This window comes from Marinobacter sp. ANT_B65, from assembly GCF_002407605.1.
GTDB lineage: Bacteria > Pseudomonadota > Gammaproteobacteria > Pseudomonadales > Oleiphilaceae > Marinobacter.
On the sequence record NZ_NXGV01000001.1, the window covers coordinates 2007518 to 2065188 of the forward strand.

At 54.5% G+C, this 57671-nt stretch carries 44 protein-coding genes (2 of these 44 running past the window's edge); 30 read left to right on the top strand and 14 right to left on the bottom strand.

The features are described 5' to 3' along the window. From CPA50_RS09270 to CPA50_RS09355, 18 genes are all read left to right on the top strand, one after another. Positions 1-798: the 3' portion of a DUF4255 domain-containing protein gene (locus tag CPA50_RS09270; RefSeq protein WP_096782098.1), read on the top strand. The gene continues 495 nt to the left of window position 1, outside the view; the window shows 798 of its 1293 coding nt (coding positions 496-1293); its start codon lies beyond the left edge, outside the window; its stop codon occupies positions 796-798. Beyond that, complete coding sequence (locus CPA50_RS09275; RefSeq protein WP_096782099.1) at positions 798-2702, top strand: ATP-binding protein; 1905 nt, start codon at positions 798-800, stop codon at positions 2700-2702. The genes CPA50_RS09270 and CPA50_RS09275 overlap by 1 nt, the downstream gene beginning before the upstream one ends. Then, the gene (locus CPA50_RS09280) at positions 2699-2947 is read left to right on the top strand and encodes a hypothetical protein (protein ID WP_096782100.1); all 249 of its coding nucleotides are present in this window, start codon (positions 2699-2701) and stop codon (positions 2945-2947) included. The genes CPA50_RS09275 and CPA50_RS09280 overlap by 4 nt, the downstream gene beginning before the upstream one ends. Next, complete coding sequence (locus CPA50_RS09285; RefSeq protein ID WP_096782101.1) at positions 2944-10779, top strand: DUF4157 domain-containing protein; 7836 nt, start codon at positions 2944-2946, stop codon at positions 10777-10779. Before CPA50_RS09280 ends, CPA50_RS09285 begins: the two co-directional genes overlap by 4 nt. Beyond that, complete coding sequence (locus CPA50_RS09290; RefSeq protein ID WP_096782102.1) at positions 10776-12149, top strand: OmpA family protein; 1374 nt, start codon at positions 10776-10778, stop codon at positions 12147-12149. The genes CPA50_RS09285 and CPA50_RS09290 overlap by 4 nt, the downstream gene beginning before the upstream one ends. An 11-nt stretch (positions 12150-12160) precedes the next feature. Continuing rightward, positions 12161-12823: a hypothetical protein gene (locus CPA50_RS09295; RefSeq protein ID WP_096782103.1), complete on the top strand. Its 663-nt coding sequence runs from the start codon at positions 12161-12163 to the stop codon at positions 12821-12823. Further along, positions 12820-13173, top strand: coding sequence for a hypothetical protein (locus CPA50_RS09300; protein WP_096782104.1), 354 nt, complete (start codon positions 12820-12822; stop codon positions 13171-13173). The genes CPA50_RS09295 and CPA50_RS09300 overlap by 4 nt, the downstream gene beginning before the upstream one ends. Beyond that, a complete protein-coding gene (locus CPA50_RS09305) occupies positions 13173-14366 on the top strand; it encodes a hypothetical protein (protein ID WP_096782105.1) in 1194 nt (397 codons plus the stop codon). Before CPA50_RS09300 ends, CPA50_RS09305 begins: the two co-directional genes overlap by 1 nt. Beyond that, positions 14363-14878, top strand: a complete 516-nt coding sequence (locus CPA50_RS09310) for a phage baseplate assembly protein V (protein ID WP_096782106.1) — start codon at positions 14363-14365, stop codon at positions 14876-14878. Before CPA50_RS09305 ends, CPA50_RS09310 begins: the two co-directional genes overlap by 4 nt. Positions 14879-14905: 27 nt before the next feature. Continuing rightward, positions 14906-15250 (top strand): hypothetical protein, encoded by a 345-nt coding sequence (locus CPA50_RS09315; protein ID WP_096782107.1) that lies wholly within the window; start codon positions 14906-14908, stop codon positions 15248-15250. After that, a complete protein-coding gene (locus CPA50_RS09320) occupies positions 15247-15609 on the top strand; it encodes a GPW/gp25 family protein (RefSeq protein ID WP_096782108.1) in 363 nt (120 codons plus the stop codon). The genes CPA50_RS09315 and CPA50_RS09320 overlap by 4 nt, the downstream gene beginning before the upstream one ends. After that, positions 15606-18005: a putative baseplate assembly protein gene (locus CPA50_RS09325; RefSeq protein ID WP_096782109.1), complete on the top strand. Its 2400-nt coding sequence runs from the start codon at positions 15606-15608 to the stop codon at positions 18003-18005. The genes CPA50_RS09320 and CPA50_RS09325 overlap by 4 nt, the downstream gene beginning before the upstream one ends. Next, on the top strand, positions 18002-20695 hold the full coding sequence (locus CPA50_RS09330; protein ID WP_096782110.1) for a putative baseplate assembly protein: 2694 nt from the start codon (positions 18002-18004) through the stop codon (positions 20693-20695). The genes CPA50_RS09325 and CPA50_RS09330 overlap by 4 nt, the downstream gene beginning before the upstream one ends. After that, positions 20692-22884, top strand: a complete 2193-nt coding sequence (locus CPA50_RS09335) for a hypothetical protein (protein WP_096782111.1) — start codon at positions 20692-20694, stop codon at positions 22882-22884. Before CPA50_RS09330 ends, CPA50_RS09335 begins: the two co-directional genes overlap by 4 nt. Before the next feature lie 19 nt (positions 22885-22903). Then, positions 22904-26410 carry a DUF6519 domain-containing protein gene (locus tag CPA50_RS09340; RefSeq protein ID WP_096782112.1) on the top strand — a complete coding sequence of 1169 codons (3507 nt, stop codon included), beginning with the start codon at positions 22904-22906 and terminating at the stop codon, positions 26408-26410. 95 nt (positions 26411-26505) lie between these two features. Continuing rightward, positions 26506-26814: a hypothetical protein gene (locus CPA50_RS09345; protein ID WP_096782113.1), complete on the top strand. Its 309-nt coding sequence runs from the start codon at positions 26506-26508 to the stop codon at positions 26812-26814. Positions 26815-26902: 88 nt separating this feature from the next. Further along, positions 26903-27253 carry a RidA family protein gene (locus CPA50_RS09350; RefSeq protein ID WP_096782114.1) on the top strand — a complete coding sequence of 117 codons (351 nt, stop codon included), beginning with the start codon at positions 26903-26905 and terminating at the stop codon, positions 27251-27253. A 127-nt stretch (positions 27254-27380) separates the two neighbouring features. Continuing rightward, entirely contained in the window at positions 27381-27815 is a 435-nt protein-coding gene (locus CPA50_RS09355) for a DUF3465 domain-containing protein (RefSeq protein WP_096782115.1), read from the top strand. Between the two features lie 27 nt (positions 27816-27842). On the opposite strand, the gene CPA50_RS09360 is transcribed toward CPA50_RS09355, so the two are convergent. From CPA50_RS09360 to CPA50_RS09385, 6 genes are all read right to left on the bottom strand, one after another. Continuing rightward, positions 27843-29333 (bottom strand): helicase HerA-like domain-containing protein, encoded by a 1491-nt coding sequence (locus CPA50_RS09360; protein WP_096782116.1) that lies wholly within the window; start codon positions 29331-29333, stop codon positions 27843-27845. 87 nt (positions 29334-29420) lie between these two features. Beyond that, the gene (locus CPA50_RS09365) at positions 29421-30785 is read right to left on the bottom strand and encodes a sensor histidine kinase (protein WP_193825468.1); all 1365 of its coding nucleotides are present in this window, start codon (positions 30783-30785) and stop codon (positions 29421-29423) included. After that, positions 30785-31468 (bottom strand): response regulator transcription factor, encoded by a 684-nt coding sequence (locus CPA50_RS09370; protein ID WP_096782117.1) that lies wholly within the window; start codon positions 31466-31468, stop codon positions 30785-30787. Before CPA50_RS09370 ends, CPA50_RS09365 begins: the two co-directional genes overlap by 1 nt. 55 nt (positions 31469-31523) lie before the next feature. Continuing rightward, positions 31524-32963, bottom strand: a complete 1440-nt coding sequence (locus CPA50_RS09375) for an efflux transporter outer membrane subunit (protein WP_096782118.1) — start codon at positions 32961-32963, stop codon at positions 31524-31526. Beyond that, a complete protein-coding gene (locus tag CPA50_RS09380; protein WP_096782119.1) occupies positions 32956-36117 on the bottom strand; it encodes an efflux RND transporter permease subunit in 3162 nt (1053 codons plus the stop codon). The genes CPA50_RS09375 and CPA50_RS09380 overlap by 8 nt, the downstream gene beginning before the upstream one ends. A gap of 3 nt (positions 36118-36120) precedes the next feature. Further along, positions 36121-37311: an efflux RND transporter periplasmic adaptor subunit gene (locus CPA50_RS09385; RefSeq protein WP_096782120.1), complete on the bottom strand. Its 1191-nt coding sequence runs from the start codon at positions 37309-37311 to the stop codon at positions 36121-36123. A 282-nt stretch (positions 37312-37593) separates the two neighbouring features. Here CPA50_RS09385 and CPA50_RS09390 point away from each other — a divergent pair, with 282 nt between their 5' ends. Continuing rightward, positions 37594-38217: a 2'-5' RNA ligase family protein gene (locus tag CPA50_RS09390; protein WP_096782121.1), complete on the top strand. Its 624-nt coding sequence runs from the start codon at positions 37594-37596 to the stop codon at positions 38215-38217. Between the two features lie 26 nt (positions 38218-38243). On the opposite strand, the gene CPA50_RS09395 is transcribed toward CPA50_RS09390, so the two are convergent. Continuing rightward, positions 38244-39191, bottom strand: a complete 948-nt coding sequence (locus CPA50_RS09395; protein ID WP_179397177.1) for a DMT family transporter — start codon at positions 39189-39191, stop codon at positions 38244-38246. 167 nt (positions 39192-39358) lie between these two features. On the opposite strand from CPA50_RS09395, the gene CPA50_RS09400 reads away from it, so the two are divergent. Together CPA50_RS09400 and CPA50_RS09405 are read left to right on the top strand one after the other, a co-directional pair. Next, a complete protein-coding gene (locus CPA50_RS09400; RefSeq protein ID WP_096782123.1) occupies positions 39359-40315 on the top strand; it encodes a LysR substrate-binding domain-containing protein in 957 nt (318 codons plus the stop codon). A gap of 4 nt (positions 40316-40319) precedes the next feature. Next, complete coding sequence (locus CPA50_RS09405) at positions 40320-40670, top strand: nuclear transport factor 2 family protein (protein WP_096782124.1); 351 nt, start codon at positions 40320-40322, stop codon at positions 40668-40670. A gap of 18 nt (positions 40671-40688) precedes the next feature. On the opposite strand, the gene CPA50_RS09410 is transcribed toward CPA50_RS09405, so the two are convergent. After that, on the bottom strand, positions 40689-41447 hold the full coding sequence (locus tag CPA50_RS09410) for a DUF1499 domain-containing protein (RefSeq protein ID WP_096782125.1): 759 nt from the start codon (positions 41445-41447) through the stop codon (positions 40689-40691). Positions 41448-41598: 151 nt separating this feature from the next. On the opposite strand from CPA50_RS09410, the gene CPA50_RS09415 reads away from it, so the two are divergent. Then, positions 41599-42225 carry a MarC family protein gene (locus CPA50_RS09415; RefSeq protein WP_096782126.1) on the top strand — a complete coding sequence of 209 codons (627 nt, stop codon included), beginning with the start codon at positions 41599-41601 and terminating at the stop codon, positions 42223-42225. A 41-nt stretch (positions 42226-42266) separates the two neighbouring features. Here the strand turns inward: CPA50_RS09415 and CPA50_RS09420 are convergent, their stop codons facing one another. Further along, positions 42267-42599 carry a DUF805 domain-containing protein gene (locus CPA50_RS09420; protein ID WP_096782127.1) on the bottom strand — a complete coding sequence of 111 codons (333 nt, stop codon included), beginning with the start codon at positions 42597-42599 and terminating at the stop codon, positions 42267-42269. 355 nt (positions 42600-42954) lie between these two features. Between CPA50_RS09420 and CPA50_RS09425 the strand changes: the two genes are divergently transcribed. Beyond that, positions 42955-44169 carry a serine hydrolase domain-containing protein gene (locus CPA50_RS09425; protein ID WP_096782128.1) on the top strand — a complete coding sequence of 405 codons (1215 nt, stop codon included), beginning with the start codon at positions 42955-42957 and terminating at the stop codon, positions 44167-44169. A 12-nt stretch (positions 44170-44181) separates the two neighbouring features. On the opposite strand, the gene CPA50_RS09430 is transcribed toward CPA50_RS09425, so the two are convergent. The 3 genes from CPA50_RS09430 to CPA50_RS09440 are packed head-to-tail and all read right to left on the bottom strand — an operon-like array spanning position 44182 to position 47363. Then, positions 44182-44934, bottom strand: a complete 753-nt coding sequence (locus CPA50_RS09430; RefSeq protein WP_096782407.1) for an ABC transporter ATP-binding protein — start codon at positions 44932-44934, stop codon at positions 44182-44184. After that, positions 44927-46168 (bottom strand): ABC transporter permease, encoded by a 1242-nt coding sequence (locus tag CPA50_RS09435; protein ID WP_096782129.1) that lies wholly within the window; start codon positions 46166-46168, stop codon positions 44927-44929. The genes CPA50_RS09430 and CPA50_RS09435 overlap by 8 nt, the downstream gene beginning before the upstream one ends. Continuing rightward, positions 46155-47363 (bottom strand): efflux RND transporter periplasmic adaptor subunit, encoded by a 1209-nt coding sequence (locus tag CPA50_RS09440; RefSeq protein WP_096782130.1) that lies wholly within the window; start codon positions 47361-47363, stop codon positions 46155-46157. Before CPA50_RS09440 ends, CPA50_RS09435 begins: the two co-directional genes overlap by 14 nt. 153 nt (positions 47364-47516) lie before the next feature. On the opposite strand from CPA50_RS09440, the gene CPA50_RS09445 reads away from it, so the two are divergent. The 7 genes from CPA50_RS09445 to CPA50_RS09480 all read left to right on the top strand — a co-directional run bounded on the left by CPA50_RS09445 (position 47517) and on the right by CPA50_RS09480 (position 54977). Further along, entirely contained in the window at positions 47517-47690 is a 174-nt protein-coding gene (locus CPA50_RS09445) for a hypothetical protein (RefSeq protein ID WP_227519539.1), read from the top strand. Between the two features lie 380 nt (positions 47691-48070). Then, positions 48071-49441: a flavin-containing monooxygenase gene (locus tag CPA50_RS09450; RefSeq protein ID WP_096782131.1), complete on the top strand. Its 1371-nt coding sequence runs from the start codon at positions 48071-48073 to the stop codon at positions 49439-49441. 196 nt (positions 49442-49637) lie between these two features. Then, positions 49638-50567 (top strand): ABC transporter substrate-binding protein, encoded by a 930-nt coding sequence (locus CPA50_RS09455; RefSeq protein ID WP_096782132.1) that lies wholly within the window; start codon positions 49638-49640, stop codon positions 50565-50567. Between the two features lie 97 nt (positions 50568-50664). Next, on the top strand, positions 50665-51717 hold the full coding sequence (locus CPA50_RS09460) for a quaternary amine ABC transporter ATP-binding protein (protein ID WP_096782133.1): 1053 nt from the start codon (positions 50665-50667) through the stop codon (positions 51715-51717). 17 nt (positions 51718-51734) lie between these two features. Further along, entirely contained in the window at positions 51735-53795 is a 2061-nt protein-coding gene (locus CPA50_RS09465; protein ID WP_096782134.1) for an ABC transporter permease, read from the top strand. Positions 53796-54100: 305 nt separating this feature from the next. After that, on the top strand, positions 54101-54472 hold the full coding sequence (locus tag CPA50_RS09475; RefSeq protein ID WP_096782135.1) for a YajD family HNH nuclease: 372 nt from the start codon (positions 54101-54103) through the stop codon (positions 54470-54472). 145 nt (positions 54473-54617) lie between these two features. After that, the gene (locus CPA50_RS09480; protein ID WP_227519540.1) at positions 54618-54977 is read left to right on the top strand and encodes a carboxymuconolactone decarboxylase family protein; all 360 of its coding nucleotides are present in this window, start codon (positions 54618-54620) and stop codon (positions 54975-54977) included. On the opposite strand, the gene CPA50_RS09485 is transcribed toward CPA50_RS09480, so the two are convergent. Together CPA50_RS09485 and CPA50_RS09490 are read right to left on the bottom strand one after the other, a co-directional pair. Next, on the bottom strand, positions 54972-55676 hold the full coding sequence (locus tag CPA50_RS09485) for a class I SAM-dependent methyltransferase (protein ID WP_096782136.1): 705 nt from the start codon (positions 55674-55676) through the stop codon (positions 54972-54974). The genes CPA50_RS09480 and CPA50_RS09485 overlap by 6 nt on opposite strands. 99 nt (positions 55677-55775) lie before the next feature. Continuing rightward, on the bottom strand, positions 55776-57671 hold the 3' portion of the coding sequence (locus CPA50_RS09490; protein ID WP_096782137.1) for a dehydrogenase. Its footprint extends 147 nt past the window's final position; the window shows 1896 of its 2043 coding nt (coding positions 148-2043); its start codon lies beyond the right edge, outside the window — the gene reads right to left on this strand; its stop codon occupies positions 55776-55778.

Here is a 57671-nt window from a genome sequence, read left to right on the forward strand (position 1 = left end):
AGTGAAGAGATGTCGCGGCTGTGGTCAGCAATACAGGGCCAATACCGGCCAACCATCGCTTATCGTGCCTCGGTTCTGTTGATCGCCCCCCGCAAGGCTGGAGGCTCTGCCCCACCCGTACGCCATGCTCGCGGTGCCACGGTTGTCCAGATCGAGTTGCATCTGGAGAGCATCAGTGTGGCTGGCGATACCGAGGCACCGGTTTTGTCAGACAGCGTTATAACCCTGGCCGGTGGCGATTTCGTGCGCGGCGGTATGAGCGTTGAAATTGGCGAGGTCATCGCCGTACCTGCCGATGACAACATTTCGAGCGGCCAGATAACACTGGACCTTGCTTCACTCGCGGGTACGCCGCCACGAGCCGGGATTCAGCCCCTGCGCGTGCGACGCACCCGTCTCACCGGCCCGGCGCCATCTGTGGATTTGACTGATGTGTCCAACGCGCTGGCGGTGACAATACGCCCACAGATAACCGCCAGCGTGGTCAGTATCAGCGCGACAGACATGGTCAACGGAGTACCGGTTGCCTCGGGTGACATCACCCTCACGCTTTCACCACCGGTAGCCCGCCGTCAGGTCTGCGAGCTGCTTCTGAACTCGCCCCTCGGCACACAACGCCTGACTGCGCCACCCGACAATGGCGCAGCAGAGGGGGTTGATACAGTCACCAGTATCAGTTTTGTATTTCGCCGTATGCCTCGCGGCTCATACCTGCTGCGGGCTGCGGTGGATGGCGCTGAAAGCCTGCTGACTGTAGACGGCAGCGGCGTCTACGATGGGCCGGGGGTAACTATCTGATGAGCATTCAGTTTCTGCATCAGACCCGAACAGACGCTCTGAGTGCAGAATGCACCCGCATTGGCCAGATGCTGCATGCCGCCTGCGAGGCAACTGAACCACCAATGCCGCGCACCCATGGCCCTGTTGCCGAGATAGCAGATCGCTTCGGGCTTACTCTCTTCGAGCGCGATATCCTCACCTTTGCTATAGCCGTGGAAATTAACGCTGAAGTCGCAGCGCTGGCTTCAAGGGTCGCAGCAGCGCCCCGTGCGGGTTTTGCTACGTTTGGCGTTGCCATACAGGCTTTTGAAAACCCTGACTGGCAGGCCTTGTCGCCCCATCGCCCGCTGCGCCATCTGCGCCTGATAGAGTTAACCCTCCCCGAGAGGCTGCTGGTATCCGAAATCCGCGTGGACGAGCGCATTCTGCACGCGCTCTTCTCGGATGACAGCTCTGCTGACGATGCTGCGCCTGACAGCATTGACCACCGGCTTTGCCCATACCTGATACAGCTACAGCAGAAGGTACCTCCGGGTGCAGGCCTGGCGGAGGTTGCGGAAAAAATCTCCCTCCATTTCAGCCAGAACAAACATCAGCAACTGGTGCTCAAGGGTCGCCATCGCAGCGATGTGCGCCGCACGGTGCAGGCTGCTGCGGGCAGTCGGGGTGTCTGGTTGCTGGATCCCGCACTCTTACCTGCGTCCGCTGTTGAAAGAGAGAGCTTCGCCCGCCTCTGGGAACGCGAGGCAAGGCTGTCAGGAGCCTATCTGCTGATTGAAACTGAGGGCAATGCCGACGCCGGATGCATAAACCGGTTATTACAGGGCCAGCCTGGGCCAATCGTGCTTGCCGGCCACGATCCCTATAAGCCGGATATAGGTGTGCTCAGCCTTGAAGTGCCTCAGCCATCGCGCCCTGAGCAAACGCAGCTATGGCGCCGTGCACTGGGGCCACACGCGCGTCGCCTCAGCACCGATATCGATAGCCTGACGCAGAATTTTGATCTCGGAGAAAGTGATATAAGCGCGCTGGCCGATAAAGTGCTTCTGCGCGGCCTGGTAAATGGCAACGCATTATGGGAAGCCTGCCGTTCCAGTGCACGCCCGCGGCTTGGCTCTCTGGCACAACGTGTTCCTGCCCTTGCCGGCTGGACCGACCTTATTTTGCCTGATGAGGCGCGCGCCACTCTTCATGTTCTCATTGCTCAGGTGCGCCGGCGCCACCGCGTCTACCAGGATTGGGGGTTCGCCGGTAAATCCAACCGGGGGCTAGGCACAACCGCCCTGTTCGCCGGGCCCAGCGGCACCGGGAAAACCATGGCAGCCGAAGTAATCGCCAGAGAACTGAACCTTGATCTCTACCGCATCGATTTGTCTGCTGTGGTCAGCAAGTACATCGGCGAAACGGAGAAGAATCTGCGTGTGCTGTTTGATGCCGCTGAAGGCACAGGCGCGATTCTGCTATTCGATGAAGCTGACGCGCTGTTTGGCAAACGCTCAGAGGTCAGCGACGCCCGCGACCGCTATGCCAATATTGAAGTCAGCTACCTGCTGCAACGCATGGAGAGCTACGCTGGCATTGCCATTCTCACCACCAATATGCGCAGTGCAATTGATGATGCTTTTTTGCGTCGCATTCGCTTCGCAGTCAACTTCCCATTCCCCAACTGCGCCGCACGCCTGCAAATCTGGAAAAGCGTGTTCCCCGAGGAGGCGTTGCTGGGGTCTCTGGCCTGGGAAAAACTTGCACGGCTTGAGATGTCCGCGGGACATATTCGCAATATCGCCTTGAATGCGGCCTTTCTTGCGGCGGAGAACTCTATGCCCATTGCCATGGAGCACCTTCTGCAAAGCGCGATGATCGAGTGCGCGAATATTGAAAAACCGCTGACACCAACGGAAGTCGCGGGGTGGACGACATGAGCACAAAACCTGAGATCAGTATCGAGATAGGTACACTTGCCTTTGAAGGGCTTGGCCGCTCCTTCAGTCAGCGCGCTGCGGCCAGTTTTGAGCAGGCTTTTGCACGCGAACTGCGTGATTGCCCGGCCGATACAAGATGGAATGATCAGCCTGGCCCCATCACAATGCCAGCCCCCGGACGGCAAACCCCCGAGGTGTTTGGGCGACGCCTGGCATCGCAGGTGGCAAGGGCACTTCAGCAATGAACAGGTGCGCAGAGCCATCACCAGCGCAAACGGCGGACCAAAAACCCACCGTGACAGCGCACACTTGTCCGCCTGGTCTCACACTACGGGCGCCAGGGCTGTCACCCCGGGAAACAGCAGCTACATCTGCACTGATTAGCGACATGGCCCGACACCTCGGGCTTCAGCTCAACAACCTGACCATCGCCATCGACGAATCCGCCGGGCGTTCATTACGGGTGCATGGTGCACATGGACGAACGCAGCTCAACCTGATCGAACTGGATCCATTGCATTTTAAACCAGAGCGTTTTGACGACCGGGCTTTACTCGCTCACGAACTGACCCACGCCGCGCAGACACACAACCAGGCACCGGTTGCACCGTCGTTGCGCCTGGCAGAAGAAGAAGCTCGCGAAAACGCCGATGCCGCCCGCCTTGGCCGCACACTCAACGTACCCTTGCATCGCCTGCAAGGCGTAGCCTTTGAAGTACCGCAAACTACGCCTGCAACAACCGCAGTGACATCCCTGGCTACTCTGGTTGCACGTAACTACCGGCGCGAGCGCGAACGTATACGCGTGCTGCTTGACGGTATCATCGTTACCAACGGTGAGGTCGAACAGGTTTTGCGCATTCTTGAACCTATGGCCTTTGAAACCGCGAGTGCTCTGATCGAATCGCTGGACTCACAGGATCGCCTGAGGCTGGTCGACGAAATCAACACACCACACTATGCGCGGTTTCGCTCTCAAATCATCGCCACTATCGCAGCACTGAGTGAGAATGAACTCGGGCAACAGGACAAGTCACTACTGGAGTCTGTGCGCTTCGATGCACTCACCACAACAGAATTATTGGCACTGCAACGGGCGTTCACCTACTTGCCCGCAGATGCAAGGACTGCGTTATCGGAAGGTGATCGTGCAGCAGAATTCCATAGCCTACGCAACTCACCACCCGGGAGCTATGATCGCGAAGAAGCGGAACAGCCTCTGGCACTGCAAGAAGAACAGCGTGCGGTTTCGGTAACTCTGGCCAATGCGAATGTGCGTTCGCAGGTTTACCGTCTTAGCCAGCGGCTGCAGGCCCTGTTGCTTGATGCCGATGCCGATAAGGCCCGCAGCGCATTGCGGCTGATCGCCGGCCTGGACATCCTGGCCACGCCGCCACCGCAGCCACAGGAACAGGAACAGGAACAACCCGCCGCCCCACCCGATGGCCTGACCATGGCGGCCTTGCGCATCATTGCATCTGATCTTGATGAACAAGGCGCGATTGACCGCCTGATCGACGAATTACCTGAGCCAGACCGGAATCATGGGCCACTGCGCGATGCATTCCGGCAGCTGATGTCCGCGCGCGCACCTTGGCGCAACCTGCAGTTGGTAGAAGAATTGCTGGACCCGGGCTGGTGGTTTTTCGGCCGGGTAGATCGCGAAGAAGCCATGCTGGCCTACGACATAGTAATGACAATGCCGCTGGTTGATCGCGAGCGATTCATTCAACTTGAGCGCGGTGGGCTGTTGCGGAGGATGCTCAATGCACTGCCTGATGAGTTCGTGCAGAGCCCGGATTTTGCACTTCCCGAAGTGGCCCGTACTGCAGACGGCCAGGTCGTCGAAGCCAGTCACTTATACGCACCCGGAGGCCTGCGCGACAGCGAGTCGGAATTGGTGGGAAGGACCCTCGAGCTGTTTCGCGATCCCGCAGGCGATGCTGATACCGGGTCTCGCCTGGCTCACCTGCTGGAGATCGCCAGATTACAGGAACCTGATGCAGGTGACGCCCTGTCACCACGGCATGATGCGGTGTTATCCAGCGTGGTCCGTCGGCTTGATGCTGAAGGCTTGCTGGAGCCATTTCTGTCGCGATTGTCACCCGATCAACTTGCCTCCCGTGATACTGCACCTTACCTTGCCATGGTGTTTGAGGCACGGGATCCCGTGTTTGCTCGGGCGTATATCCTGCAGTTACTAAACCACCGTAAGTTTTTGCTGTTCAGCCTCGACAGCGTTGAACCACGCGAAGCGTTTCTGGCATTTCATCTGATGCTCGCACTTCCTGCAGCTGACCGCGAAGCAATCGAAACTGCCGATGGCGGCAAGCCTTGGGGCCGGATGCTTGAAAATCTGAGCAACCGCACGCTGGCCGAAGCCGGGTTTGGCTTTTTCCGCGCTGAACTCCACCGTGATGGCACTAACGCCGTACGTTCGCGGCTTGATGACGACCAGCTCTGGAATGGCGACCACAACGATCAACTGATCAGCATTATCGAACTCGCCCGTGCCACTGGTGAGTTTGACTACGTATTCGAAACCTCGCGCCTGCGTAAGGAAGCCGGCCTCTCGGTACCGGCGACTGTGTCAGCCCGTTACCAACTGTATGACCCCGGCGCCGGGCGCACCACGCCCACACCGGTCACCGCTGATATCGAGGTTCCTGGCGGGAGCATCCTCCGTCTCTTGTTTGGCTCACGCTGGAGTGAACGTGACGTGCGTTACGTTTATGGCGAACCGGTAGACGTTCTGGGCTCTGAGTATCGAGACGCGTCGGTCAGTTCCATGCGCGCCACTATCGACCTGGAACAACTTCAGGCGCTGCGACCGGGCCACCGTCTTGGATCCATAGCCGAGGTTGCACACAGTGGTGAAGCACGCGAACCCGTCAAAGCGAATAACCGCGACGCTCTGATGCAAACATCAAACGTTGTCGACATTATGCTGCAGCTGGAGCAAGGCCGCGGTGTGATTCAGGCCAGCCAGATTCGCCTCGACAACACGCACTACATCTCCAGCGGTTTTATGTTGCGCACCGGAGCCATAACCCTGAGCGGATTAAACCTGCAGATCGGTTTCGAGCGTGGCGACCTGATCAAGCTGACATCGGTGGCTGCCGAGCTTGGTCGTCTCGAAGTGGAGACGCCAGTCTACAGCACTGACGACTCCGCAATCGCTGCACGCCGCGCCAGCCTGACAACGCTTCATGCGGCAATTGGCGACTTTTCCCAGCAGCAACCCGAGCAACCATTGGTAGGCCATCTGTTCGGTTTGATTCTCACTGCACTCTGGCGCACTTTTGTGTCACAGAAGCAGATACTTGAAGACCCTCTCGCGCAAGCCTCTCTGTTCGATCACGTTGACCTGTCTTTCGCGAGCCTTACCATTGATGAACTGCACACCTCTGGCGGCCAGAGAATTGGCCAGACTACTGTAACCGAGGCGCGTATCGCCGCCGCCACCAACCGCGCGGCCTATCAGCGGCTGCTGGTCGAATCGCTAACCCGCCGGCTGGAGCGAGAAACCAGTCAGGACACACGCGAGCGCTTGCAAGAGCGCCTGACTGCCGCCAGTGCCGAAGCCACCCGGCTCGAACCCCTGGAGCGGGAATACCGCGATCTGGTTCGCCGCATGGGCCGCCAGAATGGTCGTTTGAGTGAAGACGAATCACAGCGTCTGGCGGAGTTGCAGGAAGACGAGGACCTTGCAGTGGGTGGGCGCATGGGCGCCATTGTGGATATCGGGCAGATACGCGTAGCCGGCATCGACGGCAGTGTCAGCGCAGACGACATTGAACTCAACGGCCTGCATGGTGAGGGCGAATTCCGTGACCTGTTCGGGTTTACCGTCGAAGAACTCACCACCGAGCAGCAGATAAACCGTTTTGTGCAATTCGGCCCGGAAGCACTGCAGACCCACCCAGAAGGTGAACAGCCATCGGATACCAGTTTCGCACTTGAAATCCCCAGCGTGGCCATCAGTGGGCTGGTGGTACAGGGAGAAATTCCTTCGGCCCGTTCGGTGCAACTGGCGCTGCTGGAACTACCCGCCAGCCCGCCGTTCGCCAGTGAGCGTGCGCGTATGCAGTCACTGGTGACCCGGCTCACTGTGTACGAATATCTACGCCGCCAACCTGAGCCAGGAGCGCCAACCGACCGCATCGCCCATCGTCGACAATTAATGGAAGAACGCCGCGCACTGGCCGAGTTGTTCGGCTCTTCCATCGTTAAACTCGATGCGCGGCATATCACTCTGGGCGCACAACCAACCCACCAGGGTCGCCTCGCCCAAAGCGAGGAAGAAATCGAAGACCCGGATCGTTCACCGCATCGTGCCCGCGGCAACATCGGCATAGGCTCACTTGATCTGCGGGGCGTGCGCCACGGTGCGCTTCATGCAGAGCGCATTCATGGCGAACAGCTACACGGCGCCGTGCAATTACGGACACCAGGGCTTGATGCTTATGCCAGCCCCGATGGGCAACTCGAAGTTGCGGTGTTTGGCGGCGACAGCCTGATGATCGACAATCCCCGCATGGGTGATGGGCCTAACCGCGCCGACCGTATCCAGATTGACGGATTCGATGGCATCGCACGACTGAATCACGAAGGCTTGTCTGTTGAAGGTTTCGTGATTGACACACTGACAACGGACGATGCCCATTTCCAAACCGCGACATCTTACTTCTGGTCGCAAGGAGTAAGCATTCTGAGAGGCATTCGCCTCAATTTCCACATCCCTTTCGACAGTGCCACAAACAGCAGCAATCAGGCTGCGGGGCCAGCGCTATCCCGTCTGGATACCAGCACCCTGCATATCGACCGGCTGCATATCGATGAGGTCAGTGCCGACCAGTTGGGCTACCGCGGTTATGACAACACCGGCGGATTTTCCAAAGAAGTGATCGTCGAGAGCGGTATTATCGGCGATATCGACGTCACCAATTTCAACCTGCGCATGCCGCAGGACCAGGACATGGGTTACGACGGCGGAGTTACCATTCGCACACTCGATGCCGTGCAGTTCAGCTCACGCTTTGGTGAGTCTTTGCATGTACGGGGCCAGCTGGACAGTGGCGAGCGGAGCGAGGCAGAACCAGCCATCAGCATCAACATCGCCAGCGCTGAGGAACTTTACGTTGAACTGGATAATCTCGACCTGAGCCAGGGTACCGTCGATCTGCGCACCGGCTCAGGCCATGGCCGTGTGCTGGTTCGACAGGCGCAATTTTCCGGTGAAGTTGCCATGGTTGGCAATGAAATCAGGGTTCGTCACTTCGTAGCGCCCTTGATCGACATATCCAGCGTGCACTGGACCGCCAGCACAGGTACCGAGGTTACCGCCGAAAACGCCCGCCTTCATGATTTCCGCCTCAACCTCGACTACATCACTGAAGATGAAGACCACACTACCGTGGCCCTGAATGAGTTGTATATCGGCCGTTTCGCAGCCGACAGCATCATTTATGCAGACAGCCCGGGCATGCACGTAGCGCTTAACCCGCGTACCGACCCCGAATCTGCAACCGCGGAATTATTGCCGATGATTCAGGGCTTGCGCCTGAAAGATTTATCCCTGCGCATGGGGCCTGACAGTTTCAGTATGTCCGGAGGTCATGGCCGGATAGAAAACGCAGACATTGTCGCCAGTGCGCTGTCCCAGGCCGAGACTGGTTCCGGCTCCGACCGCTACCAGGCCGTCACCGGGCTGTTTGCCAATATCAGCGCCGGCGGCATCAGCTTTTCTGATCTTGGCTACGGTGACGAGGGCCTTACCATTATGGGCGGCATCGACCGCCTTGGTGCCGACGGTAGCTTCGATCTCATGCCTGCTGAACCAGGCGCGCCAGCGGGCAGCACCCGCGCAAGTGGTGACTACAGTATCAGCCAGGGCCGTATCGGCAGTTTCCGTTACGGCAATGGCCTGATCCAGATCGGCCCCGATAACAGTGAGGGGTTAGTCATCGATGAAATCCAGTTGCAATCACTGAGATTTAACAGCGGCGACTATGAACTGTTGCCTGTCGCCACTGAAACCGCAATGGGTGCGCCGGCAGGCAGCACCGGTTCAAACCTTGCTCCCTCTTCGGTCACCGCGCACGGCTTGCGCCTGAATATGGACCTGTACCTGCATAAGGACAGCGAAGATGCCCCCGATACCGCCACCGCAGGTTCGCCTGAAACCGAACAGAGCGCCATCGACCGCATCGATATCCACCAACTGCACTTCGATTCGATCGCCTTGCAGGGCTATCGCCTGTTCTTGCGTGAAAAGGGCATCTTTATCGATATACCCGCCGGCCTCGACTCATCAATCCAGGACATAAACTTGCACGGCCCGCTGCCAGATCAACCTTTCTCGATTCGCCTGGATACGCCAACCCCAACCCTGCTGGGCTCGGTATCCACCGGCGCGCTGCTGGCGCAACAGATTGGTGTGCAGATGGGCAACAGCCTGCGCGCCCGGCTGGACTTCGAAGCTGAGTCATCCGATATCGGCTTCCTTGAGACTATCGACCCAGATAGCGACGAACAAGGCCCGATCAGAATCGACCTTACCAACTGGAGTGCGACCAATATCCTCGCCTATATCGGTGAAGGCACTTCAACTCGACTGCGGGCCGGCCGTATGCTCGGCGACGGTGGCATTGGCGGTGCCGGGCTCGGCATAGAGCTCGGTGAAGACGGCTCGACTGGTGTAAATCTGCGGGGGCTATGGGCGCACGGTTTCGAGTTGCGTGATCGCGATCTCGGCGCGGCCCTGACCCTGGGCCGCATGTCGATGCCCGACGAAAACGAGATCGAATACGTCAATGGGCCATCTGACACCACCCCGGGAAATACCCACACCCGTATCCGCATCAATCATCTGGATGTCGATACCGCTAACTTTGTGGTGACCGACCTCAGCCATATGATTCACCAACTGGGCGGGCCGGATATTCAGCATGAGCTGACAACAACTGATCGTGCACCGGACCCGGATGCACAGCCCGATACCGACCCGGCCCTGCTCGACCGGTCAGTACTGAGCTGGATTCGTAATCATCAGGCGTTATTCGATTCGTTACAGGGTCATATTTCGGCCGATGTTCAGTTTCCGCTCGGCTCGGTGGGCACGGACTACGGCACCCTGCACCCGGAAATAGATCTACAGATTGAAGACGGCGGCCTCGATATCGATCAGATGGAAGACCAGCTGTCCAGAATTGATGAGTTGGCCGGTACCACTTTAGGGGCGGCTAATTTAAAGTTCGATCCCAACACCTCTACTCCGACACTCGTGTTCGGTGTCGGCGGCCATATGCCGATACAACCCACCGACCCAGGCGGCATACCGGTGGGCGACCCCATTGAAGCAGACCTGCACTACAACCTCTACGAATGGCGCATGGGTGAAGACGAAATGCGCGTCATACGCAGTTCTCGTCGTGTCGGTATCAACCGCCTGTTGCAAGTCGATCAGGGCAACTTCGACCCTGCCGCAGAGCCTGAACAACCTGATCCGGATGCAATTCCCCAAAGCGTGGCGCAACAATTCCGCGGCCTGCGTGTGAATGATTTTTCGCTGCAGCTTCGTACTGACAACACGGATGCATTGCCAATTTCGCTTGGTGATTATGGCTCGCTGGAGTTAGCGCCGCAGGCACTGCAGGACCTACGAATCAAAGGCAACCTGCAGCCTTACAACTATGATCTTCTGCCGGGTAACCAGCGTGAAGATCGGCTGTTCCGCTCAATGTTCCGGAACAGCACCACTCGCCCCGGAAACTTTGGCCTCAGTTTCGACCAGCTCGCATTACAGGCGCTGGACATCAATATTCCGGAGTTTGGCAATTATGCCAGCGGCGGCATCGAGGGGGATATCTCCATAGAAGACGTGCGCGGTGTCTCGCTGGATTTCCGCGGCCTGGTACCCCGCTGGCTGTCTGGGCAAGTAGGGGCGGTGAAGCTGCGCAATATTGAAATCAACCTTGAGGAGCTCACACGCTCCGGGCTCGAGCCTGCGCAGCCAGAGCCGACCTACCGCGACCTGTCCGTATTCCGTGAAGGCGAGGAGGAGGACGTACCATGATGCAGCCCACCGTTCCCGATACTGGCCGTCATGATCCGATACAACGCCCGCCACAAAGCGCGGCAGAGTTGCAGCGTTTAGAGAATGACGCAGACCGTTTCAGTGATGCCGCCCTGGCCGGCCGGCGCACACCTTTGAGCGGGCCCAGCCTGCCTCGTGGGCCAGGAACCGGTTTCAGCGGTCTGGGTTCCGGCAAACCAATACCGCCGCACCTGCAGGGCCGGCTGTCACGTAATCTTGGCCTGGACCTGAAAGATATACGCCTGCACGACGATGCCAGGGCACGCGCCACCACCGGACAACTACACGCCAACGCAGCTGTTTCGGGCAATCAGATCGCTCTGGGGCGCGATTCTGAGAGCCAGGGCGCGGATGAACTGATTGCACATGAGGTCGCCCATTTAACCCAGGGTGCCAGGGCCGATGCCCTTCCCGGCGTGCTCTGTAACGAGGGTGGTGATTCGCGTGGTATCGGCACCAGCCCTCCGGAAGCAACATACACCCTGGGTTCGGGCGCCGGGCCAGAAGACGCTCATGTTGTATTCGATTTCGACAGTGCCGAACTTACTCCGGGTGCACGGGCCAGCCTGCGGCAGCTGGCGCAAAACCAGACTACCGCGGTTAATCTTGACCTCTATGGTTACGCCAGTGCTGAAGGTGCCAATGACTACAACGTCAATCTGTCCGCCCATCGCGCCGTTGCAGTGCAACGCTTTTTGCAGCCATTACTACCGGAAAACTCGCTGGTTACAGTGCATGCCCACGGCGAAATCAGCCGCTTCGAAGAACCCAGCGACAATCGCCGCGTGGGTATCGATGTGCAGCAGCAGACCGGGACGTCCGGCAATGGACAATTGCCGGGACTGCCGCTGCCGGCGACGCCGCCACCGCGTCTGCCGGAAAGGTTCCGGTTGCGGCTGGCCTCACCGCTGACACTGCAGCCGCCACTGGCCCAGGGCATTTTTCAGATACCCCCCATGGCTGCTGCCAACCAGCAGCTGGATTTCCTTCCCATGGCGCGTGCCGCCAGCGCCCGGGGTCTGCATCTGCCGGATCTGGTCGATCAGGGCGAGCTGGAAAGCGCCTATGCCCTGCACCGGCGGCTGTATCCATGGATACCCGAAGATCCGGCAAGTGTACGAAACTGGCTGGCCTCCAAAATCGTCGGCGCGATCGGAGCCCAGGCCTTTACTGAACGCACTTTCGAGGCGCAGCTGAGCCAGGAGCATCCCGGACTGTTGGAGGACATGGAAAGGCGGGAACAGATAGATCGCATGATGCGGGGAGAAGAAGAGCCCTTCGTGATCCCTCCGATCACCATCTTTGAGTTGCAGTTTGATATCACCTCACGTGGTTTGGTTTTCGAATAAGGAGATTCTGTATGGCTAAATCTGCTATCAATCCGAGGTTGCTTAAAGGTGGTCTGTTTCGCGTTGATCGCGACACCGGCGACGTTCTTTCAGTTGTGCCGTTTCAGTACAACCCCGAGACCTTGAGCCGCACCCTTACGCCACGCGGTGCCAGCGGCGAGGGTGAGCGTGCTGATGCATTACGCCTGATAGGGCCGCCAACCGAAACCCTCAGCATGGAGGTCATTCTCGATGCCAGCGACGCGCTGGAATCGGCGACCATAGACGATACCGTGGCCACTGCGGGCCTGGCACCGCAACTGGCAATTCTCGAAACCATGATTTACCCCAGCGTAAGCGCGGTACAGCGCACGGCTGATCTTGCAGCACAAGGCCTGATGGAAATCCTGCCCACCCCCGAACCCTTAACTGTGCTGGCCTGGAGCCGCAACCGCATTACTGCAGTGCGTATCACGGAGTTTTCAATCAGCGAAGACCTTCACGACACCGAGCTGAACCCGATTCGCGCCACCATTTCATTGGGGCTGCGCGTAATGTCGGTAGATGACCTTGGCTACAACAGCCGCGGCGGCGGCATTTTCATGAGCTACTTCAGACGCAAGGAAGAACTTGCCGGGCTCGCTTCGAGCGGCGACCTGTCCAGCTTTGGCATCAGTCAGGGAGATCTGTCATGAGCAACCAGCTCCAGGGGCAACCGTATTTCATGCCCGACCTCAGTACACCACGCTTTCCTAAATCCAGCCGTTATTTTGGCATGCAGGCACGACTGCACACCCGTGCCGATGGCACACCGCAACCCTATCTTGAGCGACGATTTCCCCCGCACCCGGCAAGTATGGACACCTTCGGCTCCTATACCTGTGCCGCCCCGGACCGTCGCGACCTGGCTGCCGCCAATGCGCTGGGCATGGCCGGTTTATGGTGGCAAATGAGCGATGCCGCCGGTACCACAGACCCTGATCAGGTGGTGGATCAACCCGGTGTTGCAGTGCGTCTGGCAATTGACCCGCGGGGGCAAGGCTGATGGCCGGCACTCAGCTTTCAGTCAGGATGGGCTTTGTCACTACAAGCCCTGTACCCGCCGTGGTGATCAATGCCATTCGCAGTGTGAAGGTGACCCAGAAAGCCGGTCAGCGCTCGGGCTTTCAGGTATCTATGGCCATGGAGAAAGGTGGTGAGATCGAGCAGGAGTTGTTGCCGGGAGGCTACTTCGCACCCGGCAAACGCATGATTTTTTCGGTGGTGACCAACGGCCTGCGGGAAGTGTTGATGGACGGACACATTGCCCGCTATGACGTTGGCCAGAGTAATCAGCCCGGCCAGATTACTCTGGCCCTGACCGGTACCGATGCCACTCAACTGATGGATCAGATCGATCTGTCCGGCGTACCTATGCCGGGCATGCCACCCTTCGCTCAGGTGAATTTCATCCTCGCGCGCTATGTGGCTCTGGGCATCATTCCAGTGGTCGTCCCTACGCCTATGGTTTCCGTACAAAATCCGATGGCTCGCTGGCCCAGCCAGCAAGGCACCGATTATCAGTACATCCAGCGCCTGGCAGGCCAGGTGGGTTACCTGTTTTCGCTGGAACCGGGCGCAACCGAAGGTCAGCAATTCGCCTATTTCGGGCCCGATATTGGCACGCTGGTGGCGTTGGGTACCAATGCTGCGGGAGACACCCTCCCGCCCTTGACGGTGAATATGGGCGAAGCCAGCAATATCGACGCCCTGTCGATCAACTTCAACGGTCTGTCCAAACCCTTTGTGTATGGCTTTTATCTCGAAAGTTCCGCACCCGGGCCGGCGGTTCCTGTCCCTATGCCGGACTTTCTGACTAACCCTCCGCTGGGCCCGGGGTTTGTTCCCTACGCCAAAAACCTGGCGATGAACAAGCCATCGAGCGATTCCAGCGAAAGTAAGGACGAAGAAGAGGACGGCATGACCAGTACTGATCTTGCCACGCTGATCATGAAAGGAGTCGGCCGCGCAGCCAAAGGGGCAAATGTTATCAACGCCAGCGGCAGCCTTGATGTCGCGCGTTATGGGCAGCTGCTCAGGCCACGCAAAATCGTCAATGTGCGCGGCGCTGGCCCGCATTCCAATGGCATGTATCTGGTCGAATCAGTCTCGACCACAATTGAACCGGGGGCGATCAGGCAGAGTTTCAACCTGTCAAAAAATGCCCACGGTTCCTTTACTCAGAAGGTCGCGATATGACAACACGACGTTATTACGGCAAATACCGCGGCACGGTGGTAGCCAATGAGGACCCGATGCGTGAAGGGCGCCTGATGGTGCAGGTACCAGATATTGGCGGACTGATTCCTGTCAGCTGGGCCACCCCCTGTTTCGCGGCCACCGGCATCCAGATGGGTACCTATTTACTGCCGCAGGTTGGCGCCGGGGTCTGGGTTGAATTCGAGCAGGGCGACCCGGACAAGCCGATCTGGTCCGGCTGCTGGTACCACAATGGCGGCGAAGTACCCGCTCTCGCACAGGTGCCACCGCCACCAGGCGGCTCCAATTTCGTCATTCAGACTTCGGGCCAGAACACCCTGATGCTGAGTGATGTGCCCGGCCCGACCGGCGGCATCCTGCTGAAATCTTCCACCGGTGCGATGATTTCGATCAACGACGTCGGCATCACCATATCCAACGGCCAGGGAGCCACTGTGATGCTGAACGGGCCCTCTGTGACCATTAACCAGGGCGCTCTGGTGGTCACTTGACCGAATTGAACGTTAAGGAGAAACGCCATGCCAGGACCTGTATTGACGATCGCCTCAGCACTGACCTGCCCTCACGGTGGCACTGTCACCATTGCGCCTGGCAACAGCAGGGTAATGATCCTTGGGCAACCAGCAGGGACCGTGGCTGATATGTATACGATTGCCGGCTGCCCGTTTCAGATACCTATAGGTACCGGTACCAAGCCACAGCCATGCATCCGTATTCAATATACGGTGCCAGCTACCCGTGTGACTTCTCTGGGGCAACCTCTGGTACTGGCCACCAGCACCGGCATCTGCCTTTCCCCCGAGCAGATTCCCCAGGGAGCGCCCATGCCGGTCACTGTTCAATCGCGGGTGGTAGCCATATGAAACACATTGATTTTCCCTTTCGTGCCAACTCGCTGGGCCACACCGCTGAGGCCAGTGATGGCGAATACATCCGCAACCTGATCGAGCAGGTGCTGTTTACCCACCCTGGCGAACGCGTGATGCGCCCTGATTTTGGCGGTGGTGTACGCACACTGGTGTTTGAGCCCAACGGCGAGCAGCTGGCCAGCGCCACCGAGATCAATATTCACGCATCACTTAATCAGGCATTGGGAGAGTTGCTGGATGTTACCGGCGTGCAGGTGCAGGCCAGTGAAGCGACCCTGCGCATTACAGTGCGCTATGGCATCCGGGGCCAACCACAGGCACAGCTTGCAAGCTTTGAGAGGAAACAGTCATGAGCGCACTGTACGCCTGCGATGACGACGATCGCCGTCGCGCGGTCCGGGTTCAGGCCACAATCAATGGCATCGACTTTCTGGAAGTCGAGCCTGGCCAGACAGCATTGAATGTTACCTTTATTCACCCGCTGCCCGGCGAGGTCGGAGCCATACCTGATTTGCCTGAGCTGGATGTGAGCCAGATCGCTATCAGGGGCGGAACCCGGATAAGCCCGATTACCGTATTGGCGGTAAGCAGACCGCAGCCAAATGTTCTGCGTGTAGCCGTCGATCAACCCGGAGATTTCTCGCCTTACACGCTGCGCCTGCAGGCCGGGCCAGACACTCTTGATCCGCCACCGGGTTTTGACCCCACACTCTGTACCATCGAATTTTCGTTCAAGGCAACCTGCCCCACCGACCTGCCCTGCGCTGAGCCAGCCTCCTGCCTCGCCGCACAGCCTCCGGGCCCGGTCATAGATTATCTGGCCAAAGACTACGACAGCTTTCGCAGTGTGATGCTGGCGCGGCTGCGGCAACTGATGCCTGGCTGGCAAGACAGCAGCCCGGCGGCCCCCTACATCGCACTGGTAGAGGCCCTTGCTTTCACCGCAGACCGCTATAGCTATATGCAGGATGCCGCCGGCGCCGAGGCATACATTGGCACCGCGCGCCAGCGTATCTCGGTAGCGCGTCATACCCGTCTTATCGGTTATGCACTGGCCAATGGCAACAATGCCCGCAGCTTCATTCATTTTAATGTGTCGGCCGCCGCAAACGGGCAGACATTACTGTCAGGCACACCTGTTCTCAGTAAAACACCTGGCCTGGGGGCAGACATCAGCATGGAGCAGTATCAGGATGCACTGGCAAAAGGCGCTTTGTCGTTTGCCACCATGGCTGATGTTCAGCTGAACGCTGCCCACAATCATATCGCCTTCTACAACTGGAGCCGGCGAGATTGCTGTCTGAAGGCCGGAGCCACTCGTGCGACGCTGGTCAATTCACCCTTACTCAGCCTGGCAGTGGGCGATTATCTGCTTTTACTTCAGACGCTGGGCGTTACCACCGGCGTCGCCGCTGATGCAGACCCCGGTCTGGCACACGTTGTACGCCTCACTGAGGTCGTCAGTGACAGCGACCCTCTGGATGGCAGCGCTGTACTCAATATTGCCTGGTCAGGTGCTGACGCCTTGCCGTTCGACCTGCCATTGTCCGCAGCTGTGGGCGCTGATGGTGCTGAAATCCCTGTGGCCGAGGCCCGTGGTAATATTACCCTGGCCGATCACGGCGCCTGGATGCCAGTGGCCCTGTCACCCGATACTGTGCCAACAGAGGAACCGTTCCGGCCCTGTTTATTAACACCAGGCATCACCTATGCACGCCCGCTCAACACGCAGACGACAACCGCCAGCGCTGCGCTCAGGAACGATTCAGCACCCGCCGCACCGGCAGTTCAGCTAAAGGATGCTACCGGGACCTGGACCTTTCATCCAGATTTGTTGTCTTCAGATCGCTTCGCTAACGATGTAGTCGCGGAGCTGGACGACGCAGGCTATTGCTGGTTGCGCTTTGGCGATGACAGCAACGGCCGAGCACCTACCCCGATCAATAAGTTCACCGCCATGGCCCGCGTTGGCAACGGCACGCGTGGCAACGTCGGCCGGAATACACTGAGGCATGCAGTAACTGTGGCCACAGGTGGAGCCATAACAGGCATTCTGAACGTATCCAACCCCTTACCTGGCAGTGGAGGTAAGGACGCAGAGACACTGGCCCACGCGCGCTTGTTTGCACCTGCTTCAGTGCACCGTCAGGAACGTGCGGTAACCGCAAGCGACTGGTCTGAATGGGCGTTGCGCTACCCAGGAGTACAACGTGCAGCCGCAGAACTGCGTTGGACAGGTTCCTGGTATACCGTATTTGTCACAGTCGATCGCATAGGCGGAGGCAGCATCAATGCCGACGAACCATTCCGCCAGGGCTTGCTGCAACACCTGAACAGGGGGCGCCTGGCCGGTTATGATCTGGAACTGCGCGACCCATTGTACGCGCCGGTACGCCTCAGGCTGAGAATCTGTCTGGCACGTAATTTCTCCAGTGCCGACGTAAGGGCCGGCCTGCTCGATTGTTTTACTTCAGGCCTGCAGCGCAATGGCCGCAAAGGGTTCTTCCATCCTGATCAGTTCAGCTTCGGCGATCCGCTTTACGCCAGCCGCATTTATGCTGCTGCGATGGCCGTCGACGGCGTCGGCTCGGTTGAGATTCTCACCTTTCAGCGCTGGGATCGCGCTGCCAACCACGAAATCAGAGATGGCGTGTTAACCCCGGATGCACGTGAAATTGTGCAACTGGAAAACGACCCGAACTTTCCCGAGCGAGGCACTCTGGACTTGTTAATGGAGGGGGCACTATGAGCCGGCAGAATCAGGATTGCGGCTGCGGTACTGTAGTCGGGGCCACGCCACAAAAAATCGAACCGGCGCCATTCCAGAACTCGATCGACTACCGGATCGGTCATCATGGCAGCTTCATGGCCTCGCAGCTGACGGGTTTTTCCGCCAGTACTGAGCTTGCACTTTTCACCAGCCGGGACAGTTCTGATCCGGCGATCGCCCTGCTCGATAGCTGGTCCACCGTCCTCGATATACTGACCTTTTACAACGAACGCATTATCAATGAAGGCTTTCTGTATACCGCTACGGAACGCCGTTCTCTATTGGAGCTGGGCACTCTGATCGACTACCAGCTTGCACCGGGGGTATCGGCTGAAACCTATCTTGCGTTCTCTACCGACGAGATTCCCAACAGCCCGGTCGAGGTGATGGTTCCTGCAGGCGCCAAGGTCCAGAGTGTGCCATTCAGCATCGACGAGTTGCCTCAGACCTTCGAGACCAGTGCCGACCTGCTGGCGCGGACTGCACTCAATGATATAAGGCTGGAACTGGCGCTGTATACAGCACCTGCACCCGGCGACACCGCCGTTTATCTTGATGTAGCAAGCGCACGACTGAAGGCTGGTGATGCTTTGCTAATCGTTGGTGACGAACGCAAAGCCTCGCCTACCAATCGCCGCTGGCAGGTGCGGCGCGTACTGGCGGCTGCCGTTGTACCCGAAAACCCGGTATCGCGCCTGCCCGCACACGCCGCAATTACGCTGGAAAGCGCGTTGGACAACGCTGCCCGTCTGCCCGACAAGGGTATCCGGGCATTTGCATTCCGCCAGCGCGCCAGCCTGTTTGGCCACAATGCCCAGCCCTGGCAGACACTGCCGATATCGCTGCGACTCGGCGAGCTATCACCGATTCTGATGTCATCGCTTGTCACCGAACCGATGACCGGCACCAGCTTATCAGCCGCAGCCGCCACTATCGAAACCGATGCAATCAACTGGGCAGCTGAAGATCTGCTTCTCGGTCTGGAACTACTTCAAACCAATAACACCGACAAGGACCTCCTGGTCGGCCCTTTTGCCGGTCGCTCCAGCACATGGGCCGATGCGAACTTTAGTGACGATGAACCTTATCTCTATCTCGACCAGGTCTACGACAGCGTCGTCGCTGGTGGCTGGCTTGTGCTGCGCAAGGCAATTACCGGAGGCACTGATGAAGAGCTGTATTTCATCGAAGAAGCAGCCGAGGTAAGCCACTCTGATTTTAACCTTACGGCCAAGGTAACCCGGGTCAGGTTATCAGGCGCCGGACTGAGTAAGTTTTCACCGCGTAATGCCACCGTTTACTGTGCCAGCGAAGCCATCGCCTGGGCTCGCAAACCAATTGAATCCACAGTCAGCGGCCAGCACCTGCGACTCGAAAAACCCGTTGCCGAGCTCGCCAAAGACCAATTGATATCAATTCGCGGCCTCAATGAATCCGGCCGGGAGGTTGCAATGATTCGCCGCATCGAAGCGCTGGCAAATATTGCTTCCAAAGGCAGTGCAGAAATGCAGGACAGCGTAACAGAGACCACTGAAATTACGCTCGCACGCGTGCTTGATGAGCCCCTCACCCGCGGCAGTGTGCGCATTAATGGAAATGTTGTGAGCGCCAACCATGGCGAAACCCGCGCTGAGCCCATTGGTTCTGGTGATGCCTCGCTGGCCTTTCAGGTGCTGGATTTGTCCACCGCGCCACTGACCTTTGTCAGTGCGCCTGGAGGCAACGGCCGAGCCTCAACACTGAGCCTGCGCGTCAACGATATTCTATGGCAGGAAACGCCTGATTTTTTACATGCCGGAACTGATGATCGCGTTTACCGCCAGCGCATAGACAATAACGGCAAAGTGTCGCTGACCTTCGGCGACGGCATTACTGGCGCCAGGCTGGCATCTGGCAGCAACAACGTAAGCGCGACCTATCGCATTGGCACTGGTCTCGCGGGCCTGCTTGATGCCGATCGTCTGACGCAGCCTATGACACGTCCGGTAGGTATTCGCGGGGTGACCAATCCTTTGCCAGCGACCGGCGCTGAAGATCCGGAAACCCTGGCCAGTGCGCGTCGCAATGCTCCGGTTACCGTCAAAACCCTGGGCCGTATTGTATCGCTGACCGACTACGAAGATTTTGCTCGCAGCTTTGCTGGCATTGCCAAGGCCAAGGTGACCTCCCTCTGGGATGGCAGCCGCAGGCTGGTTCATCTGACCATCAGCGGTGCAGGCGGCACGGCCTTCAGTGTTGAAGACAAGACTTACATTAACCTGATAGCCGCGATCGACGCCGCAAGGCCTCGCGGCCAGCCAATCCGTGTGGCTAGTGGGGAAACCGTGCCGGTAATCATTGATGCCGAGATATGGATACATCCTGACTACCTCGCAGAAACTGTATTTGCCGAAGTTCGCAGCCACCTTGAAGCAGCATACAGTTTTGATGCTCGCGACTACGGCGAAGCTCTGCCCGCGAGCCAGGTTATTGCCACTATCCAGCAAACGCCAGGCGTTAATGGTGTGCGTCTGCTGCAGTTTCAACGCAAAGCCGATGCTTCCAGCGGCAACATGATCAGTGAGCTGTTACTGGCAGCTACCGCCAGTTTTGAAGGCGGCGTAATCAGGAAAACCGAGCTTCTGACCCTTGCACCTGAAGACCTGACACTGCGGGAGATCAGCCAATGAGCGACATCTATGACCTTTTGCCCGCTCACATCCGCACCCGGGACCTGGAAACAGGTGGTGCACTCAAGGCCCTCTTCGCTCTGGCACAGCGTGAAGGCGATCTGGTCGAAGCCAGTATTCGAGCATTATCCGAGAGCTGGTTCATCGAAACCTGCCCACCCTGGGCCATCAGCTACATTGGTCAGTTGCTGGCAGTAAGGCCGCTGCATGATCTTGGCCCCGACAGCGGTTTCTCGCCTCGTGCCTGGGTTGGCAACACCATACGCAACCGTCAGCGCAAAGGCACACTGGGCGTTATCGAAAGCGTGGCCAGCGAGGCCACCGGGCTGCCGGCACGCGCTAACGAAATATTTGAACGCTTGTCCGCAACCCAGGGGATGAATCACCTGCGCCTGCACCGCAACGCCTCGGCCCGGATTCGCGATGGCGACCGTATGGCGCTGGCCGGCTCAGCCTTTGACCAGACGCCCAGAATCACTGGAGTACGCCGCACCGGGCATGGCTCTGGCAGCTACAGTATTCCTGATATCGCGATTCACCTCTGGCGCCTGCAGCCCTACCGCTTGCCGTCTGTAAGCAGCGCAGCCTTATCTGATTATCAGTTCAGTATTGATCCGCTTGGCCGCGACCTGCCCCTGTTCTGGAGCGGGCAGACCGAGGAAAGCATCGACGATCTGGCGGGTATGCTGCAGTTACCGGTAAAGCTGGAGCGTCGCCCGCTTTACCGGGAACTTGAAGCTGCACGACAGGCGATTACCGATGGTGTCAGCTTCACGCCTTCGTGGTTTGGCGCCAATCCCGTGGTCGTACTGGAAGTACAATGGGTTCTCGCCGGCCCATGGCAGAGTATTGACCCGGCCATGATTGCCATTTGCGATGTGCATGATGTCGGCGGTGGCGACTGGCGCCGGCCACCCGGGGATATCGAATACGTCTCTTCTGCTGGCGCCACGGAAAACCGCAGCATTGTCGTCGGCCTTGACCCTGTCCGCGGACGTGTGGCTTTGCCAGAGGGCCAAAGCGCAGCGGCCATGCGCACGACCTGTATTTATGGCTCACCCGGTGATGTTGGCGGCGGATCTTACGAACGACGCTATAGCGCTGAAGACCTGCTGGGCCGCAGTGTCGACTTCCAGGTTGGCGTTACCACCCGCTTGCCCGGCAATGGCTCAACCCTGGTTCCCACTGTGGCGGAAGCAATTGCCTTGTGGAATGCGCGTCCGCCCGGAGAGGCAGGCCTGATCGTGCTTATGGACAATGACCGCTTCGAAGAAGACCTTACCGGGCCTGATGCCGTGCTGCTGCAGGAAGGTTCCGCCCTGGCACTTATAGCTGCAGACTGGCCGCTGCAGGCAGCGGAAGGGGGTGGCACTGAGCGTTTAGCCGGAACATTCTCGGCGCGCGATCGCCGTGCAGCGCTTATCGGGCCACTGCACGTCGAAACTCAGGTTGCCTTGGGCGCCGAACTGCCTTGCCGCTTTGCTCTCAACGGCATACTGATGCAGGGCGAGCTGAGTTTTAGCGGAGCCGTGGGTACAGCCTTTGGCCGCATTGATCTTGCCCATGTCAGCATTGATCCCAGCAATGCACTGACACTGTCAGACGCTACCATCGAAGAAACCCTGAGCCTGACCCGCAGCATCTGCGGCTCGCTGCAACTAGGCACAGCAGAAACAAATTTAAATATCGTGCAAAGTCTTGTGGATGGACATGCCGCGAGCGCCATAAGTGCCCGCGCTGCTGATCTCTGGCTGGAGGGCTCTACGCTGATTGGCGCAGCCCATGTCGGCGAAGTGCAGGCCACCGACAGCATTTTTGACGGCGTCCTCGTATCGGAGCGCACCCAGACCGGTTGTTTACAGTACTGCTATTACCAGCCGGAAAACTCACGCACACCAAGACGCTACCGCTGTCAGCCCGATCTCGCCCTGCTCGACCAGCCATTGGCCCTGCAAGACGGCATCATTGCCGGCCTGCGCCCCCAGTATGCCGCAATTGACTTCGGCCAGCCCGACTATGGCCGGCTCGCCGACCACAGCTCACCGGCTTTGTCAGAAGGTGCTGCTGATGGCGGAGCCATGGGAGTCTGGGGTTTTCTCGGGCTACCCTGGAGAGAAACCAATCTGGCGATTGCAACCGAAGAGTATCTTCCATTCGGCCTGATGGCCGGTTCGATTTACGAAACATAATCTTGATGGAGAGCCAGCTATGAAGGGCGACTTCTCACGTTACACATTTGATCCCACCAAGGGATTTACTCAGGTACTTCGACAGCAGGGCCGGGTCGACGTGGATGCGGACTGGAACGAGCAACAGGCTATTCATAGCTACCTCGACCGCACGACTCGCAGCGATCTGATTGGGCCGGCGGGTGCACCAATCGAAAACGCCGGTTTTTCTATCGAACTTGATGACGGTGCCTTGCGTATCGGTGCCGGGCACTTCTACGTGCAGGGACAGTTCGTTGAGCTCGGTCAGGCAACTCTACTGGCGGACCAGCCCTATCTGGCTGGCGTTTATCCTTTTCTTGATACCGACGGCACACCGATAGAGGATCCGGCTTCTGGCCGCTATGTGTTCTTTCTGGAGACCTGGGATTATCACATTACGGCGGTTGAAGACCCGTCCCTGAAAGAACCTGCTCTTGGAGCGAGTGGGCCCGACACCACCACTCGCCTTAAAACCGCCTGGCGTGTGCGCGCCCTGCGCCTTGGTGATACTTCGAGTGAGGTGCATTGCGAAACATCCACACCAGCCTGGAGCAGGCTGATCACACCACCCGATGGCACATTGGCCGCACGGGCTCGCGCTGAACCGGCAGCCACCAACCTTTGCGTTCTGCCCGAGACCGCAGGCTACCAGAGCCTTGACCATCACCATTATTACGTTGAAGTCCACGATGCCGGCAGCGATGGCGCCGCCACCTGGAAGTGGTCACGGGATAGCGCAGCATTCGTGGCGCGTTGGCTGGCGCGCAACGGCAACGAGCTGACGGTGTCCACCACCGGGTTCGATGCGCATATCGGTTTTCGTAACGGGGGCACTATTGAGTTAACCAGTGACACACTTGAGCTGGCCGGCCTGCCGGGCACCCTGGTACGCGTTGATCTGGTAGCAGGTGATGTGTTGCATATAGACGCCGCCACCGCTACCGGGTCCCTTGATCTCGCAACATTCGGCGACAACCCCAAAATTCGCGCCTGGGACAGCGCTGGTGCACTGTCGCTGACCTCCGGCGCGTTTCTGGCGCTGGAAAATGGCGTTGAAGTGGAATTCGGTGCAGGTACCTACAACACCGGCGACTATTGGATGATCCCGGCCCGCTCAGGTATTGGCGTGCTTTGGCCACAGACTGGCGGCGTGCCACAGGCACGTAAAAGATTTGGCACTGAGCATCGCTTCGCACGACTGGCAATCATGGACTTTTCGGGCGAGGACTGGAGCCCTGTCGCGGACTGCCGCCCTCTGTTCCCCTGGGCCAATGCACTGATGACACTGGACGTGCTGAGTGGTGATGCGCAACACGTGTTGCCCGATCCAGCCAATGCCGCAGCGCTGCTGCAGCTGCCGCAACCGCTGCAAGTCGGTGTCGCGCGCGGCGCTTATCCGGTACCGAATGCCCGCGTGCGATTTCGCGTTACTGCAGGCAATGGCCAGTTGACGGGCGGTGCCTCAGAGTTCGTGATGTTCACTGACAGCAACGGCCACGCCCAGGTCGATTTCCTGCTCGATTCAACCACCCTGGTTCAAACGGTCGAAGCACAATTGCAAAGCCCCGGCGCTGACCCACGCCACCTCACACACCAGTTCAGTGCTCGTCTGTCGCGCGCTTCAGAGGTGTCTTTCGACCCTGCCAATTGTCCACCACTGGCCGGTGATCGTACGGTGCAGGCCGCTATCGAGCGATTATGCCAAAACCACGCGTCGGGATGTGCCACTTATGTGCTGTCGCCGGAGAGTGACTGGCGTGCGGTATTACTGGGCCTTACCCCGGGTGAGCATGCGCATATCTGCTTCCGGCGCGGTATCTACCGTACAGACACCCGAATTGAACTGCGCAATCTCGGGCATATCGTACTATCCGGTGCAGGTGCTGGCAGCCGCATCCTTACAGAAGGCCCTGAGTGCGCATTGCTGTTTGCAAACTGCGCCAGCCTGAAAGTCAGCGACCTCGCATTTGCAGCCCCCAAGGCCAGTGATCCCCAATCACCGATTGCCGATATCAACGGTGTACTGACGGCACAGGCCTGCGGCGAGGTCACGGTACAGGGCGTGCATATTCTTACTGGCGCCTCAGACCGCAATGACCGGGCCTGCCTTACTGTCCGCGAGGTTCAGGGTGGCACTGCCACAACCGTAACACCGCGAGTGCAGATCAGTGACAGCGAATTTCTCGTGGGAAATGGTCAGACAGGAGTACTGATCACCGATGCCGGAATCGTCAACATCAGTCACAACCGTGTCACTGGCCAGGGAGAGGTACCACCAGCAACCGACTCTGACGGCAATAATATTATCAACCCGGCCCTGCTCGATGGCATCCTGAATCGACTTGTATCGAATATGGTCGCCGACACTGGCCAGCCGCAAGGCAGGCCCGAGAAAGGAGTTCAAGTCTCTGCGGGCATGTTCACCGCCTACATTGACTCGACAATCGATGAGCGCGACTGGCGAATGGCTGTAGCGAAAAACCCACCCGTCGAGGCAGAGCTGAAAGACAACGAGGCATTCGCGGTTTATCTTGGGCGCGTTGCAGACGATATTGCAGCCAACCCATCACATGCACCAAGCTATGAGCGCATACGCAACGCGGTGAAGCTGGCATCACTTGAGCCGGAACTGAAGCCTGAGGCGGCACGCCGCATCATTCTCGGCGAGCAACCCATTGAAGTTTCTGTAGCATCGCCCGGCAATACAGGCCGCAGGATATCACTCAGCGTGCGCGAGCACCGGGTCTCGTTCAACTCAGAACTGAACCAGGCGCAATGGAACCAGCTCATTGGTGCAGTGCCAACCAAAACCGTCAACTCCCCGAGCGTGCTCAGCCAGGTGGTGAGAGAAACAGCGCGCCGGCTTGCGATCGACCCTACGTTTCGTGCCCGGTTCGATTTCGCGGAAAAACTGATTGGAAACCTCGTTGCGAGAACGGCAGGCGTAGCCGCCAAAGGTATAATCTGTGGTGGTCGTCGTCTCGATGAAGTAAGCATCAGCGGCAACAGCTTTGAGCGAGTGCACGAAGGCATTCGCGTTGCGGTCAGCCATAGCGCTGAGGCATCAGCACCACCAGACTTCAGCCGCGCAGTGGCAATATGCGACAACCACATCACACTATCACTGCCCGGGGCAGCGACACGGGGTAATCAGGGTATTTTGATTGGCAATGCACAACGCGTTCTCGTCAGCGGGAATGAGCTGCGTTACTCCCGGCTTGGCGATGACCCGCTGTTCGCTGTTGGCATTGAATTGTGGGGGCATTACGGCTCACAAATACATCTGCGTGAGAACACTGTTGAACGCGCTGAAAGCGCAATACGGGTCACCTTTGAAAACGATATTGGTGTTACCAAAGAGGTCACTGCACTGTGGCGCGCCATCGGCAACCTTTCCGTCGGTGGCGGCGAAGCACCATTCGTATTCAGGACAGACCCGGGAAGCTCTGGCAGCGCGCAGACAGTAAACTTTATCCAGCGCGACAATATGGCTGTCGAGGAATAACAGTTAACATTGGCTGTGACAGGAATACGAACTTTTTGGGTCACTGAGGTTGGACGCAGCCAATAAATCTGGACTCATACCCGGAGGGAAATTCAATGCGATATTCAGGAATCTTTGCCAGTCTGCTACTGCTCTCTTGCCCGGCATTCTCTGCTGATATGACGGATGAAGAACGATGTCTGAAGCTTGGTGAGGTGGCAGAGGAAGCGTCCCGCATGCGAATTGCCGGTGAGGACAAAGATACTGCAACCAGCAGCCTGCTCAAAATGTACGGTCAACCAGAGTCCGGCCTGACAACGGATAAGATACGCGGCATGGTGATGGTCTCTTACATGGCGCGGATGGAGCCAGAAAAGATGCGGGATTACGCCATCGCCCAGTGCAAAAAGGATTCCATAAAATAGGAGGCCTGCCGGCCTCGATTCATGTTTTCCCAACGTTTATTATGCTTCCGGCAGTACATTCATTACATTTCCCAATCAGGCGACAGCAATGACTATAGAGCGTATTTCCACGAATAACCGCATGAGCAGGATCGTAAAGCACAACGGCGTTGCTTACCTTTGCGGTCAGGTTGCCAAAGAAAGGACCGGTGACATTCATACCCAGGTAACCGGGATGCTGGAGAAAGTGGACGAACTGTTGGAGAGCATCGGTTCCGGACGCGACAAAATTCTGTCCGCAACCATCTACCTCGCCGATATGGCTGATTTCCAGGCCTTGAACGAGGTATGGGATAACTGGGTACCTGACGGGGAAGCCCCTGCAAGAGCCTGTGTGCAGGCACAAATGGCGTCTCCGGAGTTGCTGGTAGAAATCTCTGTAATTGCCGCGACATCCTGACCAGGAAATGGTCAGTAAGTAACCCGGAAACAGCACCAGCCCTGGCAGCAGATGTCAGGAACTGGGTGCACAATAGTTACCCGGCAAGTCACAGCTTTCGGGCACACCTGAAGAGTTCAGTCACACTATGAAAAACCTGCTTATTGCATTTCTTGTTGTCGCTGGCATCTTCGGATATCTCCAGAATAACCCGGATACAGTCTCTTCATTTGCTGAAGAGACTGTACAGAGCGACCAGACGCTTGCGGACGCCTATAAAAACCAGTTAAGCGGTATACAGGTCCACGGGTCAGCAGAAGTCAGCCATATTCTCCGTGATGACAACAAGGGCAGCCGTCATCAAAGGTTTATTCTGCGGCTACCGTCTGGCCAGACGGTGTTAGTCGCCCACAACATCGACCTGGCGCCAAGAATAAGTAATCTGAACAAAGGCGACAGAGTGCAGTATTTTGGTCAGTACGAATGGAATGCCAAAGGCGGCGTTCTGCACTGGACACATCATGACCCCAAGGGACGACATGTGGGCGGATGGCTTAAGCACGAAGGGCAAACCTACCAATAACCCTTGTAAAACATGCTGCCGGGCAGCTTAACGCCCTTTGAACAAAGACCCAAGCACACCCCGCAAGAGACTCCGGGTTACTTCCCTGCCCATTGTACGCGCCACGCTTTTTGCCATGGTTTCAAAAACCCCCTGGCGTGAGGAACGTCGAGCTGATGCGGTTTTTCTGCTTTTTCTGGCCGGGGCTTTATAAACCCTGTTTTTATCAAGAGTTGCCTGTTCAGCTTCTCTGGCGGCCTGCTCTGCCCGTTTTTGTAGTTTTTCATAGGCAGATTCACGGTCAACAACCTGATCATAACGGGGGCCAAACTCACTCTGGCTGAGAATACTTTTACGTTCCTGGGCCGTAGCTGGCCCTATACGCGAAGACGGTGGCCGTATAAGCGTTCGGTCAACGATGGATGGCGTGCCTTTCGCATCGAGTGTGGAAACCAGGGCTTCACCAACTCCGAGTTCCGTTATGACTTTTTCGGTATCAAGGCCGGGGTTTTGGCGGAAGGTAGAGGCCGCAGCACGAACGGCTTTCTGATCGCGGGAGGTAAATGCTCTTAAAGCATGCTGCACCCGGTTGCCGAGCTGGCCAAGTATTTTGTCGGGAATGTCTGTTGGGTTTTGTGAAACAAAATAGACCCCTACCCCTTTGGACCGAATCAACCGCACTACCTGTTCAACTTTTTGCAGCAGAGCTTTCGGAGCATCTTCAAACAGCAGGTGGGCTTCATCGAAAAAGAACACCAGCCTGGGTTTTTCGGGGTCTCCGACTTCGGGCAATTCTTCAAACAGCTCGGCCAGGAGCCAGAGCAGAATGGTGGCATATAGCTGCGGCCGTTCGATTAGCTGATCAGCCGCCAGCAAGTTAATGTGCCCGCGGCCGGCGGCATCGCAACGCATCAGATCGGCAAGTTCCAGGGCCGGTTCACCAAAAAACTGATCACCGCCCTGCTGCTCAAGCTGCAACAAGCGACGCTGTATAGCGCCTACGGATGCTTTACTGACGTTGCCATATAAAGCTGTGAGTTCCTTTGACTGTTCGGAGACAAAGGTCATTAATGCTCGCAGGTCTTTCAGATCCAGCAAGGCCATGCCGTGATCGTCCGAGAGCTTGAAGGCTATGTTGAGAACGCCTTCCTGAGTGTCGTTGAGTTCAAGCAGGCGGGACAGTAGAAGCGGGCCCATATCCGAAACAGTGGCCCGCATGGGATGGCCTTTTTTACCAAACACATCCCAGAATACCGTGGGAAAACCAGTGAAATCGTAGGGTTCCAGGCCAACCTGCGCTGCACGTTTGGTAAGAAAAGGCTTGGTCGTGCCTGGCTGGGATATGCCAGACAAATCGCCTTTAACATCAGCCATGAACACCGGCACACCCTGAGCAGAAAATCCTTCCGCAAGAATCTGCAGGGTGACCGTTTTGCCGGTACCGGTTGCTCCGGCGATAAGGCCATGACGATTGGCTCGTTTTAGCAGCAGGCTCTGAACGGAACTGCCTTTTCCTATGAAAACTGAATCTTCCGGCACCGGATTCACCTTTGTTTTTTGTTAGCCTGATTTAAGGCCAGTCATGGAGCAGATGCAACTATTGTTGTGTCTGTCCCATTTATCGATTTACTCCTCTTCCGGAATTGTCGAAGCATGCCCGCCGGATCGGGGGAAATCCTTGCCTGGGTCCGCGTGATTACTATCGCAAAAGTCGACAGTGACCTGATAGTGCCCTTGTTCATCCGCTATCTCATAAAACCAGCCGTGACGTTTAATGATTTTTTCACTCAACTGTAAACCCAAACCGTAACCCATTGCCACTTTTTTGATTTTTGAGCCTGTTTCAAACAATGATGAATCAATTTTACGTTTGCTATTAATAATAGTAACGCGACTGCCAGACTGTATTACTTTTACCTGACCATGCTGTGTATGTTGATATGCATTTCTAATAAGGTTACTTAAAACTATATGACAGGCGGTTGCCCTTACATTAATCTGAAAGGACTCCACATCAATATCAACATCGACATCTTTATTATTAAGCAAATAATTGAGCTCATCGCACAAAAAGTTAACCTTCTCATGCAGATTTATCGGCTCAGGCTCCATATCCTGTTCATCACCACGGCTAAGCCAGAGTAAGGTTTCGGTCAAGTCGCTCATTGTTAAGCCTGCCCGTTGAATACGCTGCAACGTGAGTTGCTGTTTCTCACTGAGAGGGCATTTTTCGCTGAGACGCTGGAGCAGATCAACATTGCTACGAATCACCGAAATAGGAGTGCGCAGTTCATGGCTGGCGTAACTTAAAAAATCCTGCTCACGCTCCAGGCTTCGGTGTGCGGAGATTAAGCTACTCTGGATCATCGAGGCCAAAACATTCAGTTCGCTGTAACTGAAATCAGGTGGAGAGCTTTGTATATTGTCCTGATCCATTGATTTTGCCCAGTTTTTTAATGACTCGACAGGCTTGGCGATCTTTTGCATGATCATGAACAAGATGAACGAAAATACTGATATGGCCAGCAGTGCACTAAAAAGCGCCCAATACAGGCGGTTCTTGGGAGGAGTGTCCCCCGGGAGCTCAACCCTGTCCCTTTCCAGCATGATCCTTGAGACAAACTTTCTCCCGCCCTCAGGCATATCGGCTAATACCACGAAATAGATATTTTCAGGAATGGAAAAAATTGAAGACTGGTCCTTTAATTTCTGGAGCTGATTGACCTCTTCTGGTGGCGACCCAAAGCGCTTCTGAATAATTTCAGGAGTATCCTCCCAACGCCTGGCAACATTAAAACCAATGACATCAACCGACTGCCCGTCTGCCACATCAGTTGTTCTGGCAATATCGAACATCACTCCTTTCAAGCCTTTATCAAGACCGCTGATATAATAATTAACGCTTAACAAGGAGAACCCGACCGCCATAACCGAGCCAAGCAACACTATACTTATAAAAGAGAATAGCCTGAGGCTTGGCCTGATTTCCACTATGACTCTCCCTCACCACTCTCTCTTAACGCAAAACCAAAACCTGGAACCGTATCCAGTACAACATTGCAGCCTTCGGCATCAAGCTGCTTTCTAATATGATAAATATGAACTTTCAGGCTATTACTATCAGGTTGTTCACCACCCCATACTGCCTGCATAATCTGTTGCCGGCTCACCGCTTGCGGGCTTGCACGCACCAATACTTCCAACAATTTAAATGCTATGGGAGAAACTTTTAAAATTTTATTTTTTATCTGGCAAGTGTGCTGGGCCAAATCCAGGGTCAAACCACCCATAATCAATCGTTTTACTTCACCGCTACGACGCTTTGCAAGTACATTTACCCGTGCCACCAACTCTTTTATCGAAAAAGGCTTAACGAGATAGTCGTCACTACCGGCTTCAAAACCCTGTAGTTTATTTTCCAGACTATCGCGGGCCGTCAGCATGAGTATAGGTATATCCATGCCTTTTTCACGCAGTGTACTGCAAAGGGTCAAGCCGTCCATTTTGGGCATGTTAATATCGAGTATGATCATTTGATAATGGTTGCGCTGAACCAGGTTCAGCCCCATCAGTCCATTACTGGCATGATCACAGTCAATCGATTCGATTTCGAGATAGTCAACAATGGTGGTAGCGAGGTCAATATCATCCTCAACCAATAGTACATTCATCATTCAGTTGCTCTTCCTTTATCCCTACTGACTTTATTACCCTGAAACAGATGAAGCCTCAACCTGCATCCTGTTCTGACTCAGGATCAGCTATCCCGCCACCTAACACCCTGTATAGCGTGATACGGTTATCAAGATCTGCTTGCCGGGTCGTAATCAGCGATTGTTGTGCGCTATACAGTGTTCGCTGTGCTTCCAGTGTGCTTTGAAAGCTATCCACACCATTCTTATAGAGCGCCCGGGATAATTGGTAACTGCGGTTTGCCGCCGCTACCAGAGCTGCCTCTGCATCGAGCTGTTCTTGTATCGTCGCTCTGCGTGCTAGTGCGTCAGCTACCTCAGAAAAGGCAGTCTGAACGGCATACTCGTATGCCGCAAGTTGTTTACGTTGCTGCGCTTCGCTGTAAGCGAGGCCGGCATCATTGGCACCGTTATCAAAGATTGGCAGGGTCAAACCTGGAGCAATAGTCCAGATGCTGCTGGCACCACCGCTGAAAATATCAGCTAATACTGAGCTGGCGAGACCACCGGTTGTGGTTAATGACAATGAAGGAAAAAATGCCGCCCGGGCAGCCCCTATATTGGCATTGGCAGATTTCAGGCTATGCTCTGCGGCCAGCACATCCGGGCGCTGCAGCAGTAGAGTGGATGACAAGCCCGCGGGGACATCGGCCACCAGGGATGTGCTATCAGGTAGCGCATTGGGAAGCAGGCTGCCATCAAACTGCGAACCAACCAGCAGGTGCAAGGCATTAAGATCCTGATTCACCTGTGTTGTGTACAGGGCAATATCTGAGCGGGCACTGTGATATATGGTTTCAGCGTTGGCCAGATCGATCCGGGAATCGACGCCAAAGGTTAAACGCTGCCGGGTAATATCCATGGCGTTCTGAGCATTGCTTTGAGTTTCCCGGGCTAAACTCAAAGTGCTTTTATCAGCAGCCAGGGTTAGCCAGGCATTGGCGATCTCACTGACAAGTGCAATCTGTGCTGCTTTTGCGGTTTCTGCACTGGCTAAATATGCTTCCATCTGGGCATCGCTCAGACTTCGGTTTTTCCCGAATAAGTCAATTTCGTAACTGCTTAACCCCACCTCCGCTTCATAAGATGAGCTTGTTCTTCCCGACGATCTGCTGCGCGTTCCGTTCAGCCCCGCATCAATTTGAGGTAACAGGTCAGCCCGTTGGATACGGTAAGTAGCCCGGGCAGCTTCAACATCAGCAAGGGTTTGGCGCAGGCTTCGGTTGTTGCTCAGAGCCAGCTCAATTATCCGGGTTAAACGGGTATCCTTGATAAAGTCCTGCCACGGCACCTCGGCAGCTTGTTGTGTCGATAAGCCGTGGGAACCTTCAACCGGTTGATTCTGCCATTCATTGGGGACGGGCAGTTCCGGACGGGTGTAGTCCGGAGCCAATGAACTGCAACCCGCGAGCAATACTGCTCCCGCGAGCGGCAGTAGTCTGAATTTACGCACTGTTCTAGCGGTTGTTTTAATCATGGCCATTTTCCCCTTTGCTTGCATCATCGGCGTATACCGGCCGTCTTTTCGGGAAAAGGCTACGGACCAGGACAAAGAACAAGGGTACAAAGAAAATTCCTAACAGAGTGGCTGTAAATGTGCCGCCGACAATACCGGTACCAATGGATATACGACTATTGGCGCCGGCACCAGATGACATAGCCAGGGGCAAGGTGCCAAATATGAATGCCAGTGAGGTCATAAGAATCGGGCGTAAACGGAGTCTGGCTGCCTGTATTGCCGCGTCTATTAAAGACATGCCCCGTTGGTAGGATGTTTCCGCGAACTCCACAATCAGAATGGCATTTTTGGCTGCCAGACCTATGGTGGTTAATAACGCAACCTGGAAGTAAATATCGTTTTCCAGCCCTCGCATAGTGGTGGCCAAAGCTGCACCCACCAGGCCAAGTGGGATAACCAGAATAACCGATAGCGGTACAGACCAGCTTTCATACAGGGCTGCCAGCGCAAGGAAAACCACCAGAATAGAGATCGCGTACAGCATCGTCGATTGGCCGCTGGAGAGTTTCTCCTGATAGGACAGACCACTCCACGCATAACTTAACTTACCCTGCCCGATCTCTTCAGCCAGACGCTCCATTTCCGCCATCGCCTGACCAGAGCTGACGCCACTGGCGGCTGCTCCCTGGATCTCATAGGAAGAAATACCGTTGAAGCGCGACAGACTTTGAGGCGAACTTGACCACGAGGCTGTACTGAAGGCGGAAAACGGCGTCATTGTTGTTTCGCCATCAACATTCTGACCGCGGACATGCCATTCGTTGAGATCTTCAGGCTTTGAGCGATACTGGGCATCACTCTCAATATAGACTTTTTTGACCCGGCCATTATTAATAAAGTCATTCACATAGGAGCCAGCCCAGGCAGAGGTTAAGGTATCTGCCACATCAGACAGAGATAACCCCAGCGACGTTGCCTTGCCGCTGTCTATATCAATTTTGAGTTGAGGCGTTTCGCTGAGAGCTCCCTCCCGGATTGCCGTCAGCAAACTGCTTTGCCGTGCTTGTACCAGTAGTTCATTTTTTAATGCCGTTAATTCTGCACGAGTTGTACCGGCGGCAGCCTGCAGCTCAAAGGTAAAACCATCACTCTGGCCCAGCCCTCGTATCACCGGTTGCGACATGGCAAAAACATTGGCATCACGAATGGATGACAGGTTTTTATTCATCCTCTGAATCAGAGCATCAGCACTTTGATCATCCTCGGTACGCTCATCCCAGGGTTTAAGTGACACGAAACCCATGCCGGCATTCTGGCCGCTACCTGAGAAATTAAAACCGGAAATAGAGAAGGCACGGATAACTATGTCGGCTTCCTCTTCTGCAAGATATTCTTCAATCTGTTCGCCTACGGCCCGGGTGCGTTTAATCGATGCACCAGCCGGCAGACTGACCTGGAACATGGTACTGCCCTGGTCTTCCTGCGGTAAAAAGCTGGTTGGTAAACGTACAATGAGTACGCCCAATATCACAACAATCACGCCGTACACCAGAACCCAACGTATTTTACGAGTGATGATACCTTGCACATGACCGGTGTAGGAGGCGGTCATACGATCAAATGCACGGTTAAAACCAGCAAAAAAACCTTTGCCGTTACTGCTGTGTTCAGTTTTTGTTAGCAGACTGGCGCATAAGGTTGGGCTAAGAGTAAGGGCCACAATAACCGACAAGGTCATGGAGGAAACAATGGCGATGGAGAACTGCTTATAGATAACCCCGGTAGATCCGCCAAAAAAGGCCATGGGTAAAAAGACCGCTGATAATACGACTGCAATACCGACCAGCGCACTACTGATCTCTGACATGGATTCTATAGTGGCATCCCGCGGTGAGAGGTTCTTCTCTCGCATTAAACGTTCGACGTTTTCTACCACTACAATGGCATCATCCACGAGCAACCCAATGGACAGGACAATACCAAACATTGTCAGGGTATTAATTGAAAAGCCAAAGGCTGACAAGACACCAAAGGTACCTAATAAAACGACAGGTACAGCGATAGCAGGAATCAAGGTTGCCCGCCAGTTCTGTAAGAACAGCCACATTACAAGCACAACCAGTACGATCGCCTCAGCGAGGGTTTGTACCACTTCACTGATGGATATTTTAATGAAAGCGGTACTGTCCCGCGGGAAGGTAACTTCGTAACCGTCAGGCAGACTCTGCTCTAATTCAGCTACTTTATCTTTTACACGGGTAGCCGTATCAAGGGCGTTAGCGCCGGGGGACAACATAACAGCAATCCCTGACGCAGGATGGCCGTTTAAGCGGGGAATCACATCGTAACTTTCACTGCCGATCTCAACCCGGGCGAGATCACTCAAGAGAACATTTGCACCTGATGCATTGTATTTGATGATGATGTTGCGGAACTCTTCCGGTGTGGACATCATCGATTGTGCAGTAACTGTGGCATTGAGTTCCTGATTGGCTAATGCGGGCATTGCACCTATCTTACCCGCAGGTACCTGGACGTTCTGCGCAGACAAGGCGCTGATAATGTCAGAAGGCATTAACTCATATGCGGCCAGTTTTGTTGGATCCAGCCAGATCCGCATCGCGTATTTTGCGCCAAATACACGCACATCACCGACGCCCTCTATACGCGCTATGCTGTCTGACATGTTAGAGGAAATGTAATCAGCAATATCAAATGCGTTCGCCTGGTCGGTGGAGTCATAAAGCGCGGTAACCAACAGGAAGTCTGAGTTCGACTTGGTTACAGTCACACCTTGAGACTGAACAGAGTCAGGAAGACGCGAGTTGATCTGCTGAACCTTATTCTGCACCTGGACCTGAGCGTAATCAGGGTCAGTACCTTCTTCAAAGGTAATATTGATCTCCGCACTGCCATCAGCAGTACTGGATGATGAAAAATACAACAACCCATCAAGGCCAGTCAGCTGCTGCTCCAGTATCTGGGTGACACTGTTTTCAACGGTTTCCGCATCAGCTCCGGTATAGGTGGTTTTCACACTGATAACGGGGGGAGCAACACTGGGGTATTGAGCGACGGGTAGCGACATAATGGACGCAATACCAGTCAGCATGATAACGATTGAAATTACCCATGCAAAAACAGGCCGGTCAATAAAGAAGCGGGAAAACATAAGTTATACCCCTCCCTGGGAGAATGGCTCATCACTTTGGGGCTCTGTCACTGTGACCATTGCGCCAGAGCTATTCATTTCCACCAGAATGGGGGTTACTTCACTACCAGCGCGGACTTTGTCAGAGCCTTCCACCAGGAGCCTGTCATTCAAAGACAAGCCACTGGTGATAACCCATTTGTTTTCGACGGCAGCACTGGTTTCCACTATGCGCTTCTCTACCCGGTTACTATCATCAATTACATAAGCGTAAGCCTGACCATCGGCAGCCCGGTGAATGCCTTGCTGGGGAACCACAATGGCGCCCTCGTTGACTGCTTCATTTACCTGGGTACGTACAAACATTCCAGGTAGCAATAAACCATCAGGGTTCGGAAACTCGGCCCGTAGAGTGACAGAGCCGGTTGACGCATCTACGGATACCTCTTGTACTTTTAATCGGCCTTCGTGATCGTATTCACTGCCATCTTCCAGAGTAAGTCTGACAGCAGCCGAGCCCTGGCTGACCGCTTTTTCATTTATCAGCTGGCGCAGTTTCAACAGCTCGGAACTTCTTTGAGTCATATCAACATAGATTGGGTTCAGGGTTTGGATAGTCGCCAGTGCAGAGGATTGTTGCGCTGTAACCAAAGCGCCTTTGGTGACACTGGAGATTCCTATATGCCCGGATATAGGCGCTTTAACTCTGGTATATTCAAGATTGATCGAGGCTGTTTCCAGGGCGGCTGTATATTTTTCTATATTGGCCTTTGCCTCTAAATAAGCAGCATGGGCATCGTCAGCATCCTGCTGGGAAATTCCTTCAACCTTAATCAGCTTTGCATACCGGTCGTCTTTCAGTTTTGCTGTTTCAAGCGAAGCCTGAGCGCTATTCAAATTCGCTTTGGCTTCATTGTAGGCCGCCTGAAAAGTTGCAGGATCGATCTGGTATAGCAACTGCCCTTCTTCAACAATGCTGCCCTCCTCAAACAGGCGCTCCTGAACAATTCCGCTGACCTGAGGACGTACTTCCGCTATCTGCGACGCGACAACACGAGCCTGCATTTTTGCATCAATCTGGTGCGTAGCTGTGGCGACCTTGATGTAGGAGACAGAAGGGACCTGTGCACTTATCGCTGGGCTGCTCTCTTGTTGGCAACCACTGAGAAAAGCCGTTAAAAGCACGAGTCCTCCGATGCAGCGTGAGAATTTCATGGCAGAACGTTCCTTGATGAGTGATGAAAGACGAGGCTTCAGACAACAGAGTATTCGCACGATTTACAGACAGGCGAACACAGATACACCTCTACTGCAGAGCAAAATAACAAGGCCACGGTTAAATCAGGGTTAAATCAGAGTTAACACATCGTTTTGCCAGTGATACCTTTTGCTCACGGCAAACCTATAGGCTCTAATGGAGCTGCCTCAGAACTGTTCAGGGGCGCAGAGGTTGAGTGACAACCGGGTTACAGCAGCACTATATTTGTAGGGATTGCCATGTTTTCTGACTTTCTGGATCTCGATGCTACCTATCCCGCTGAGCTGAGAGATTTCCGCGAGTGGCATAAAGGAACCCCGTATTTCGGATTCTGGGCAGTCGAAGTGTCAAACCCCGCCTGCCTGAACAAAATAGAGATGTATCAGGAGCACCTGTCGGATGAATTGCATGGGGGCTATGCGCGTCAGCCCCATATCACCCTGGCGCCAGCAGGGCTGCTTGCGGATAATCATCTCCCCCGGGATTCGGTAGCGAGGCAGGTTGAGCAGCTAAAAAAACGCTCTTTCAGAGCTTTTCCCTTGCAGCTATCCGGCTGCAACAGCTTTGCTGTCTGCCCTTACCTTCAGATTCGGGATCCTTTGGGAAACCTGGATCACATACGCGAGTGCCTGGGTAGTATTGCTGAAGCAGACAACGCAAGTGGGTACACCCCGCACGTCACCCTCGGTTTTTATAACCAGGCCTATAACCCGGCCGACATCGTTGAAAAGATCGCTGAGATCCGTTCATACGATATCAGCTTCATGGCTACCGAAATCGTGTTCGCACAATACGAAACCAGAGACGTTCAAGGCCCTTATCAGGTTCTGCATCGCATCAGATTAAGCAGCCCTGATGCGTAAACCACCCCTTCAGCGTGCCCATCGCTTCAGGAGTATTGAGCTTTCCGGGCATACGCTTTCATGGCCCAGAGCACACCAGACACCAGCAATACAATCGCAACCGCTTCTACAGGCCTCGGCAGCCGGCTGCTGTAGGCAAAACCATAGAGCAAGGCAAACACCGGTTCGAATACGAATACCTGGCCCGTCAATGACAGTGGCAAGCGCCTCGATGCGGCATTCCAGAACAGGTTTGCGATCACTGAGCCCCCCACTCCGATGCCGATGCTGACGGCCCAGAACAGGGTCCAGTCCTTATCATCCGCTACAACTGCAGCTGGAGTTGAAGGTGAACCGTTTAACCAAATGAATGCGGCAAGCCCCAGAGCCCAGACACCGGCACTGACCCCTGTCAGATAGCACCAACTCCCACTCGACATATCAGGACGGCACTTCAAAGCACGGGCGTTCAGCACGGTATAGATACTCCAGCTGGCAAGTGCGCCGAACGCCATTAGCAAGCCGGTCAGAGACTGGCTTGTAGACTGGGACTGTCCACCACCCGCTCGTAACGCATCCACGTTGATGAAGACAATCCCGAGCACGATGATCAGAAGCGGCCCGGCAAGCGCCGAGAGCGGCAGACTGTCTTTGTCAGACCGCCCCAGCAGCGTAACCACAACGGGCGCCATACCTACCACCAGTGAAGCGGGGCCTATACCCACCTGTTGAATGGATCCGGCCAACAGGGCGAAAAAAACCACATTCCCGAACGCACCAAGCAATAACAACAGGCCTGCATCCCGCAGAGAGAGTGTTCGGCTGATTGAGCGAAACGACGGCGCGATAAGCAATGCAGATGCCACGCCGAAAACCAGAAACCGGCCTGCGGCAATTTCCAGTGCCGAGAATGACGTCAGGATCAGAGGGCTCAAAAAAACCAGGCCCCAGAAAGCACCCGCTGCTGCCCCGAATAAAACCCCTGTACGAATCATCAAACGCCCCTGTGACATACGTAAATTGAGTCACCTACTCTAGAGCGGACAATGCCTTGCAACTAGCGATGTATCCGACTCAAGGTATTCCACTGCGGCATGACTGTTATTTTCGGGCGGTGTTAAGCACAATAGTCTTCAGCCCCTGAATCAGACACTCTGGATCTATGAAAAAACTGAAACGGCTCCCGCCCATTCACTCGATTTCTGCCTTCGAATCCGTTGCCCGGAACGGGAGTTTCACCGCAGCTGCGGAAGAGCTCAACCTGGGGCAGAGTGCGGTCAGCAAGCAAATCAAAACACTGGAAGAACACACCAAAACGCCTCTGTTCAGACGACATGCGCGGGGCGTGGAACTGACTGCGGCAGGAATGGAGCTGCTCAAGGCGGTTCAGCCCGCCCTGCTTCAGCTTTCAACGGGTATTGAAGAAGTCCGCCAGCATCACGATGCCAATACCGTCACTGTAATAGCTACTCACGCGGTGGCTCACTACTGGCTTTTCCCCCGCGTCATAGCGTTTAATCGTGTGCATCCGGAGATTACCGTCAGTATCCGTTCAGACAATTCCATCAATGCCGCAAAGGTGACGGAGCACGACTTCGGCATACTTTATGGCGAAGGCAGCTGGCCTTTCCTCGAAGCTACGCCCCTGTTCAAGGAATCTGTATATCCGGTATGCCACCCTGAACTGGCAGTGGAGGAGCCCCGGCACCCCGAGGATTTAACACTCGCGCCGCTGATCGGACTGGATTCCACTGAGTGGGACTGCATAGGTTGGAAAGAATGGTTTCATAGCTTTGGCGTTGAGTACCAGCCGGCTCCGAATTCGCTGACCTTCAACCAGATTACCCTGGCTTATGAAGCCGCTCGCCAGGGCCTTGGTGTCGCTCTTGGCTGGCACTTTATGGTGGAAGACGATGTCCGCTCTGGCGCCCTCAAGCGGGTAGGTTCGTTTAGCTACATCTGCGGCAAACAGGATTATCTGGCTCATAAGGCTCACTCACCTTTGAAATACTCAGCCCGGGTGTTCATGGAATGGCTTCTTGCCTCGTTGTCATTCCCGGCCGCCGGGCTCTCTGGAGAAACCCACATTCATACACCGACTTTGCAAGGAGTACGTTAAGACCATGCTCTCCCAATTGTTCCAGGCCATTGATAATCAGGATGCCACCGCCTTCGCCGATTTTCTGACAGAGGATTGCACTTTCTCTTTCGGCAATCAGCCTCCCGTTTGCGGCAAAGAGGCAGTGCGCGATTTTGTTGCAGGTTTCTTCTCCTCAATCGAAGCTGTGTCTCACAGCCTTCTGGAGTCCTGGGAGGTGACAAATGGCTCCATCTGCCAGGGTACAGTCAGGTATACCCGCAAGGATGGATCCACCCTTACGGTGCCTTTTGCAAACATTCTGAAACTCAGAGAAGGCCTGGTCAGCGACTATCGGATATTCGCTGATACCTCGGAGCTCTATCAGCAGGGATAAGCGTGCCTTTTCGGGGACTCAGCGGGAAGCCAGGTCATCAAGAAAAGCCTGAATCCGCCCGGCGTTCGCACCCAGGTCGCTCTTCCCTACTCTCGATGCGGAACGCATGTCTACCTGTATCCCTGAACCGGTTTCAGTCATGCGGATAACTACATCATCTTTAAACCCGAACCAGCTGGTGGTTGCTGTGGCTTCAAGGGTATTTGCAGTGGCCCCTGCAAGCTCCCACCCTCGCGCCTGAATGAGGGCTTTTGCCGAATCCATGGCACTGGCCAGTGATACATCGAGGGTAATGGATTTCAGCTGAGGGTAAGCCGCCTGTTGCAGGCGTGCCGTTTCTGCACCCGGATATTCCACCTCGTTAGGCGCTTCCTTTCGGGCTGCAGCAAGCAAGGTAAAGGCTGGCGGCGTTTCCACGTCGGTCGTAATGTCGTGTATGGGTGGCACAGTCTGGGCCTTGTGCTTCATTTCCATGGGCACCGCGATCATAAAGAACACCGCCACACTAACCAGTAAACCCACAATGGCCGGACGCCATCGGCGGGACCGTCCGGAAACCACCATTGTAATCAGCCCCAGTGCAGCCGCTCCCAGAGCTACCTGTGCGCCCTGGCGCAGCATCCCGAAAGACGTTCCCAGGCTTATCCATTCTGCCTTGTAGGCAGGCCCTGCCAGCCCCATAAGCAACCCTGCCAGAACCAGAAGAGCTACGCCAAACCAGGCCGCAATGACTGGCCATTTTCCTCCACGGAGTGGCGAACGTGTTTGTACCGGCATACTTCTTCCTTTTGCTGGGGGTCGTTTGAACAGGGAACGAGAATTTACGAGTTTACCATTACGGACGCACACTTTAGCCCGATCACCAGTGGTTTGGTATGCTGTGGGCGGTATTTCTGTCGCAGCGTCAGTCTACGAAAACAAGGAAAACATGAATCCATTACTCGAGCATGCGCTATCGGTTTTTATGGCCTTTTTCGCAATTATGAATCCCGTTGCAAACACGGCAGTTTTTCTTGGTTTGACTAACGACACCAATAAGATTGAGCAGCGAAAGATTGCAACCAGATCTCTGATCATCACATTTCTGGTTATTTTATTGTTTGCGGTCTTGGGAAAAACCATTTTCCATCTGTTTGGAATCAGTCTTCCCGCACTGAGAATTACCGGAGGCATTCTGGTATTTCTTATCGGATACCACATGCTTCAGGGGGCAAATTCAAAATTACATACAGCCAAAGAGAGTTTTGATACAGACATAGCAGTATCGCCCCTCGCCGTGCCTCTACTTGCCGGGCCTGGAACCATAGCAACGGCTATGAATTACTCGGCAACAGGTGGGTGGCTGGAAATTGTAATCACGGTTTTTACATTTCTGGCGCTGTGCTTTATTACTTTCTTTTGTTTTATTTACAGCTCAAAAATACTCGCTTACGTAGGCAAAAACGGGCTGGGAATGGTCACGCGCCTGATGGGGCTGATTCTGGCAGTCATAGGGGTTCAGATGTTAATAGAAGGGTTGAATGCCGCAATCCATATTTCGCCATTTACAGGCTGACCGGGCATTCACCCCAAAGCACATACGATAAGGTGCCTGGTCTATGCGGGCTCACCAAACCGTGTTTCGTCACTCGACTTCAGTGCAAGAAAGACAATCAAAACAATCATGCCGATCAAGGGAATAAGCACAATCAGCTGCCACCAGCCAGAGCGGTTGGTATCGTGTAGTCGACGGGTAGCGTAAGCAATACTGGGAACCAGCATTACCAAAGAAAAAATTGCTGAAATAAAGTATGTCCCCAACACAAAATCAACGCAGCTCAGAATTACGTAGATAACAATATAGATAAGAAAAAACATCCAATATTGTTGGCGAGTTGCTCGCCCGCTGAAGTTTGCATAATTACGAAATGCGTCCAGAAAATGCTCCATTCGACTACTCCTTGATATATTTTAGACAAGTCCCGAAAAATCCATATCTCCGCCCACCGTCCGGACATGGAGTCCATGTCCGGACGGTGGGCGGGTAGTTTCTGAATTTTTGTTAATATACAGTGACTTCTGATTTTAGAAAGAGATGCAGACGGACAGATTTGCAAAACAATGAAAAATATCGGGAAAACCCACACAAAAATTACGTATAATCAATAGCCTACTAATTTGTTTTAAAACGTAACCACCCTGTATTTCTGCAAAGTCATGAAAGAAATTCCGATGTGGTTCAACGGGTTAAAACAAGCCACAATGACACAACAAACTCAAAACCACACAATAAGGCGCCTCCTTTATGACGGAACCTGAACAGGTCGAAGGCCTTGTATCGGCCAGACTTCTCAATGTTGAAGACCATATTGACCGTCAATACATTCAGCCCGGAAAATTACCCGGAACGCTGACACTGGTGGCGCGGCGTGGAAAAATTGCCTACGTAAAAGCCCAGGGGCTGATGGACGTGGAGCGCAACAAGCCGGTCTGCAGGGATACCATTTTCCGTATTTACTCCATGACCAAACCGGTCACCTCTATCGCCATGATGCAGCTTTATGAGCAAGGGCGCTTTTTGCTGGATGATCCGGTACACAAATATATCCCGGCGTTTAAAAACCTGCGGGTATATAAAAGCGGTGTTTACCCCAATTTCCTGACCACACCCGCAACCAGCACCATGACCATTCGTGACCTGTTCACCCATATGTCAGGCCTGACCTACGGGTTTATGAACCGGACCAACGTTGATGCTGCCTACCGGGAACTGGGCCTTGATGGCAGCCGGAACCTGACGCTGGAAACACTGGTGAAACAACTGGCGGAACTACCCCTTGAGTTCTCTCCCGGCACAGCCTGGAACTATTCCGTCAGTACGGACGTGCTCGGGTACCTGGTCCAGTTGCTTTCCGGCCAGCCATTTGAGGAGTATCTGCGTGAACATATTTTTGAGCCCCTGAATATGCCCGACACAGGCTTCCAGGTCCGTGACGATCAGTTGGACCGTTTCGCAGCCTGTTACCAGTATCAGCCCGGCGATCAGTTCAGGCTTCAGGACGACCCGGAGAAGTCTCACTTCCGACGCAAAGGTAAGTTTTTTTCAGGTGGCGGCGGGCTGGTCTCTACCATTGATGATTATTTCCATTTTGCCCAGGCTCTGTGCAATGGCGGAGAGTTTCAGGGGCGGCGGATTATTGGTCGCAAAACTCTGGAATTCATGCGCAGCAACCACCTGCCCGACAATCAGGATCTGCCAGCCCTTGCAGTTGGCTCTTTCAGCGAGACGCCCTACGCCGGGACAGGCTTTGGCCTGGGCTTTTCAGTAAAGACCGATGTAGCCAAATCCCAGACCTGTGGATCTGCCGGCGAATACGGTTGGGGAGGCCTGGCGAGCACCAACTTTTTTATCGATCCGGCCGAAGACATGGTAATGATCTTCATGACACAGCTGATCCCTTCGTCGTCTTATGCGATCCGTCAGGAATTACGGGCCATCGTTAACGGGGCTCTGGTGTAAGCTGCCTTACAGCTACACGGTCAGATTGTTTATTTCGGCTGAAGAGCCATCATAAACAATGCGGCCGTCGGTCAGGCGAATTGTCCGTGGGCAGCGGGAACTCAGGCGCAGGTCGTGGGTGACAATCACGATCGCGCATTGATGTTCAACGTTAAACCGTTCAAAGAGGCTAAAAACCTCGTCCGCGGTTTGCGTATCCAGATTGCCCGTTGGCTCATCGGCCAGAATCAATGCCGGGCGGGTCACCAGAGCACGTGCTATCGCCACCCGCTGCTGTTGTCCGCCTGACAGACGATTAGTCGACTGACGCATATAGTCCGTGAGCCCGACCTCACTGAGTAAATACTCGCCGTAGGCAACCTGCTCTGCAGACGGTTTGCCAAAGCGCAGCATCAATGGCATAAGCACATTGTCCAGCACGCTGAACGCACTGATCAGGTGGTGAAACTGGAACACAAATCCAATCGACTCGCTGCGCAACTGCGTGCGCTGTTGCTCACTCATACCCTGAGTCAAATGCCCCTGAATACGCAATTCGCCCGAGGAAGACTCATCCAGCAGTCCAACCACATTCAGCAGCGTACTTTTACCTGAACCGGACGTACCCACCAGCGCAACTAATTCACCGGCGCGAACCTGCATAGAGATATCGTGCAGGACATGATTTTCAAGCGGTGTACCCGCGTTAAAAACCTTGTTCAACTTATCCAGCTGCAACACCACCTGCTGGCCTGCTGCCTGGGTTAACACCTGAGGCCTAGACATAGCGAATGGCCACAGCAGGATCATATCGCGCTGCACGGCGCGCCGGCACCATCGCAGCAACAACGCCTGCAACTGTCGCAATCAGAATCGCCGATAGCAGCATGGATGGCTCCAGCCGAATCACAAACAGGAGTCCACCAAAGTTATTCAGCACCTGCACCAGCGTATAGCCGACAATCACTCCCAGCAGCGAACCGGCAAGGCCAAGCAAACCACCCTGCAACAGGAACACCCGCAAAATCTGCTGCCGCGAACTGCCCATGGCACGCAAAATACCGATCTCTCGGGTACGCTGCACCACACTGACCGCAAGCACGCTGGCAATGCCAAAGATCACGGACAAAGCAACAAACACGCGTATCATCTGTGTTGTCATGGTTTGTGAGCTCAGGGCATTAAGAAGCTGGCTGTTACTTTCCATCCAGCTCTGCACATGCAGGCCGGTTAAGCTATTAATACGCTGCGCCCAGTATTCAGCCGCGAACACATCTGCAATCTTCAATTCCAGAATCGTGATACCACCGGGCAGGTCGAGCAGGGTTTGCGCCTGTTTCATGTCTGTATACACATAGCGGCTGTCCAGTTCACCCACACCCAATTCAAAGATTCCTGCCACGTCGACGACAGCCTGGCGGTTATCACCCGCATCCAGGCGCAGTTTATCACCGGGGCGCAAGCCCAGATCTTCAGCCAGTTGCTTACCAATCAGCACGTTACTGGCTCCGACACTAAAGCGCCCTTCACGCAGATACGCGTTCAGGTCAATGATGCCGGCATAGCGCTCCGGATCAATGCCCATCAGCGCAACAGAGGCTCGCGCCGTGCCTTTCTGCGCAAAGGCTGGGCCTGAGATGAGTGGCGAGACGGTATTCAATACTGCAAGCTTATCCAGCGCATCACGCACTTCCTGCCAGTTATTAATGGTTTGCAAACGCTGGGCGCGAGGACTCTCAATCGCCCAGACATAGTGGCCAGTCCGGATTGCTGAGAGGTTATTTTCCTGCCGGGTTGCCTCAATACGAATGTGCGCCTGCGTGCCCAGAGTCTTGTCTATGATGTTGTCCTGCAACCCCATCATCAATGCAGTTATGAACACGATCACCGCCGCACCGACTGAAATCGCTACGCTGATCAATAGGGTCTGCAAGGGGTTATCCGCCAGAAAACCCAGCGCAATCCGCCACTCAATCCACAGTGAATTGCACAAATGACCAAGACGGCTAACGAATGACATGCTGCGCCTGCTCGAAGCGAACACGGACGTGCTGGCCATTGCTCAGACTGTCCGCCTGAACCACCACATCACCCTCCGCCAGGCCGGAAACAACTTCACTGTGGGTCATATTGCGCAGACCCAGCTGCACCTGTACGGCGTTGACTTCACCATTCTGCCAGCGAAAAACCTGTGCCTGCCGGCCAGAATCAAACTGCAGATAGTCATTGGGTAATACCAGCGCACGCTCACGCTCTGCGGCGATAATATTTGCAGAGACCGTCATACCCTGAAGTAAAGCCCCGGGTGCATTCCCGCCGTCGGCAAGCACACTGATATGCACATCAATAGTTCCGCGAGCGCTATCAACTGCCGGGGCAATAAAACTCACCACGCCCGGCACTGCCTGTTCTGGCCAGGCATCAGCAACCAGTTGTACCGGCTGATTCAATTGCACGGGAGCAAAGTTCTTCTCATCAAGCGCGACCACCACTTCAAGACCATCCATGGCTGTACCATCGCGCCCCATACCTTCGCTGCGGGCAATTTCCAGCAGTACCCTGCCCGGTTGCACCAGGTCACCTGGCTCAACATTACGGGTCTGGACGCGCCCGGAAAAAGGCGCATAGATGCGGGTTTTGGCAAGCTCAGCTTCGGCACTCTCAATTCGCTGTTTCAGCAACCTTTCCTCCGTGCTATCAACAGCAAGGGAATCTGATACCAGCTGCGCGCGCGTCAATGCGGTTTTGGCATTGAGCTCAAGACGCTGTGCCTGTTCAGCCAGTTCGATGGAGATGGTTCCTTTCTCAGCTAAAGCTTCCCGACGCCTCGCTTCACGGCTGGCTTGCAGCAGGTTGTCGCGAGCCTCAGCCACGGCAGCTTGCGCCTGTGGCCGACTGATTTTTTGTAATTGCTGCAGCAGTGTTTGCGCCTGGGCCAGACGTGATTGCAGCTCTTTAGGGTCAAGCTCAATCAGCAAATCCCCCTTCCTGACCCAGTCTCCTTCTCGCACATGGCGTGCAGTGACCGTGCCCGTAATTTCGCTACCAATGTGTGCCAGTGACTGATAACGCACCTCCCCGCTGGCCACAATGCGAAGCTCAAGCGGCATCAGCTCAACCTCTAATGCGGGCAATACCGGGCCACGCCACAGCTGCACGCCCGCGAACATGCCTGCGCACACTGCAACTATGACAATTCCATAAACTATGCGCATTCAAGCCTCGCTGGAGCATGACTCAACCGGATATGCAGAGCTTTTATAACCAAGTCTCAACTATCAGTATTATCACGCAATTAAGTCAAAATATCTTCACTGAACGAGCCGAACCGGCTTGGACCAACTCTTTTCACTGGAAGGCAAACACGCATGGCTCGAGAAAGACACCACGGCGGTTACAACCTTACCTCACTCTCCCACGGAGTCCATGCAGTACCTGAGGTGCTGGCTGGTGGCGACGTGCAGGAACTCTGGGAAAAGGGCGTCAAGGAAGCAGAAGAGGCTGCGGAGTTCCACCGGTCGGCTTTCAGCAACGACGAATAGATTTTCAGACTGGCAAGTGGTTGATTTCGTCGCCCGGGTGTTGCAAAAAAACGCTGACACCTGAGATGTGTTAGTATGCTTGTCCTGGCATACGAGTTACCAAGTTTTTTCCTGCTTGACCAGTTCGAGCGCTTCCTTCCAGCGTTTTCTCGAGATCTCGCGTTTTATCGGTGGCCTGACCACCCTCGGCCTTCTATTTTACTCATAGATGCAGCCTTCATCACATTGCGCCATCAGTAGATCAAACCCTGGCGCACATCACTGCAGAGCTTGATGGCCCGACCGTTACCGGTATGAGCTGCGCTCTTTTCCGCGATTAATCCGTCGTCAGAGCAAAGCTGGCCTGGCGCACGGTGCAACGCCTGAAATCAGGAGTCTCTATGACTTTTAGAGTTGCCATTTTAGGCGCCGGCCCGAGCGGCTTGGCCCAATTACGTGCCTTTGAAGCAGCCCGCGACGCCGGTGCTGATATTCCCGAGATCGTGTGCTATGAAAAGCAGAGCGACTGGGGCGGCATGTGGAACTACACGTGGCGCACAGGCCTGGATGCTTACGGCGAGCCCGTCCACGGCAGTATGTATCGCTATCTATGGTCAAACGGCCCCAAGGAGTGCCTGGAGTTCGCGGATTACAGCTTCGAGGAGCATTTCGGTCGCTCTATCCCGTCCTACCCTCCACGTGCCGTGCTGCGCGACTACATCATGGGGCGCGTCGCCAAGAGCAATATGCGCCAGCACATCCGTTTTAACACTGCTGTGCACTGGGTTGACCATGACGAAGCCGCCGGTAAGTTCACGGTTACGGTACGGGACCTCAAACTGGACGAACTGAGCACCGAAGAGTTCGATCACGTTATCGTCGCCACAGGGCACTTTTCCACCCCCAACGCGCCCTATTTCGAGGGTCTGGAACAGTTCCCCGGTCGCGTTCTGCACGCCCATGATTTCCGCGATGCTTGCGAGTTCCAAGGTAAGGATCTGCTGCTGATTGGCAGTAGCTACTCGGCGGAGGATATCGGTACCCAGTGCCACAAGTACGGCGCCAAATCCGTCACCTTCAGCTATCGCTCCAAGCCTATGGGCTTCGATTGGCCGGAGTCCTTCAGCGAAGTGCCCTTGCTCGTCAAAGTGACCGGCAAGACGGCCCACTTCAAGGATGGCACCAGCAAAAAGGTCGACGCGATCATCCTGTGTACCGGATATCAGCATCACTTCCCGTTCCTGCCCAACGAACTGACGCTGACCACAACAAACCGGATGTACCCGGAAGGTTTGTACAAGGGCATCTTTTCCCTGGTCAATCCCAAGTTGATATTCCTTGGTATGCAGGATCAGTACTACACCTTCAATATGTTCGACGCTCAGGCCTGGTATGCCCGTGACGTGATGCTCGGCCGCATCACACTGCCAGAAAATGAAGTCATGGCGGCCGATAGCCGTGAATGGGTTGACCGCGAACTGAAGCTTGCCGATCCCATCGACGAGATCGATTTCCAGGCAGCTTACATACAGGATCTGCTTGAACCTACCGACTATCCAGCGTTCGATGTAACCACCGTCGCCGATATTTTCAAACAGTGGGAGCACGATAAGGAAACGGAGATCCTCGGCTATCGCAATATGAGCTATCGCTCCACACTGACCGGGACCCTGGCGCCTGTGCACCATACGCTATGGATGGATGCGATGGACGATTCCCTGGAAGCCTTCCTCCAGGAAAAGAAATCGCAGCCGGAAAAGGTGTCTGTATGAGTCGGTCACCCCTTAGTCAGGCACGTTCGCGTTTCACATCAAGCAGTATCCATTGGGGATTTATGTGGGCTATGTGGTGCGCCGTACTCTGGGGCGCCTGGTATTTACCAAGCTCGCACCTTTGAAACCAAGCTCTAAACGCCAAACAAAGAAAGAAATGGTTAACGACTGATAACAATACTATCTGGAGATATACATGAAGTTTTTTAACAAGCTCGCTACTGCGGCTGCCGTTGGCTCACTCTTACTTGGTGCTAATGTAGCCCAAGCAGACTCGAAAGAGCCTATTGTAATTCCTACCCATAACTGGACCAGTCAAATCACTATGGCGTACGTTATTGGAGGGATTTTTGAAAGCATTGGCGATAATGTTTCTTACGTGCCTGCGGATAGCCAAACAGTTTACGAATCCATTCGTAACGGTGACGTCACTATTGGTCACGAAGTATGGCAGTCAACTTTTGGTAAGTCGTTCAACAACGCTTTAGACGCTGGCGGCATCATTGATGTGGGCAAGCACGCTTCTGCTACTCAAGAAGAGTGGTGGTACCCTGCGTATGTAGGCGAGCTATGTCCTGGCTTACCTTCCTGGGAAGCACTAAACGAGTGTTCTGATCTATTTGCAACAGCAGGCAGTGGCGGAAAAGGTCGCTATCTGGATGGCCCGATGGACTGGCATGGCCAAGAAACCCTGGACCGCATTGAAGCACTTGATATGAACTTTACAGCTAAGTTTGCCGGGTCTTCTGGTGCACTTTGGGCTGAACTGGCGTCAGCAGCTAAAGACAACCGTGCAGTCGTAGTCTTTAACTGGTCACCTAACTTCACCGATGCCGGTGACGGTGGCAGCTTCGTTAAATTCCCTGCGTATAGTGATGGCTGCAAGAAATCAGATGGTGGTGATGGCAAGTGTGGTTCTCCACCTGCAGGTTGGCTGAAGAAGGCCGCTTATTATCAAATGCCTGCAAAATGGCCAACAGCTTACAAAATCTATAACAACATCTCCTTTACCAAACGCGATATAGGCAACATGGCTGCATTAGTTGACATCGATGGCATGAGCCACGAAGCAGCCGCTGCTAAATGGCTTGCTGACAACGAAGCAACCTGGAAAGCCTGGCTGTAAGCCAAACCCTCTCCTCTGATCTGAATGCGCGGCATTCAGGTCAGGCTCGAAACCTTGATACTGCCTTTAGCGCTTCATTTTTTATCGGGATTTAATTATGTCAACACCAGCTCAGCCGGTGATTAAGTGCGAGTCTGTCTATAAAATTTTTGGCGACAACGCTGTAAAGCTGTTGAAACAGTCAGGCGGAAAAGTAGATACAGAATCATTACTTGAAGCAGGGTGTGTTATTGGTGTTAACAATGCGTCTTTTGAAGTGCACAAAGGTGAAATGCTCGTTGTCATGGGCCTGTCAGGCTCTGGGAAATCGACCCTTTTGCGCTGTATTTCGCGCCTGATCGACACCACTGCAGGCGATATCTTTATTGATGGCGAAGACCTGCTTGCCATGAATGCAAAAGAACTCATCAACATTCGTCGTAACAAAATGGGCATGGTGTTCCAGAGTTTTGCCCTCCTGCCTCACAAAACAGTGCTGGAAAACATTGCCTTACCGCTACAAGTGAAAGGCATGAGCACCAACGACAGCATGGGCCGTGCGATGGACATGGTAAATCTGGTAGAACTCACAGGTTGCGAAAATGACTTCCCGCGACAGCTCTCTGGTGGCCAACAACAACGTGTCGGCATTGCTCGCTCATTGGCAGTGGAGCCGGATATCTGGTTTCTTGATGAGCCATTCTCAGCTCTGGACCCTCTGATTCGCAGGGAAATGCAAGACGAGTTCTTACGCTTACAAAGAAAATTAAATAAAACCATCTTGTTCGTGACCCATGATTTTGATGAAGCGCTACGCCTTGCCGACCGCATCGCCATTATGAAAGACGGCGTCATTGAACAAATTGATACCCCAGCCAACATCGTACTCAACCCAGCCACGGAATACGTTGCCAAGTTCACCCGTGGAGTGCCACGCGAACGCGTACTCTCTTGCCAAACCATCATGGGGAAATATGACGCCTCTGCTGAGATGAGTGACGTCACTGTATCCGAAGATGCCATTATCGAAACCGTAGCAGAGTTCGTACTAACCGAGCAAAAACCAGTGGCTGTCATTGATGCAGAGGACAAGATTGTTGGCGTTTTAAACAGCAGCACCATAATACACGTCTTGTTTGGTGGAGCTAACAGTATGCCAGTTAATAACTAAGTCGTGAGCCAAGCCTGATGCGATATTTTACCGAAAATAAATGGACTCAGTTTGTCGCCTTATTGGCGGTTTTCTTTGCTCTTGTGATAGCCATCGATCCAGCCACCGGTGGCAACTTATGGCGCCTGCAAGAAACCCGCTTCTGGTTGCTGCCAGACATTGTCAACGACAGCCTCAAGTTCCTCATAAATGACTTCTGGGTTGTCGATATTTACGATGCTGAGTTAGATATCACCGAAGAATCGACCATGATTAAGGAGTTCACTCGCACCCTGTCTGGCGCGGTTCTTTTTAGCATTAATCTGATTCGTGAACTGCTATTAGGCGGCGTTAAAACCGTTGTGGCTTTTACTAGCTGGGACTTTATCAGCGAAAACCAGTGGGCTCGAATCCCTGCACTGCCGTGGCCAGCTGTTGCTGTTGGTGCATTTTTAGCAGGCCACTATCTTGGCGGCCGTAGCCTGTCTGTTTTAGCTGGCGCCAGCACCATTTACATTGTTGTATTTGGCCAGTGGACACCCGCAATGCAAACCTTATCCTTTGTTTTAGTGGCTGTGCCATTATCGGTTGTTATAGGGTTGTCATTAGGAATAATTGCTTTTAAAAATAAAACGTTTGAGTCCATGTTGGCGCCACTGTTAAACGTAGCTCAATCCATGCCTCACTTCTCTTACTTAATCCCAGTAGTGGTATTCTTTGGCATTGGTGACCATGCAGGTGCTATTTCAACGGTTATTTTTGCTACCCCCCCAATGATCCGCTTAACCATTCTGGGCCTTAAAAAAGTCTCTCCAGAGGTGTTGGAGGCTGGCATGATGAGTGGCTGCAACCCTCGCCAGCTCATGTTTAAAGTGTTAATCCCTACGGCCCGCCATGATATTTTGATCGGAGTCAACCAGGTCATCATGCAGTGTTTGGCCATGGCTGTCATCGCATCATTTATTGGTGCAAAGGGTCTGGGCTACGACTTACTTGTGTCCTTGAACATGCTCAATATAGGCGAAGCCCTCGAATTGGGTGTGTCGATTGTATTGATTGCGGTAGTTTTGGACAGGCTATCTCTGGCTTGGGCTAACAAGCAGGTCGATTACTTTGCTGACCAGCCATTCCATGTGCGTCACAGGTATTCGTTAGCCTTCTTGGGGGGGGTGATCTTCACTTCTGTGATTGCCTATGTTGCGTCGATAGTTTTCCCGGGAAAGGCTAACTACCTATACTTCATTGATGAATCACAAGGGTTCACTACTGAAAAGTTCTGGGACGTAATTGTTGACTGGATCATCACCAATACTTACGACAGCGTGCAAACCTTCAATTTCTTCATGATCACCTCAATTTTGATGCCCATGAAACAGGCTTATTTATCGATGCCAGTCGCTGCAACCTTATTCCTGGTTGCAGGCTCGGGCTACATTATTGGTGGGCTTCGCTCCGCTGTTATTGTGACGGCCTTCATTGCCTTCATTGCTTTAACACCCTGGTGGGACCGCGCTCTAATTACAGCCTATATGACCACCTTCGCGGTTGTTATCTCCGTTATTATTGGTTTCAGCGTCGGCATTTTTTGCTCTCGAAGCCCCCGCGCAACGAAGGTTATTTTACTGGTTTGTGACACGTTTCAAACGTTTCCATCGTTCGTCTACTTGATTCCAGTCATCATGTTGTTTGGGGTGAGTGATTTATCAGTGCTTATTGCGGTAATCGTATACGCCACAATCCCTGCCACACGTTACACCGTAGAAGGATTGAGTAACGTGCCTAAATCCTTGCAAGAAGCAGGCTCCATGTCAGGGGTTAACCGCATACAGCGTCTACTACAAATTGAGCTACCTTTGGCGTTCCCACACATTATGTTGGGCATTAACCAAACCGTCATCTTTGCGTTGTTTATGGTTATCATCGGTGCCTTTATTGGTACCGACGACTTGGGTCAGCTCATCATGCAATCTTTGTCTGAAGCCAACGGTATGGGCCAAGGCATTGTTCTCGGTTTATGCGTGGCCTTTATCGGCCTGGCTGTAGACCATTTGATCCATACGTGGGCAGAGCAGCGCAAGAAAGTGCTGGGGATCGCATAAGACGACTAAGGGATCAGCTGTGTCATGAAGATCATTACCATGTCTTCGACCGGATCGATAAAAAAGTTGGTGCTCGCCAGCCTCCCCCAACAGTATTCGCCGGCAGATCCTAATTGTCGGACAGGTGGTTGCTGCGCATGAATTCCAGAGTTTTGCGACCAATAATCCGCCGCCCCTGAAACTCTCCACCATTGCACAGAGCCTGGGCAAAATGGAGGATCTGGATTTTTTGTTGTTCTATAGCCACAAAGGGTGGCTATGCTTAAAGTACCTGATTTGAACACACTGCACTCAGGGGAAGATTCATGAGCCAGAATGCCGGCAACACAAGCAAGGTAGACAAGCTACTGGCTGAGCAGCGCGACTATATCGCCAAGCGCGAAGGCGGTTATCGCGAACGTGCGCTGAAAATGTACCCATGGGTCTGCGGGCGTTGCGCCCGTGAGTTCACCCGTATCAATCTGCGAGAGCTGACGGTGCATCATGTCGATCATGACCACGACAACAATCCGGCCGATGGCAGTAATTGGGAACTGCTGTGCGTGTACTGCCACGATGAAGAACACAGTAAATTTGAAGATTTCGTACGTTACGGTGGCAATTCCGAGAAAAGGCGGGAGGCGGCTACACACAACCCGTTTGCCGGTCTCAGGGATGCACTCAACAAGAAGGACTGAACACTTGGCGAATTGCCGCAAACTGGCGACATAATGAACATCAGTGCTATTGAAATCAGCCCCATCAACCCTCAGGCTACAGGTGTCAGCAAGCTCCAGAGTTGTTTTGGTCTATGATTAGAGACACCACACACAGGAGATCACAATGAAGAACTTTCCCGCACACTATGAAGAACTGAATGCCTGGATGGGCAAACTTGGTGTTGCTATTCCGGATGTCATGGAAGGCTTCGGTGCCCTGCACAAGGCGAGCATCGCAACCGGCGCCCTGGACAGCAAAACCAAGGAGCTGATCTCGTTGGGAATCGCCATTACTGTGCGTTGTGACGGCTGTATCTCGTTCCATGTCCATGATGCATTAGCGGCGGGCGCCACCAAAGAGGAAATTGCAGAAACTGTAGCCGTTGCAATTCTCATGGGAGGCGGGCCGTCAATGGTCTACGGTATTGAGGCAATGCAGGCTACGGAACAATTTATGGAGCAGTCAGCCCAAGGCGGCTCATAACGAGCTGACTTTATCGGGAAGTGGGAGCCCTGGCGGGGTCGGCATACCGCGCCAGAACCTGAGTATATGCCCCTTGAAAGGCTTTTCCAGATAGTCTGTATGAGCCGGTTTACCGTGCGAATGGCTATACCCGTGGGCTTCCATTTCCCGTGTGAGTTTGTTTTTCCGGCCACGGCCCGGGTCAACCAGAATCACTTCACACGTGGGGCTGGCGTGCTTCTGAATAAAGTCAGCGACCATTTTGATGTGCTCATCTTCGTAAAGCAGGTCACTGCCGATAATGATATCGAACAGGCCAAGGTCACCAGGCTCATCTGCCCAGTTGATTCGCTGATAGTTGATGGCCTTTCCGTCGTTAAGCTGTGCGTTCCTCTGTAAAAAAACTCCGGCTTCCGGATGGTAATCGGTGGCGGTGATATCGTCATGCCGCTTGTTGAGCAACAGACTGGAAAGCGCCATACCGCAACCCATTTCCAGAATTCGCTTTCCCTGCGTCAGGTGATCTTCCATGTAATGGGCAAGCACCATGCCCGACGGCCAGATTACGCCAAAAATAGGCCAGGTGGCCGATGAAATGCCCAGATTAAGGGCGACGTCGTCCGGATCATAAAACTGCTGGGTATCGCGCAAGGTGCAAACGTGAATATCCACGTTTCCGAACTCAAGGGTCTGGTACCGCATGCGCAGAGGTGCTTTCATTGTATGTCACACTGAAGGAGCCAGGGCCGCCAACCTGTGGAAAAAAGCGGCAAAACCTTTACCTTCCGAGTATACCCCTGTTGTACATTAGCGGCGATTTTATTGCTTTTCTGCAAGCACCCTCACCCGTTCGAAATCTTCTTCGCTGAACACCCCGTTAACTCCGGAGATGGCCGCCAGCTTCATGCCGTGTTTCAGGCCCAGCTTGTAGATGTCCCGAACCTTTTCCCATTCGATATTGCGCCCCAAGGTGAAATTTTCGAACCGCCCTTCCAGAGCCAGCACGATAGTTTCTGCCAGACAGGCGTAGGAAATTCCCGGTGGCAACCCTATGTCTTTCATATGTACATCACCAGGTAACTGCACCTCTCCGGATTCAATTACCAGCACATCCGGTCGTTTGGCGACGTCTTCAGCGGATATATCCAGCGGGCGGGCTACATCGGTAATCACGCAACCGGGTTTTACTTTTGTTATGTCCAGTATTCGCTTCCCCGCACCGGAAGTGGCGGTGACGATCATGTCCATTTCTTCAATATCGCGATCGGCAGAACCTGCCACGTGTACGATAGCGCCCGGAGTTTCCTGTTCAATGCTCTCTTTCAGAGCCAGAATCTTTGCGGGCTCCGGTGCGGCCAGGTAAATTTCGTCTACGGCTTTGGCAAGCAGCCGCGCACAAACGGATCCAATGGCGCCGGTCGCGCCCACTACCATAGCTTTACCCGCCATCTTCCCATTTTCACCAATATGGGCACGGCCAATCATTTTTACCGCGTCCCGGGCAGCCCAGAGCGCTCCGGAAGCACTGTAGCTGTTGCCGGTAGTAATAGGCAGGGGTGCACGCTTTGCGACGGTAATGCCTGCGTCTCCCACAACTTTGGTAAATGCACCCAGGCCCATGATCTGAGCGCCCTGTTTTTTTGCCAGTCTGGCTGCAGCCAGTAACCGGCTGTAGGTGAACTCCGGGTCGTGAGCCATGATTTCTTTGGGCGTACCGCCTACGGTAATCAACCAGCCTTCCGCTTCATCTCCTGTAGGGGATTTGATGCCAGTGACTTTGGAATAGATAAACGGTGGTGTATAGGCAATAGCCTTCTCCACCAGATTCATCACCATTGGCGGTGACACGCTGGCAACCCAGTCCAGCGGTGGTGTTTTGGTAAGGTACTGTTGGGACAACGGATGAATCACGAAGGCAAACCGGTTTATCCGGCGGTAGCCGTCGGGATAGAGAATCCGCGGCTCGATACCCAGAGACTGAATAACATCAAGGTAGTCATCAGGCCCCAATTGCTCCGGGGTACGTGAAAGCGCGGCACTGATCATCGCCTCCATCACATTTGTACCAACAGGACGGCCTTCCAGCCAGGGGCTGTAATCAACAACCATGGCAACCTTACGAGACCGCATCCAGTCCAGAACTTCATCCGTTACGCGGGAGGTAATGATGGTTTTACCATCCAGCTCCTTATGGGTGAAACTCTCAAGATCGCCCATATGGGCAACGATCACGTGAGAATCTCTTACCGCGTGATGCAGCGAACCCTTGATCAGTCCTTCTCCAAGGCGATACAGGGGCGTGGCAAGCAGGCTTTCAACGGCCTTCACAGCTGTTGGACGGAACATAAACGGTGCAGTCAATGAACTATAGGTTTCGAGCTGTTTGAGGGACGTCAGCAAACGGGGGACACCGAAGTCCATGTAAGGATCGGCAAAAAACAGGTTGTCCGTGTGCTCGGAAAGGGACCTGGCCACCCGATAGCTGGCCTGTCCGTTCATGAAAAGTACCCGGGCGTTATCAAAAAAGTGCCCAAGTTCAGACTGGGTATGGCGCACCGCCCACTCCTGAAGAATACCCCTCAGCCCTGATCCGCTTGTGATGGGCTTGTCCGGAATACAGGCTTCAAGCCTGGCGGTATCGGGATGTTCCAGTTGTACTGAGCCAACCTGGTAGTGATCAGAGACCATACTGAGGCCAAATGCATCCGCACGCTC

Coding starts and splice junctions, on each gene's coding strand:
- CPA50_RS09430 (WP_096782407.1), bottom strand. CDS start 44,934: ATGTCTAGGCCTCAGGTGTTAACCCAGGCAGCAGGCCAGCAGGTGGTG.
- CPA50_RS09335 (WP_096782111.1), top strand. CDS start 20,692: ATGAGCGACATCTATGACCTTTTGCCCGCTCACATCCGCACCCGGGAC.
- CPA50_RS09375 (WP_096782118.1), bottom strand. CDS start 32,963: ATGATTAAAACAACCGCTAGAACAGTGCGTAAATTCAGACTACTGCCG.
- CPA50_RS09345 (WP_096782113.1), top strand. CDS start 26,506: ATGCGATATTCAGGAATCTTTGCCAGTCTGCTACTGCTCTCTTGCCCG.
- CPA50_RS09455 (WP_096782132.1), top strand. CDS start 49,638: ATGAAGTTTTTTAACAAGCTCGCTACTGCGGCTGCCGTTGGCTCACTC.
- CPA50_RS09445 (WP_227519539.1), top strand. CDS start 47,517: ATGGCTCGAGAAAGACACCACGGCGGTTACAACCTTACCTCACTCTCC.
- CPA50_RS09425 (WP_096782128.1), top strand. CDS start 42,955: ATGACGGAACCTGAACAGGTCGAAGGCCTTGTATCGGCCAGACTTCTC.
- CPA50_RS09385 (WP_096782120.1), bottom strand. CDS start 37,311: ATGAAATTCTCACGCTGCATCGGAGGACTCGTGCTTTTAACGGCTTTT.
- CPA50_RS09465 (WP_096782134.1), top strand. CDS start 51,735: ATGCGATATTTTACCGAAAATAAATGGACTCAGTTTGTCGCCTTATTG.
- CPA50_RS09370 (WP_096782117.1), bottom strand. CDS start 31,468: ATGATGAATGTACTATTGGTTGAGGATGATATTGACCTCGCTACCACC.
- CPA50_RS09420 (WP_096782127.1), bottom strand. CDS start 42,599: ATGGAGCATTTTCTGGACGCATTTCGTAATTATGCAAACTTCAGCGGG.
- CPA50_RS09390 (WP_096782121.1), top strand. CDS start 37,594: ATGTTTTCTGACTTTCTGGATCTCGATGCTACCTATCCCGCTGAGCTG.
- CPA50_RS09475 (WP_096782135.1), top strand. CDS start 54,101: ATGAGCCAGAATGCCGGCAACACAAGCAAGGTAGACAAGCTACTGGCT.
- CPA50_RS09485 (WP_096782136.1), bottom strand. CDS start 55,676: ATGAAAGCACCTCTGCGCATGCGGTACCAGACCCTTGAGTTCGGAAAC.
- CPA50_RS09395 (WP_179397177.1), bottom strand. CDS start 39,191: ATGATTCGTACAGGGGTTTTATTCGGGGCAGCAGCGGGTGCTTTCTGG.
- CPA50_RS09400 (WP_096782123.1), top strand. CDS start 39,359: ATGAAAAAACTGAAACGGCTCCCGCCCATTCACTCGATTTCTGCCTTC.
- CPA50_RS09450 (WP_096782131.1), top strand. CDS start 48,071: ATGACTTTTAGAGTTGCCATTTTAGGCGCCGGCCCGAGCGGCTTGGCC.
- CPA50_RS09280 (WP_096782100.1), top strand. CDS start 2,699: ATGAGCACAAAACCTGAGATCAGTATCGAGATAGGTACACTTGCCTTT.
- CPA50_RS09285 (WP_096782101.1), top strand. CDS start 2,944: ATGAACAGGTGCGCAGAGCCATCACCAGCGCAAACGGCGGACCAAAAA.
- CPA50_RS09290 (WP_096782102.1), top strand. CDS start 10,776: ATGATGCAGCCCACCGTTCCCGATACTGGCCGTCATGATCCGATACAA.
- CPA50_RS09275 (WP_096782099.1), top strand. CDS start 798: ATGAGCATTCAGTTTCTGCATCAGACCCGAACAGACGCTCTGAGTGCA.
- CPA50_RS09325 (WP_096782109.1), top strand. CDS start 15,606: ATGAGCGCACTGTACGCCTGCGATGACGACGATCGCCGTCGCGCGGTC.
- CPA50_RS09320 (WP_096782108.1), top strand. CDS start 15,247: ATGAAACACATTGATTTTCCCTTTCGTGCCAACTCGCTGGGCCACACC.
- CPA50_RS09435 (WP_096782129.1), bottom strand. CDS start 46,168: ATGTCATTCGTTAGCCGTCTTGGTCATTTGTGCAATTCACTGTGGATT.
- CPA50_RS09310 (WP_096782106.1), top strand. CDS start 14,363: ATGACAACACGACGTTATTACGGCAAATACCGCGGCACGGTGGTAGCC.
- CPA50_RS09340 (WP_096782112.1), top strand. CDS start 22,904: ATGAAGGGCGACTTCTCACGTTACACATTTGATCCCACCAAGGGATTT.
- CPA50_RS09460 (WP_096782133.1), top strand. CDS start 50,665: ATGTCAACACCAGCTCAGCCGGTGATTAAGTGCGAGTCTGTCTATAAA.
- CPA50_RS09415 (WP_096782126.1), top strand. CDS start 41,599: ATGAATCCATTACTCGAGCATGCGCTATCGGTTTTTATGGCCTTTTTC.
- CPA50_RS09305 (WP_096782105.1), top strand. CDS start 13,173: ATGGCCGGCACTCAGCTTTCAGTCAGGATGGGCTTTGTCACTACAAGC.
- CPA50_RS09300 (WP_096782104.1), top strand. CDS start 12,820: ATGAGCAACCAGCTCCAGGGGCAACCGTATTTCATGCCCGACCTCAGT.
- CPA50_RS09350 (WP_096782114.1), top strand. CDS start 26,903: ATGACTATAGAGCGTATTTCCACGAATAACCGCATGAGCAGGATCGTA.
- CPA50_RS09330 (WP_096782110.1), top strand. CDS start 18,002: ATGAGCCGGCAGAATCAGGATTGCGGCTGCGGTACTGTAGTCGGGGCC.
- CPA50_RS09410 (WP_096782125.1), bottom strand. CDS start 41,447: ATGCCGGTACAAACACGTTCGCCACTCCGTGGAGGAAAATGGCCAGTC.
- CPA50_RS09405 (WP_096782124.1), top strand. CDS start 40,320: ATGCTCTCCCAATTGTTCCAGGCCATTGATAATCAGGATGCCACCGCC.
- CPA50_RS09440 (WP_096782130.1), bottom strand. CDS start 47,363: ATGCGCATAGTTTATGGAATTGTCATAGTTGCAGTGTGCGCAGGCATG.
- CPA50_RS09480 (WP_227519540.1), top strand. CDS start 54,618: ATGAAGAACTTTCCCGCACACTATGAAGAACTGAATGCCTGGATGGGC.
- CPA50_RS09295 (WP_096782103.1), top strand. CDS start 12,161: ATGGCTAAATCTGCTATCAATCCGAGGTTGCTTAAAGGTGGTCTGTTT.
- CPA50_RS09380 (WP_096782119.1), bottom strand. CDS start 36,117: ATGTTTTCCCGCTTCTTTATTGACCGGCCTGTTTTTGCATGGGTAATT.
- CPA50_RS09315 (WP_096782107.1), top strand. CDS start 14,906: ATGCCAGGACCTGTATTGACGATCGCCTCAGCACTGACCTGCCCTCAC.
- CPA50_RS09355 (WP_096782115.1), top strand. CDS start 27,381: ATGAAAAACCTGCTTATTGCATTTCTTGTTGTCGCTGGCATCTTCGGA.